Origin of the sequence: Campylobacter anatolicus, from assembly GCF_018145655.1 — a bacterium.
Classification (GTDB): domain Bacteria; phylum Campylobacterota; class Campylobacteria; order Campylobacterales; family Campylobacteraceae; genus Campylobacter_A; species Campylobacter_A anatolicus.
The window spans coordinates 461,374-519,044 of the sequence record NZ_JAGSSY010000001.1 but is presented as its reverse complement, the minus strand read 5'-3'; the positions used below and the strand labels follow the sequence as shown (position 1 = coordinate 519,044).

Sequence of the window (57,671 nt, the reverse complement as noted above, 5' to 3'; positions counted from 1 at the left end):
AACTTTGACCCACTTAGTGTTATAGATGGCAAAGAGGTTAAAAAGGTAGATCGTTTCATACAGCTTGGCATCAAAGCCTCAAAAGAGGCGATGATAGATGCAAATTTTAGTGAGTTTGATCCAACGAGATTTGGCGTTAGTTCTGCGTCAGGTATTGGTGGATTACCAAATATAGAGAAAAATTCTATCACACTTTTTGAAAAGGGTGTAAGAAAAATTTCTCCATTTTTCATTCCATCGGCACTTGTAAATATGTTAGGTGGCATTGTCTCAATAAATCATGGATTAAAAGGTCCAAACCTATCAAGCGTAACGGCTTGCACTGCTGGAACTCATGCAGTCAGTCAGGCGGCAAAGTGTATAATGATAGGACAAGCTGATCGTATGCTAGTTGTCGGTGCTGAATCAACTGTGTGTGGTGTCGGAATGGGCGGATTTGCTGCTATGAAAGCACTTTCAACAAGAAATGATGAACCGCAAAAGGCTTCTCGTCCATTTGATGCTGAGCGGGATGGCTTTGTTATGGGTGAGGGTGCTGGTGCCTTGGTGCTTGAAGAGTATGAGGTTGCAAAGGCAAGAGGAGCAAAAATTTATGCTGAGCTTATAGGTTTTGGTGAAAGTGGAGATGCTTATCATATCACATCTCCGACGCTTGAAGGACCATTGAGTGCGATGAGACAAGCATATAATATGGCTGGTGGCATAAAGATTGATTATGTCAATGCACACGGCACTTCAACGCCTATCAACGATAAAAATGAAACTGCAGCACTTAAAGAGCTTTTTGGTGCAAATGTTCCACCTATTAGCTCCACAAAGGGGCAAACTGGACACTGTTTGGGTGCAGCTGGTGCGATAGAGGCAGTTATTGCTATAATGGCTATGCGTGATGGCATAATACCGCCAACAATAAATCAAACCACGCCAGACAGTGAATGCGATTTAGATTATGTGCCAAATATTGCTAGACGTGCAGATCTTAAAGTTGTGATGAGTAACACATTTGGCTTCGGTGGCACAAATGGCTCTATCATATTTAAAAAGCTGGGCTAAATATGTCAAGTTATTTAGACTTTGAAAAGAGTATAAAGCAAATAGATGATGATATAGCAAATGCTAAAATAAAGGGCGATGAACACGCAGTTGAAATTTTAAGTAAAAATTTAGAAAAAGAGACTGCAAAAGTCTATAAAAATTTAAATGAGTACCAACGTTTACAACTTGCTCGTCATCCTGATAGACCCTATGCAATAGATTATATAAAGCTTTTGCTTATCGATGGTTACGAGCTTCACGGCGATAGGGCATTTCGTGATGATCCTGCCATTGTATGTTATATCGGTTACATTGGCGGTAAAAAGGTGATGGTGATCGGAGAACAAAAGGGCAGAGGAACTAAAAATAAACTTAGACGCAACTTTGGTATGCCTCATCCTGAAGGCTACCGTAAAGCACTTCGTTTGGCAAAAATGGCTGAGAAATTTAACTTACCTATACTATTTCTCATTGATACTCCGGGTGCTTATCCAGGTGTTGCAGCAGAGGAACGTGGGCAGAGCGAAGCGATAGCTCGTAACCTTTATGAGTTTGCAAATTTAAAAACCCCAACTATCGCAGTCGTTATAGGCGAGGGCGGAAGTGGTGGAGCTTTAGCTATAGGTGTGGCAGATAGACTTGCCATGATGAAAAACTCTGTATTTTCAGTTATCTCGCCAGAGGGCTGTGCAGCGATACTTTGGAATGATCCAGCTAAACAAGAACAGGCCACAAAGGCTATGAAGATAACAGCCGATGATCTGAAAAACTTAAATTTAATAGACGCTGTCATATCTGAGCCAATAAATGGTGCTCATCGTGATAAAAATAGTGCTGCTAAGGCACTTGCTGATTATTTTGTAACACAGTTAAATGAGCTTGAAGAGCTAAATGTAGATGAACTCATATCAAAAAGAATGGATAAAATTTTGTCCATCGGTGCATATGAAGAGTAAATTTATACAAGATGTTTAACGGGCTTATACGTGAGATCGCGGAAGTTAAAAGCTACGAAAATAATATCTTAACTCTTAAGGCTACACATAGACCAAATTTAGGAGACAGCATCGCTATAAATGGTGCTTGTCTAAGCGTCATAAAAATATCAAATGATGGTTTTAGCGTCGAGTTAAGTGCAGAGACCAGATCGCATTTAGCAGTTGAAAATTTGAAAGGACGCGTTCATATTGAGCCAGCGATGAGACTAGGCGATCGCATAGATGGACATTTGGTGCAAGGACATATTGATGCGATTGGTGAGATCAGCAAGATTGTCAAGATAGAAAATGGCGTTGATATTTATATAAAAATTCCACATAAGATTATGCCATTACTTGCAAACAAGGGTAGTATTTGCGTTGACGGTGTTAGTCTTACGATAAATGAAGTATTAAAAGACACTATAAGATTAACCATAATTCCTATTACATTTAATGAAAGCTTATTTAATGAGTTTAAAATTGGTCGCAGGGTAAATATAGAAACAGATTTGCTTGCACGATACGTAGCTCATCAGCTTGGGTTTAAAAAGGAGCTCACTTGGGAGCAGGTGGAGCTGATATCAAGTTTGTATTAAGCTCAGATATTGCTGTGGCAGGGTTTAGCTCACGTTTTGGCGGAGTTAGTACCGGAGCTTATGAGAGTTTAAATTTAGGTTATCACGTTGGTGATGATAGTCAAAATGTCACTAAGAATCGTGAAATTTTAGCTTTAAGTTTAAAAATTTTATCTGAGCGAGATGTAGTAAAAAATAGTCCAAAATCCCAACCAATACTTAAATTTATGCAACAAATTCACTCAAATAAAGTTGAAATTTTAAGAAATTTTGATGATGAGTTGCCGCCTTGCGATGCCATAATAACAAATCTAAAAAATATCGCACTTTGCGTGATGGTAGCGGATTGTTCGCCGATACTTCTTATCGATGAAAGAAGTCAAGTTGTCGCAGCGATACACGCTGGACGAGCTGGTGTGTTAAATAAAATTTGCACGAATGCTATAAATTTAATGTCTAGTGAATTTAAGTGCAAAAGCAAAGATATTAAGGCTTTTATCGGTGCAAATATAAAATCTAACTGTTATGAGATAGGAGATCTCGATCTGGGTGAGTTTAATCGCTATAAAAACGGCAAAAATTTTAGTCTAAATGATGCTATTTTAGATGAACTTACTAAACTTGGTGTAACGCATATAAACATTGATGCGACTTGCACGCATTGCGATGAACGTTACTTTTCATATAGACGTGACGGCGTTACTGGTAGATTTGCTGGATTTGTCTATTTAAAAGGATAAAAATGGGTTATGAGAGCTTTACAACAAGGGATTTACGAGTGATAAAGATTGCTGAAAATGCTAAGAAATTCGGCGATGAGAGACTACAAAATGAAGCTGTTATAAAGACACTTATAAACATAGTAAAATTTGATCTAAATAGCGATGAACGCGGTAAAATAGCAGACATTTTTAAAATTTTAATATCGACTCAAGATAGCATTCAGCTTAGCAAATAGATTTTAATATCCTTAAATTTGGTATAATTGTAAAAATTAATTTATCAAAAAGGGTTAAAATGATGAAACTTCTTAAAAATGCAAAGCTTTACACGCCAAAATTTCTCGGTGATAGCGACGTTTTAGTGGGAGGCGGTAAGATTTTAGCTATCGGCAAAAGGCTTGATTTTAATATCCAAGGTTTAGAGATATATGATGTAAGGGGTGCTATTTTAACTCCAGGTCTCATTGATAATCACGTGCATGTTACAGGTGGTGGCGGTGAGGCTGGATACCACTCTCGTACACCTGAAATCACGCTAAGTGAGCTGACGCGTTACGGTATCACGAGTGTTGTTGGTGTTCTTGGAACCGATGGCTGTACTAGAAGCTTAGAAAATTTATATGCTAAGATTAAGGCACTGGAATTTGAGGGTATCTCAACCTATATGCATACTGCAAACTACCGCTATCCTAGCATTACGCTCACAGGTAGCGTGATAAATGATCTTGTGCTTATAGATAAAGTTATAGGCGTAAAGATAGCCATCGCTGATAATCGCGGTAGCTTTGTAAATGCAGATGAGTTAATCAAGCTCGTCTCAGATATCAGAATAGGCGGTATGATAAGCAAAAAAGGTGGTGTATTGCATATGCATATGGGTGCTTTGAATGTCAAATTTGATGATATTTTTAGATGTGTTAAGGATTATGGATTTTTAGTGCAATACTTTGAGCCGACTCACTGTGGTCGCACGAAAGCGTTATTTGAAGAGGCGGTAGAGTTTGTAAAAATGGGTGGTTTTATAGATATTACTACAGGCGGGAGTAAATTTGCTCCTATACACGAGATAATTGCTCATGGGCTTGAGCATGGGCTTGATATTAGTAAGGTTTCTCTAAGCTCGGATGGTAATGGCAGTGTGCCTAAATTTAACGAAAAAGGTGAACTCATAGGATATGGTAGTGCTTCGTGTGCGTCAAATTTGACTGTGCTTAAAGAGATAGTAAAAAACGGAGTTTTAAGTGTAGAGCAGACTTTATCGTTGATGAGTTTAAATATCGCTAAGTTTTTAAATTTAAATGGCAAAGGTGAGATCAAAGTTGGTAATGACGCAGACTTTGCGGTGTTTGATAGCGAATTTAATATCCTTAGTGTTATGGCAAAAGGGGAATTTATGGTGCGTGATGGAGAGGTTATAAAAAAGGGATTTTTTGAAGCTTAAAATCAGATCTAATATAAAATAAAACGGCAAATTTTAGCTATAAATCTTATAAGTTTGCTACTTTATTTTTACGTTATTTGGATTAGCGAGTATTGTCATAAATACCTATTAAACATAGGCACAACTTTTGTATCTTCGCTATTTGCATTTATATCGTCTGCAAATTTATAAGCCATTTCATTTGGCATTTTATTGATCTTGAGCTAGATGATTTTAGAATAAAGTTGTCGCTATACACTAAATCGATAGTTTTTGTTGCTAAGATTGGATAATTGCGTCTTTTGTAAATTTACTGACTCATAAAATGTGATCGCTTTTATATGACTATTTTTCATTGCATTTTTTAGGCGATTGCTAATTTCTAAAAAGATATCAAAAATAGCAGTTATCGTGAGAGATACTGTAGCTTGTATAGCGTGAAACGATGGGACCAATCAAGTATATAGACTAGAAATTTACTCCTTAAAAATATTAGCAAGTATCTGTTTGCATTGGCTAGAATTTGATATAAAATATAAGCATGATCTTTATGCAAAGTTTTCTACGAAGTGCAAAACTATAACGCAACTTAGTTGCAATTAAGAAAAACTATGTTACTATTTTGATTTTAAATTTCAAAATAGGAGAGTAAAATGAGAGTAAATAAATTACTTTTGTCTTTGTTAATAGGTGGAGCATTTGTATCCGCAAATGCCCACGATTTCTGGCTAAATGCAAAAAATGATAAAGTTTTAAACCTGCAAATAGGCTACGGACATGAGTTTCCAAACGTTGAGCCTATATCTGAGAAACGTATAGGGCTTTTTGAGGCACCATATCTTTTAAAAGATGGCAAAAAATTTGAAGTTAAGCAAAAAGGTGAAAATTTTAACTTTGAAGGCGAAAAGGTCACAAAAGGCTCGTATCTAGTCGTTGGTGAGTATAAGCCGACATTTTGGGTAGAGAAAAATGACGGTAAATGGGATATGAAAGTGACTAAAAAAGATATGAAAGATGTTAAATACTGCGAACTTGCGAAAATGAGTGCAAAAGCTGTGCTAAACGTAGGTGGCGTGGCAGATGAAAGTGTTGTAAATCCTATTGGACAAACGCTTGAGATAGTCCCACTTAGTAACCCTGCAAATTTTAAAGTAGATGAGTTTTTTGGTGTCCAGGTACTTTTTGAGGGCAAACCTTTGGCGGATGTTGATGTGGGTGTAATCTCACCATATCTTGAAAATACTCACGATAATGAGCAACGTGCATTTTGGGGCAAGACAGATAAAAATGGACGCATAAATATCAAACTTTTCAAGACTGGTGAGTATGCGGTTAGTGTGCTACACAAAACACCATATAAAGACACTGCAGAATGCGATGAAAACGTGTATGAAAGCACTTTTAAATTTAATCTGAAATAAATTTAAAAATTTTTATGTAAAATAGTCCAAATTTTTTGAGTAAAGATGAGAAAATTTGGACTAAATTTAATAATAACTTTATACATTTTTACTGCATATAGCTTTACTACAGACACTCTTTATTTAGGCTGATTGTATAAAATAAAACACAACTTATAAAATAATATAGATTACACAGCCAAACTAGATGTATTGATTGGTTAAAGTAAGCCTACATAGTGTTAAACAAGTAAATTTATGAAAGATCAACAGTATTTATCCTAGAGTAGATGTATTAAATATTCGTGCCCGTGATGGCGATGTTACGAGAGTTTGTGTATATATGGTTGGTTTTTACGTGGATGCAGACGTAAAAGGATTATAAAAAGACTAGCGGGTTTTATTGTTTTACTAAAGATTATAGGATAAAAGTAGTGGTGTGGCTTAACAATACGCAATAGTGCACCAATCTAAAACTTACACTATATGGCTAGAAAAAGCAGAATTAAATATATACTTTTTATGATACATTTATTATACTTTTATATGTGTTAGTTTAAATAAATTCTAAAAAATCATAATGCAATTTCCTTTCTTTTGGCTTTAATTCTTAATTATAGTAATATTAAAATTCTTAAAAAATTAAAACTTATTAAAATGACAAAACTAATTATGAACTTTACTTGTCTATCTACTTAATTTAGTTTAAATTTAGATATTTTTCAGTATAATCCCCTTTCATTTCACACGCATCAATCCTAGAAAAGTTGCAAACTCACGTTTGTTAAAGGGTGCGGAGGAATAAACTAAATTTCGGGCAAAGCCCACAAGGAGAACCATAATGGTAACAATGAGAGACTTACTAGAGTGTGGTGTTCATTTTGGACATCAAACACGCAGATGGAACCCAAAGATGAAAAAATTTATCTTTGGCGAGAGAAAAGGTATCTATATCATAGACCTACAAAAGACTATCCGCTACTTTCGCTACACATACAATATTGTTCGTGATGCAGCAGCTGAGGGTAAAACTATCCTGTTCGTCGGTACAAAAAAACAAGCTATTGAGGCGATAAAAGAGTATGCTGAAAAGTGTGGTATGCCATATGTTAATCATCGCTGGTTAGGCGGCATGATGACAAATTTTGGAACTATCCGTCAATCTATCCGTAAACTAGAGGTTATAGAGACTATGGAAGATGATGGTTCTATAAATTTATTGACTAAAAAAGAGGCTTTAATGCTTCGCCGTAAAAAAGAGAAATTGCTTGCTACTCTTGGCGGCATTAGAAATATGAAAAATTTACCAGATATGGTTTTTGTTATTGATACAGTTAAAGAAAAAATCGCCGTGCAAGAGGCAAATCGTCTAAAAATGCCAGTTATAGCTCCGATCGATACAAACTGCGACCCTGATGTTGTTGATTACCCAATCCCAGGAAACGATGATGCAATCCGTTCCGTTCAGCTTTTCTGCCAAGAGATGGCTGAAGCTATAAATGAGGGTAAATCACTTCTAGAGCAAGATGGTGGCATAGTAGCTGATGATAGCGAAGCAGTGAGTCAAGATGAGAAAGATGCGATTGTAGCTGAGGCTATTAGCGAAGATGACTTTGGTAGTGAGGATGATGCATAATGGAGATAACAGCACAAATGGTAAAAGAGCTCCGTGAATCAACCGGAGCTGGTATGATGGACTGCAAAAAGGCATTATCAGAGGCCAATGGCGATATGGATAAAGCAGTAGATATACTTCGTGAGAAAGGCTTAGGTCAAGCAGCAAAGAAGGCTGACCGCCTTGCTAGCGAAGGTCTAGTTAGTGTCGAAGTTTGTGAAAAATGCAAACAAGCAACTATTACAGAAATAAACTCTGAAACTGACTTTGTTGCGAGAAACCCACAATTTCAGGCACTTACAAAAGACACTACTGCACATATTCAAGCAAGTGGCATAAATAGCGTTGAAGAACTTAACGAAAGCACGATAAATGGTGTAAAATTTGAAGAGTATTTTAAGTCTCAAATCGCAACTATCGGCGAGAACCTAGTTGTTAGACGCTTTGAAACTATCACAGCTGGAGTAAACGGGGTGGTAAATGGCTACGTGCACTCAAATGGCCGTGTTGGCGTTTTGATTGCTGCGACTTGCGAGAATGAGGAAGTGGCTCAAAAAGCTCAAGAGTTTATAAGAAATTTATGTATGCACGCAGCAGCGATGAAACCAAGCGTTATAAGCTATAAAGACCTTGATAAAGACTTCGTTCAGAAGGAATTTATAGCACTTCGTGCAGAGTTAGAAAAGGATAATGAGGAGCTAAGACGCCTAGGTAAACCACTTCATCATATCCCTGAATACGCTAGTCGTTTGCAGCTAACTGACGATGTTATAGCAAGGGCTACGAAGGTTATTGAAGACGAGTTAAGAGCCGAGGGTAAGCCTGAGAAGATTTGGGATAAGATAATACCTGGCAAGATAGAGAGATTTTATGCGGATAACACTGTGCTAGATCAGCGTCTTACGCTTTTAGGTCAGTTTTATGTAATGGATGATAAAAAGACTATTGAGCAAGTTATAGCTGAAAAGAGTAAAGAGCTGGGTGGCAAGATAGAGATAGTAAAATATGTCCGTTTTGAGCTTGGTGAGGGACTTGAGAAAAAAGTGGATGACTTTGCAGCTGAAGTTGCAGCTCAAATAGGCTAAAATATAAATGGAAATTTTAAGAGCGTCTAATCTATGCTTTGCGTATGATTATACGCTCTTTGAAGATATAAATTTAACACTAAATGAGAGTGAAAGTACCGCTATATTAGGCGTCAGTGGATGTGGTAAATCAACTCTTTTGCATATACTTTCAACACTTCTAAAACCAAATCACGGTGAAGTTATTTATAATCAAAAATCTCTTTATTCGCTCCCACAAAATGAACTTATCAAAATTCGCCGATATGACTTTGGTATCATCTTTCAAGCACACTATCTTTTTAAGGGATTTAACGCACTTGAAAATATAGAACTTGCCAGTATCCTTTCAGATAAAGACATAGATAAATCACAGCTTGAAGCCCTAAAAATTACAAATATCCTTCATCAAAAAGTCGGAGAGCTTAGCGGTGGACAACAACAACGTGTAAGTATAGCACGTATATTAAGCAAAAAGCCACGTATCATTTTTGCTGATGAGCCGACTGGAAATTTAGATAAAAACACGGCACTGGATGTTATGCAAACACTATTTACCTACGCAAAAGATAATGCTGCAACTATCGTGCTAGTAACCCATGATAACGAGCTTGCTGCAAAGTGCGATCACGTCTATAAACTAGAAAATAAAGAGTTAACTAAAATTTCACTATAAATATACCAAATTTATTATTACTAAATTTAAATAATAATGATATAATTTATCATCTTAAAGGTAATAATTATGAATAGATATAAATTTAGTTTTATAAAATTTTTCTACACGTTTGACAAAAAGGCTTTAAAATTTATAAAAAAGCATCTGCTATTATCTTCGCTTGTTATTATTTTTATTTTTATTTCGTGGGTTTATATTACTTTAGTCTGCGGTATTAATAATATATATTTTTATATAGCTGCTCTTCTTGGAGCTTTTTCACCTTTAACGCCCGTAGATAAGCTAAAAAAAAGAGAACATAATTATGGGTATTTAATAGAAAAATATTGTTATTTTGGGTTTATTTCTATTGGAATGCTTAGTTATGTAATCAGTGTTTATACTTTTATTGTTATTAAATATTGTTATTAAAATAAATTAAAAAGGAGTTAATATGGAATGTAATGCAACTATTTCAGCGGAACTACCTTTAATGCATATATTAAATACAAATCAGCTTAATGTTGGAGTTGTGGAAAATATTACAAATTTAATACAAGTCGTTGCAAGATACGGTTTTTGCGAGAGTTGGTTTTATTGGAAGTGGCATTGATCTTGAAAGGATTAAAACTGATAGAGATAGAGTCGGAGATTATCTTGAAATTATGGGGGATATTATGGTTAGTATGATATTTCCTATTGGCATGTTTTCGCAGTTTAGAATGCTTCAAAAGAGTGGTTTTGCTATAAGTACTTTTGGCGGAGTTTTAAATCACTTAAATGAACATAGTATTTAGATATTTAATAATAAATAATCCAATAGAGTATATAAAAGAGTTGCAAGTTGGGCCACGAGCAGAACAGGACTATACCTACTGGCATGGAGATACTATTAAAGAGAATTTAGAGTACCTTTTAGAAACAAGTATGGCTAATGTTTACTGGAGAGTAGAGGGCAGGGATAATCAGCCAAAAATTGTTTTAATAAACACTACAAACTATATTGAGGCTATAGGCTCACTTAAAGAGGCACTAGAAAAAGACCCAACAGATATATACGGGTCTATTATAAAAGAATTAGAGAATGCGTGTTTATGGACTGATTGATAGTTAAATTTTTAAAATTTATCTACTTAATCCATATCAAATTTAAAATCAGCTAAAATTCCATAAAAAACAAAGGCATATATGGAGCTAGTGCAGTTTTTCGGTGCTGATAGAGTTATTACATTTATGCTCTTATTTGCTAGGCTTAGTGGGCTATTTGTATTTTTTCCATTTTTCTCCCATAATCAAATTCCGCTATCCGTTCGCACAGCCTTTACATTAGTGCTTTGTGTAGTGCTTTTGCCTATTGCGACACCGCATGATAGACAGATAAATTTTTTACTTTTTGAGATACTTAGTGAGCTACTTTTAGGATTTTGTGCTGGTATGGGGCTTACTATTGTTTTTGCCACTCTTATGTTAGTTGGCGAGCAGATCTCAATGGTTATGGGCTTTTCTATGGCGACTGTTATAGACCCACAAACTGGCACAAACTCGCCTATTGTAGCAAATATCTTAAATTTTATGGCTTTGCTTACATTTTTGATGTTTGATGGACATCATCTTGTTATTCAGTTTTACTCAAGCTCTCTTGCACATGTGCCACTTGGCGACTTTTATCCACGTTCTGGAGTGATGATTTATACACTAAAAGTGTTTGCAAATTTATTTATGTTTGGCTTTATTTTGGCATTTCCCATCATTGCACTTTCGTTACTTTCTGACCTTATCTTTGGTATGCTTATGAAGACGATGCCGCAGTTTAATCTACTAGTTATAGGCTTTCCTATTAAAATTTCAATAAGTATAGCTATTATGGCTGCTATACTTGCTGGTATTATGAAGGTAGCAACTGAGCTTTTACGGAATGTGCTAAACGACCTGCCATCTCTATTTTTCTAAAATTTAAGAAAATAGCAATGAAATTTATCATAAAATAAGGTTTAAGTTTAAAAGGAGATAAGATGAATGTCGCACTCGTGAATAAAAATCCCGCCGTCTCACGTCTAATAACTCTTAGTCTAAATAAAATAGGTATGTCTTATGCTGAGCTAGATAGCGTTGATGGGCTTAGTGACGATTACGGATATATTATAGTTGATAGCGATATTGATGTTGGCGAGTTTAAATTTCAAGCACCTGTTATGGCACTCATTCCACGTGGAGAGCAAAAGCCAGAGTTTGCTGATGTAGTGCTTGAAAAGCCTTTTTTACCGACTGAGTTTTTAGAGCTTTTTGAAAATAGCAAAGCAGAACTATCCAATGTAGGCAACAGCTTGGCACAGAGTGGGCTAAGTGATGATTTTAGTGATTTTGATAGTGCGATGAGTAATTTTGACGAACTTGAGAGTTTTGAGATACCTAGTATTGATGGCGATGACGATTTTGAGCTATCAAATTTAGATGATGAGTTTACAAGCGGTTCAGAAATTGATACGAGTGATTTAAAGAGTAGTTTAGAAGACGAGTTAGGCTTTGATGAAACACCTGCAGAGATTGCTGATGATAACTTAGATGAGATGGCTACTGATGATGTGAATATAGATAGTATAAATTTAGACGAGCCTTTGAGTGATGATGCGACTGAGCCATCTAGTGAAACAGAGCAGGAGGGATTGGACAGGCTTGATGATCTTAAATTTGATGAATCTTCCACTGTGGCTGAAGAAAAGAGCGAGATAGATGAACTAAGTGAGCTTGTTGATGAGATAGATAGCATGAACCAGTCCCAAAGCACTGAGATATACACTAAAAAAAGTGAGCTTGATGAGCTAGGACTTAATGAGAGTGATGACAAGAGCTTTATAGACGAGAGTAAAAGTAGTGAACTAGGACTTGATAAGATAAATGCGGATGGATTAAGTGATGAACTCGGTGATGATATAATCATTGATGAGCCTTTGAATGAGAATTTAGATTTAAAAGTTGATGAGCCAAACGATAGCAAGACAAGCCTAGATGACACACGAGATGGTTTTGATGATATTGATATGGATAAGTTTGCTAGCGAGACTAGTGAGTTGATTACTCAAGATGAGCTGATAGCAGATAACACTTTAGTAAGTAGTATAGATGAGATAGATGAGAGTTTGATGATGGAGGCATTTGGCTTAGTAAGCGAGAATACAACTCCTAAAAAAAGTGTAGTGACACAATCATTAAAGACAGATGAAACAAACGCTGATGAATTAAAAACAGAGCTTAGAGAAAAGATAGCTGAGCATATAAGTGCTTCGCTAAGTGAAAGTGTGTTAAAAGACGTGTTAAAAGATATGAATATTAAGATAAATATAAGCTTTGAGGAAAAGTAGTTGAAGGGTCAAATTTTAGTCATCTCAGGGCCTAGCGGTAGTGGCAAATCAACCCTTTTAAGCCGTCTTTTAAAAGAAATTCCAAATCTGTATTTTTCTATTTCAAGCACGACAAGGGAAATGAGGGACGGCGAGAGGGACGGCGTTGATTATCATTTTATAAGTGAAGATGAATTTAAAAATGGCATAGAAAATGGTGAATTTTTAGAGTGGGCACAGGTACACAAAAATTTTTATGGAACAAGTTTAAAGCCTGTGATGGACGCCCTAAAAAAGGGACAGATAGTTATATTTGACATTGATGTTCAAGGCTTTCATATCGTGCGTGAGAAGTTTAAAAATGAGCTTACATCGGTATTTATAACCACTACAAACAAGCGTGAGCTAAAAAAACGTCTGCAAAATCGCAACACAGATACGTCTCAAACTATAGAAAACCGTCTTATGAACGCAGTTGGTGAGATGGAGCATATATTAGAGTATGATTATTTTTTGATAAATGATGATCTGCAAAATAGCTATAAGGGGCTAAAGTCCATCGTGCATTCAATGCGGTTAAAAAGTTTGAATATAAATTTACGTGAAGTTGTTGATAATTGGATAGATTGCTAAAAACGTCAGTAAATTTAAAAAATTATGATAATATTGTATTTTAAATTTTAAAAGGAGAAAACGTGGCTATTGGAGTTAATCAATTACTTATTATTTTGGCGATTATCGTCTTGCTTTTTGGAGCGAAAAAGATACCAGAACTTGCAAAAGGACTTGGCAAAGGCATAAAAAGTTTTAAGGCCGAGATGGAAGAGCCTGTGCAAAAAGTAGAAGAGAAGCCTACTCAAACAGACATGAAAGAGACAGACATCAAAGAAACTACGAAAAACGCGTAGGACAAAGCTTTGAAAGAGATAGTAAAGGCTGAAATTTATAAGGTTTTAGAACGTGAGTTTGTGCTTGAAAAACCAAAAGATAGGAGTTTAGCTCACTATGCTACGCCGATGTTTTCACTCGCAAAGGAGCTTAAAAAATCTCCCGTCATCATAGCACAGGAATTTGCAGATAAATTTATTCAGAGCGAGATATTTGAGGCAAGTGCGGTAAATGGTTATCTAAATTTCAAGCTTAAGCCCAAATTTTTAGATGAAATTTCACACCAAGCTTTGCAAGATGGGGCTAAATTCGCTACTGGTAGTAGCAAGGAGGATGAGAGCTTATTTATAGAGTATATTAGTGCAAATCCAACTGGACCGCTGCATATCGGACACGTGCGTGGTGCGGTATTTGGAGATACTTTGGCACGTATTGGTAGGCATCTTGGGTATGAAATTTTTACTGAGTATTACATAAATGATGCTGGTAATCAAATAGACCTACTTGGCACATCTATTGCACTAGCAGCTCGTAATGAGCTATTTGGCGAGAGTGTAGAGTATCCTGAGAAATACTACCGTGGCGAATATATCATAAAGATCGCCAAACTAGCACTTGAAAAATTTGGTAAAGAGATTTTTTATAATAATGAGCGAACACTTGAACTCGCTGAGTTTGGAAAGGATATAGTGCTTGATATTATCAAAAAAGATCTAGCCGATGTTGGTATACATATACAAAGCTGGGCTAGCGAAAAGGCTCTTTATGGCAAACTTGATGCAACAATACAGAAGCTAAAACGCTCAAATCAAATGTATGAAAAGGATGGGGCAATTTATATAGCCTCTACCACACGTAGTGATGATAACGACCGAGTTGTAGTTCGAGATGATGGCAGACCAACGTATCTGGCTGGAGATATCGTCTATCATAATGACAAATTTGAACGTGGATATGATAGGTATGTTAATATATGGGGTGCAGATCATCACGGATATATCGCACGTTTAAAGGCTGCTATAAATTTTTTAGGATATGATGAGAATCGACTTGAGATAATCTTAATGCAAATGGTAAGTTTGTTAAAAGATGGCAAACCATACAAGATGAGCAAACGTGCCGGTAATGCGGTGCTGATGAGCGATATAGCCGAAGAGATCGGAGCTGATGCACTGAGATTTATCTTTATCAGTAAGGCAAATACAAGCAGTCTTGAGTTTGACATTGATGAGCTTAAAAAAGAGGATAGCTCAAATCCAATATATTATATCAACTACGCTCATGCACGGATAAATCAAATTTTTGGCAAAGCCAATAAGAGTGTAAATGACGTTATGAATGCTAGTTTTGATAGCCTCGATGAAAATGGTAAAAATTTATTATTTGAAGCACTTGTGTTACCTGAGGTATTGCAAGATGCTTATAGTTCAAGGCAGTTACAAAAGTTGCCTGATTATCTAAAAAGTCTAGCTGCTAGTTTCCATAAATTTTATAATGAAAATAGAGTGGTTGGCAGTGAAAATGAAGATAGCTTGCTTAAGCTCTTTGCTGTCGTGGCACTTTCTATTCGTACTGCACTATCACTTATAGGTATCAATGCAAAGGATAGAATGTAGTGAATGCCAAGGATGTGGTAAGTAAGCTAAAATCGTGGACTATACTCGTTGGCATATGCCTTTTATCGTTTGTTATTTCACACTTTACATTTTCTGCTCTACACCTTAGTCCGCTTATAATTACTATCATTGTAGGGGCATTATTTGGTAATATCTTTACTCAAAGTGCTAAAAATTTAAAGTACAACGGCACTTTGGGCTTTGCTACAAAGCAAATTTTAAGGCTTGGCATTATACTTTTTGGCTTTAAACTAAGCCTTGCAGATATTCAAAGTGTTGGTATGATAGGCGTTTTATTCGCTTTTTTTATAGTTTTTAGTACTTTTGGTATTGGTTGTGTGATTGGCAAGATGCTGGGGCTTGACGCTAAAAGTTTTATGTTAATTAGTTCAGGTTCTAGCGTGTGCGGTGCGGCAGCTGTTTTATCAAGCGAAAGTGTGCTAAATGGTGGTGGTTCACGTGTAGCAGTGGCTATTTGCACGGTCGTTGTCTTTGGCACAATAGGTATGTTTGTCTATCCGATTTTGTTTAAGGCTTTAGATTTAAATGAGCTTGAGATGGGTTACATCATAGGTGGATCGCTTCATGAAGTGGCTCACGTAGTCGCAGCTGGTGCGGCAGTAAATGAGCAGGTGCAAGGTATGGCTGTCATCATAAAGATGTTGCGTGTGCTTATGCTTGTGCCGTTTTTGTTATTTTTAGTGATTTTAAATTTAAAACTCTCAGGTACTTTAAGTTTAACAAGCGTAAAGGCAAATGTGCCGTGGTTTGCACTCTGGTTTTTAGTAGCTATTGGTGTAAATTCTTTATCTTTTTTTCCGCACGAGATGGCTCCTGTGATAGACTTTATAGACACTATGCTTTTAAGTATTGCTATGGGTGCTTTGGGTATAGGTATAGATAAAAATGTCTTAAAAAACGCTGGTAAAAAGCCATTTGTCTTAGCGATTGTTATGTTTATTTGGCTGTTTTTAGCTTGTTTTGTATTTGTTAAAAATTTTATTTAAAGGGCGATATGAAGTTAAAAGAGATGATGGCTAGATTTAATACTAGCCCAAGTGCAGCAAATGAAAAAGCTCTTTTAGACGAGCTTTTAAAAGCAGAGTTTTTAGCTCCTATTTTATTTGCTGCTCCACTTGCAAAGCCTGATGGCGGTGCGGTGTATGAAGAGGAAGGTTCAAATATAAAATTTGTTATATTGCAAGATGAGCAAGATGGAGGCGATGGCTATTTTCCAGCTTTTACGAGCAGAGATGAACTACAAAAATGGCGAAATGATAGTGAGGCTGAGGTATTAAATTTACGCCTAAAAGATTATGCGGCGATACTCTTTGTGCCTGAAAATAAATATCAAGGTGTAGTTATAGACGCATTTAGTGATAATTTGATGCTTGATATTAAATTTTTTAAAGCGATATTTAAGAGATGAGTTTGAATTATTTTAAAGTAGCTAAAAATTTTTGTTAGATTATGAGTAAAAAGATGGCTGACCGATATTTTATATTAATTAGTGGCATAAAAGTTTGCTGTATTTACTAGAAAATTTTTAAAAATTTCTTTTTTATTAATGGAGCAGAGGAAAAATTACATTCTGCTTTGTGGTTATAAAGCAAAAACATAACCTTATCTCTTAATAATAAAATTTTATAATCACATAAACGCATTTTGTAATTTTAAACGTGATATATCGTGTTTAAAATTACATTTTTATTTAGTCGTGACTATTATTTGTTATGTTGCAGATATTGTCCATTGCGTTAATTTTATTATCAATATTATCGCATTAATTCTAATATTCTTACTCCCTTTCAGCTTTTATCTTATTTAAAAACTCTTCTATGTTGTATTTTGCACGATATTCCGAGCTCATTAAGTGTATTAGCATATCGCCTAAGTCACACACAGTCCAGTCAGCTGAGCTCTCAATAGCTAAAAACTGCTCGCCAAGTGGTTTTAGCTTCTCTTTTAGTTCTTCTGTCAAAGATAGAGTGTGTCGCTCACCCATTGTTGTTGCAATAACTACAAATTTGACGAAATAGTCACGATCTGACATATCAAAAGCTTGTATCTCTTCTGCTTTTTTCTCATCTAAAATTTTTACTATGCTATCTATTCGCTCTTGTATCGGCTTTTCTACCATATTTTGTCCTTTATAAAATTTAATAACTTCGTTTTTTATCCTACCATCTAGCTCACTTAAGCCTTGCGAATGGCGTATCTGAGATGAACTAATGTTAACATTTATATCCATTTTTTGCAAATTTTTAGGTATACTTATGTGATTTCGCTCGGCTATGATAAAATGCACCAGCTTTTTTAACCGCTTAAATTCATGCCATTTGCTAAGTGTAGAAAGATGATCGGCTCCGACTATGAGATATAAATTTAATATATCATAAGTAGCATAAAGATGCTCAACGCTCTCTATCGTAGGCACTGGTCGATTTTGAGAGATCTCAAATTCGCTTATACTCACGCCATTTAGCTCACCCCATATACACCGCACCCATTTTAGCCTAAGCTGTGGTGGTGCGGAAAATTCGCTTTTAAAAGGACTTATGTAAGTTGGCATAATGATAAGCTTATCGATATTAAGCTCATTTAACGCCATTTTGACTATATGATCGTGTCCTGAGTGTGGTGGGTCAAAGCTACCACCAAAAAGTGCTATATTTACGCCCAAATTTTGCCCTATTTATATTTAGTTTTAACCTATTTTTTTGTAAAATTAAAACGTATTATATCAAAAGGAACTAAGATGTCAGTTAAAATAGCAATAAATGGCTTTGGACGGATCGGAAGGTGTGCGGCACGAATTATACTTGAACGCGATGATTGCGAGCTTGTAGCGATAAACGATACCGCAAAGCGTGATATGACACGCTACTTACTTAAATTTGACAGCGTTCATGGGGAGTTTAGACACGATGTGAACGTGATAAATGATGATTATATAAGTGTGGATGGTAAAAAGATAAAAGTATTTTCAACAAGAGACGCAAATGAGCTTGACTTTGCTGGGCGTGGTGCAGATGTGGTGCTTGAGTGTACTGGGGCAAATTTAACTAGCGAGAAGTGTCAGCCATTTTTGAATAATGGCATCAAAAAAGTCGTTATGTCAGCCCCTGCAAAGGATGATACGGCGACGTATGTAATAGGCGTAAATACAGATAGCTACAAAGGTGAGGCGATCATCTCAAACGCAAGTTGCACGACAAACTGCCTTGCTCCAGTTGCAAAGGTTTTAGATGAGAAATTTGGCATAGCAAAAGCGTTAATGACGACTATCCACGCATATACTCATGGGCAGAGCATTTTAGATGTTAAAGCAAAGGACTTTCGCAGGAGCCGTGCAGCTGCGGTAAATTTGATCCCAACTACAACAGGTGCAGCAAAAGCTATAAGCAAGGTGTTGCCACAGCTTAGTGGTAAGATGCATGGACAGGCTATACGTGTGCCGGTGCCTAATGTCTCACTTGTAGATCTTACCGCTGTGTTAAATCGTCAAACAAGTGTAGAAGAGATAAATGAGACATTTCGTGAGGCTGCAAAGATGAGCTTTAAAGATAAAATTTTTATAGATGATGAGTTTAAAGTTTCGAGCGATTTTATGAGCCATCCAGCAAGTTCTATCTTTGTAACCGACACAACACAAGTCATCTGTGGTGATATGGTAAAAGTTTTAGCGTGGTATGATAATGAGTGGGGATATTCAGCACGTTTAGTTGATATGGGCGTATTTGTCGCTAAAAGGGGCTAATATGAGCGATATTATCTCTATTAAAGATATTGATATCTCTGGTAAGCGTGTCTTTATAAGATGTGATTTTAACGTGCCGATGGATGAGTTTAATAACATCACAGACGACCGCCGTATAGTATCTGCCATACCTACGATAAAATACTGCTTAGATCGCGGTTGTAGTATCGTTTTGGCTTCACATTTAGGACGCCCTAAAAATGGCTATGAAGAGAGCTTGTCTTTAAAGCCAGTAGCAAAAAGATTGGGATTTATTCTGCATACTGACATAGTTATGGCTAATGATATTATCGGTTCTGACGCAAAAGCAAAAGTAGCAAATTTAAAAGATGGTGAGATTTTACTTCTTGAAAATCTACGTTTTGAAAAGGGCGAGACGAAAAATGATGAAAACTTGGCTCGTGAGCTTAGTAAATACGCACAAATTTATATAAATGACGCATTTGGCGTCTGCCATAGGGCTCATAGCTCAGTTAAGGCGATAACTAAATTTTATGATGAGAGTCGTAGGGCGGCTGGATTTTTACTACAAAAAGAGATAGATTTTGCTGAAAGGCTTATAAAGCGTCCAGCTCGTCCATTCGTAGCAGTTGTCGGCGGTAGTAAGGTAAGCGGAAAGCTACAAGCTCTAATAAATTTACTTCCACGTGTTGATAAGCTTATCATCGGTGGCGGTATGGCATTTACGTTTTTAAAGGCACTTGGTGAAAATATCGGCAATTCATTGCTTGAAGAGGATTTAGTAGGCGAGGCCTTAAATATTCTTAAAAAAGCAAAAGAGCTAGGTGTAAAAATTTATCTGCCAGTTGATGTAGTGGCAGCTCAGACCTTCTCAAACGATAGTGCGATAAAATTTGTAACCGCCCAAGAGATCCCGTCTGGTTGGATGGGGCTAGATATAGGACCAGCGACAACTAGGCTTTTTAAGACAGCTATTGCAGATGCTCAGACTATTTGGTGGAATGGACCAATGGGTGTTTTTGAGATGGATAAATTCTGCAAAGGTAGTATAAAGATGAGTCACTATATCGCAGAGAGTCACGCTACGACTGTTGTCGGCGGTGGCGATACGGCGGACGTTACACAGCGAGCCGGGGATGCTGATGAGATGACATTTATCTCAACTGGCGGTGGAGCTAGTTTGGAGCTAATAGAGGGTAAAGAGTTGCCCGGAGTAAAACCACTTAGACGTGATAGTGGCGAGGATGCATAAGATGGGCGGATTTAAATTTGCAGCAAATTTAAAGTGCAATCACACAAGAGCAAGTTTTAGTGAGTATGCTAAAATTTTAAATGAAAATTTAAGTCAAGATAATGATGTGGTTGTATTTGCACCATTTTCCGCACTTGAAAATGGCTCGTTTAAATTTAAGTTAGCCGCACAGAATTTCTATCCATGCGAGAGTGGGGCATTTACTGGTGAGATAGGCTCAGCTCAGCTTGATGAGTTTGGTATAAAAAGTGTTTTGATAGGACACTCTGAAAGACGTGAAATTTTAAGCGAGAGCGAGAGATTTTTACGCCAGAAATTTGATTATGCTGTGAAAAAGGGCTGGGAGATTTATTACTGTGTTGGCGAAAATTTGGATGTTTTTGAAAGAGGAGCGACAAAGGAGTTTTTATCAGTCCAGCTTAGCAATATTGATCTAAGCTACGCAAATTTAACTATCGCTTACGAGCCTATTTGGGCGATTGGCACTGGCAGGAGTGCAAGTGCAAAACAGATCGCAGATATATTAAATTTTATCGCGACAAAGACTACCGCACCGCTACTTTACGGAGGTAGCGTCAATGCTAAAAATATAAGCGAGATAGCTAGTATTAAAAGCTGTAGCGGAGTGCTTGTTGGTACTGCTAGTTGGGATGCAAATAATTTTATAAATTTAATCGACGAAACAAAGGGTAAAAAATGATAATGCAGGGTAAAAAGGGTCTAATAGTAGGCGTGGCAAATGCAAAATCAATTGCTTATGGTATAGCCGAGCAGTGCCATAAGGCTGGGGCAGAGTTGGCTTTTACATTCTTAAATGATGCTCTTAAAAAGCGTGTAGAGCCTATCGCAAAGGAGTTTGGATCAAATTTTATATATGAACTTGATGTTAATAACGATGAGCATTTAAACGATATTGCTAAAAAGATAAAGTCAGACTTTGGCGAGATAGACTTTGTCGTCCATGCGGTTGCTTTTGCTCCAAAAGAGGCATTAGAGGGTGAGTTTATAGACACTACAAAAGAGGCATTTAACATCGCTATGCAAACGAGTGTTTTTTCTTTGGTATCGTTAACAAAGGCGGTGCTACCGGTGTTAAAACAAGGTGGTGCGGTGCTTACGCTTAGCTACCTTGGTGGACCAAAATTTATACCGCATTATAATGTAATGGGTGTAGCAAAGGCAGCTCTTGAAAGCTCTGTGCGTTACTTAGCACATGATCTTGGTAGACGTAACATCCGTGTCAATGCCATCAGTGCAGGACCGATAAAAACACTTGCGGCAAGTGGCATAGGAGACTTTCGTATGATACTAAAATACAACGAAGTAAATGCACCACTAAAACGCAACGTAAATACCGAAGATGTCGGCAAGAGTGCTATGTATCTGCTTAGCGATCTAGCTAGTGGCGTAACTGGAGAGGTTCATTATGTTGATTGTGGATACAATATAATGGGGATGGGAGATATAGCAGTAGATGAGGAAGGCAATACAATCCTAGCTTGGGATGCACATAAATAAAATTTTTATCTTTAAGCAAGTTTGTAAATTTAAAACTATGGTAGGTTATATGCCTGGCCTTGTTTAAAACCAAATTCAAGCTTTTGTCTTTTTGCAAATTTAAATTTATTAGCTTTGAAAGGATAAATATGGCTCAAATTTTAACGCCGTTTAATATTGGTGATGTAGAGATTAAAAATCGCATCGTGATGCCACCTATGTGTATGTATAAAGCAAAGGATAATAATGGCAAACCACGCTGTTTTCACCGCACTCACTACGCAGCACGCTCCTTGGGTGGTGTAGGACTTATCATAGTTGAGGCGACTGCTGTATCACTTGATGGTCGCATAAGCGTAAACGACCTTGGACTTTGGAGTGATGAGCAAATAGCCGATCATGAAAGGCTAGTAAAAGATGCATCAAAATATGGTGCGATTATGGCGATTCAACTAGCTCACGCTGGACGCAAAAGTATGGCGACAGCTGAGCCAATTGCTCCAAGTGCTATTAAATTTAGTTCAGAATACGCTACTCCAAAGGCGATGAGTGCGGATGAGATAGTTAAATTTAAAGCAAATTTCGTTGCTGCCGCTAAAAGAGCGGAACAAGCAGGGTATAAACTCATAGAGATCCATGCCGCACATGGCTATCTTATAAATGAATTTTTAAGTAAAGTTGCAAATACTCGCACAGACGCATATGGCGGTAGTTTTGAAAATAGAACTAGGCTTTTAAAGGAGATTTTGACGGAGGTGAAAGCTGCTGTAAATGTACCTGTGGGTGTTCGCATTAGTGCGGATAGCTGGTTAAAAGCAGATTATGATATAAGCGAGACGATTGAGCTTTGTCGCGAGCTAGAATGCTTAGGCGTTTCATTTTTGCATATCTCAGCGGGAGGTATTCACGAGCAAGTTGATAATGCACCAAAATTTGAGCCACTTTATCAGTGTGGCTACGCTAAGGCGGTTAAAAATGTCGTAAAAGTACCAGTCATTGCAGTGGGTCTTATTACGACAGCTGAGCAGGGTGAAGAAATTTTAAAAAATGGTATTTGTGACGCCGTCGCTTACGGCAGAGAGTTGCTGAGAAATCCAAATTTTGCATTCACAGCTATGTTACGATTTGGAGCAAGGGAACAGATAGATCGCTCATATTTACGTGCTTTTTGATATGTTTTTGGTATGATATTTTAAATTTATCTTTGGGGTTTTAAATGAAGCAGAAACATTTTGATGTAGTTATAGTTGGTGCTGGTACGAGTGGGACGGCACTATTTTATGAACTTGCAGCGTTTTCTGACATAAAACGTGTGGCACTTTTGGAAAAATATGAAGGCGTGGCAACTCTAAATTCAAACGGTAGGGGTAACTCGCAGACTATTCACTGCGGAGACATCGAGACAAACTACACGATACAGAAGGCTAAAAAAGTTAGTCGTGTAGCCCAAATGCCTATAAAATACGCCCTAAAATACGGCTATAACGAAAAATTTATGTTTGCTCATCAAAAGATGGTGCTAGGCGTAGGCGATGAAGAGGTGGCTAGATTGATGGCGAGATATGATGAATTTAAGGAGATTTTCCCATATTTAGAGCTTTATAAAAAAGATGATTTAAAAGAGATTGAGCCAAATTTAATTTTTGACGCACGTGGTAACGAACGTCCTGAAAATCTTGTAGCTATGGGCGTAAAAGACGGTCAATACACTACAATGGATTTTGGTGCAATGAGTAATTCACTCGTTAAAAACGCCAAAGATTTAGGTGGAGATGGATATGAGTTAAGCCTAAATTGCAAAGTTGAAGAGATTAAAAAAATAGGTGACACTTTTTACATAAAAACTAGCGATAAACAAGCAATCACCGCAGACTTTGTTGTAGTAGATGCTGGTGCTCACTCGCTCTATATAGCTCACAAAATGGGCTATGGTTTGCACCTTAGTGCTCTACCTGTGGCCGGAAGCTTTTATTTTGTCAATAAACGGCTACTAAACGGCAAGGTTTATATGATGCAAAACGAAAAGTTACCATTTGCCGCACTGCACGGCGATCCTGATATACTTGCAAACGGCAACACTCGATTTGGACCAACTGCTCTTGCAATGCCAAAGCTTGAGCGTTATCACGGTAACTCAAGCTTTTTTGAATTTCTTTCATCACTTAAATTCGATAAAAATGTTTTTGATGTATTTAAAGATCTACTTAAAGATGATGAGATACGTGCATATATCGGACGAAATTTTTTGTTTGAAGTGCCATTTATTAACAAGCGTGAATTTGCCAAAGATGTCAGAAAGATCGTGCCTAGCATAACAGCAGATGATTTAGTCTATGCTCATAAATTTGGTGGCGTTCGTCCGCAGATTATAAATAGAGAGAGTAAAAAACTAGAGCTTGGCGAAGGACGTATAAGCACTGATGATGGCGTGATATTTAATATTACGCCAAGCCCAGGAGCTACAAGTTGTTTTGAGATGGCCCATACAGATATGATACAAATTTGTGCGTATCTTGGTAAAAACTACGATATTGATAAATTTAATGTAGAGTTTTTTGAATAGTTTTCGGGGATAAAATTTTGAAATATCCTGTTTATGTTGTCTCCTTGCAACGTGATGAATTGCGTAGAGAAAATTTACAAAAAATCTTTAAAAACTATGATAAATTTGAGATAGTAGACGCAGTTGATGGCAGGATATTAAACGCAAAGGATTATTATGATGCTGTGCTTCCAAGTATCGCAGCAAACTATAAAACTCCACAAATTTTAAGTCCATCTGAGCTTGGTTGCACACTTTCTCATATAAAAGTTTATGAGAAATTTTTATCAGGATCTGCACCATATGCTCTTGTTTTAGAAGATGATGTGATAGGTAATGATGAAGGGATATTTAAAGCATTTGATATGTTAAAAAATATCAGTGAAAATTCAATACTAATATGTGGAGCACAAGATGGTTTAGACAGTCGTTTTAGTGCTTTTGGTAGGCGAATTTGTGATGATTTATTTTTAGTTCCTATATATAGCTATCGTTATATATTTCGAACGACTGCATATATCATTACACGAAAATCTGCTGAAAATTTGCTAAATTTTTATAAAAATATAAATTACACTTTAGCTGACGCTTGGGATATAACGCTATCACATCAAAATATAAAGATGTATTTTGCAGATATTTTTAGCCATCCAGATGACATAAGTAACTCTGGCATACAGACAGAAAGAGATACTAAGAGTACTGTATATAAGATGCTTTCTAGGCCAAAATGGCGTAGAGCCATAACAAGATTAAGGTGCTTGTTTTATAGATATTTTGATAAAAATGAGATGATTTTTAGATCATAATTTATCCTTAAGATATGCCTCATAAAGCTTTGCTTCTTTTAAAAATGCATAAAAGGCGAGATTGGTGGCAGATATAAAGCCGCTAACTCCATTTAAAAAATTTCGTTTTATTATGTATGATTTGCAAAATGCTAGTGGAAAGATAAATACGAGCTTTATGATCGAAAAACTTTTATGCTTCTGAAATTTTTCTATAGCACGTAGTGTTGAGTAAGCATTTATCTTGTCTATGTGTGTATTTAATTCGTTACTGCCGTAATCATAGATAAAGTTATTACTTTTTTTTACTTGTCCGGTAAATTTGATACTTTCATGCACTAGCTTTTTAGGATAAAAACCAAGTGAGCGTTTAAAAAATCTTATACGAGTTATAAATTTACAAAGCCTATGTGGAAAACGTCCTAGATACTGACTTGATATATTAACTTCAAGTGCGTCTGTATCGTCGTTAGCTATTGTTTTGATTATCTCATTTTTTAGCTCACTGCTTAGCTCTTCGTCTGCGTCAAGGTTTAAAACCCACTCGTTTTTACATAAATTTTTAGCAAATTCTTTTTGTTGTGAGTAGCCTAAAAAGTCTTGATGAGTTATATTTGTAGTGTAGTTTTTAGCTATATTTAGTGTATTATCAGTACTTCCGCTATCAACGATAACTATCTCATCAAAGTCTTTTACACTTTCAAGCACTCTTTTTATATGTTTTTCTTCATTTTTTGTGATTATAAAAACTGAAGCTTTTATCATATTTTATTCCTAATTCTACTAAATTTAAGCCAAAAGTCAAAAAAGCTTTCTGTGCCTAGCACTCCGATACGTTTTATCATAAATTTATCATCACCTATCTCATAAAGTCCGCGTTTGACGATGACAGCGTTTGTGTAGCCTACTTCTTTCGCGATACGCACGATATTTTCATCAAATTTACCGTAAGGATAGGCTAGACTTACGCAACTTTTACCTGTGAGTTTTTCAACTTGCTCTTTTGAGTTTTTTAGTTCTATTTGAGCATCGTTTGGATTGATTTTTGTGAGATTTACGTGGTTTAGCGTGTGAGCTCCAAACTCTACTAAACCTGAGTTTTGCAAAGCAATTATTTGCTTATTATCTAGCATTTGCAAATGGTGCTTTAGCCCCTTTTCCCAGTAATTTTGCTCTTTATTTGGTACAAGATATATAGTGGCTTTTAGATTAAAACGCCTTAAAATTTCAAAAGCATTTGTGTAGTTGTCTGCATAACCATCATCAAATGTGATACAGAAGGCCTTTGGTGGCAAATTTTTAAGTGCTACTAGCTCACTTATAAAGTAGCTTTTAAAACCATTTTTGCTTAAATATCTCATCTGAGATTCAAAATCTTTTGGTTTCACACGCCATTTATCAAATTTTTCGCCCATATGCTCACTTATAGAGTGATACATCAGCACTCTTGCTTTTGTGTGGCTTTGAGGCACTCTCCACCAATTGTAACGTAATGAAAATATGATAAATGCTAAAGCCAAAAGTGTATAAATAATACTCATCTTTTATCTATCCCATCAAGTGCCTAGTGGCTCATTTTTTATCACGCTCTCATAGGCTTTTAGATACTTTTGTGCCATAGTTTTTATACTGTATTGCTCTTTTGTCTCTTTTGTTTTGGCAAAAATATGGACGAATTTATCGTAATTCTCGTAAATTTCAGTAAGCTTTTTAGCTAAAATTTTCTCATCTCTATCAAATACTAATTCATCACCTAAAATTTCTTTATGATTTGCTATATCTGAGGCTATGAGAAGTTTTGAGTAAAATACACCCTCTATTAGTGCTATTGACAATCCCTCTTCTATTGAAGCAATAACTTGCATATCAGATGAAAATATATAATCATTGACATTAGTCACAAAACCTTTAAAATATACTTTATCTTGTATATTTAGTTCATTACATAGTCTTTGCAGATTATATTTTTCTGTGCCTTCGCCTAAAAGTATAAGCTCAAAATCAAATTTAACTTGAGCTAAAGCTTTTATAAGTAAATCCCAGCCTTTAACTTTAGCTAATCTACCAATTCCAATAATATTAAATTTATTGTTTAAGCTAATTTTTTTTGGCTTTTTAAAAGGCGTTCCATTTTCTATAAGTATATTTTGCCTTGCATTTAAAAAGTTCATAGTCTCTTTTGAAACACCGATGGCTAGATCGGCTTTTTTATACTTTTTTTTCATTTCGGCATTGTGTCTTGTAGCTACTATCGGTATGTAAGCTTTCATAAAAGTTCGTGCGTTACACATTACTTCTAGCTCTTTTGTATTGTGGCAGTGTATAACGTTAGGTTTTATGTGTTTAATGAGCTTTGCGACACTGTATAAAAATATCGGATTATAGCGATTTTTCTCAAAGTCAAGCTCTATAAATTTGACTTTCTCATTTATGTAGGGCTTGATCTTGTCATTTGTAAGCAAAAACACCTCGTGTCCGTTACTTGCAAACTCATTACAAAGATCGACACATACCTTTTCTGTCCCCGCAAACTGCGTCCAATGGAGAGTTTGTAGTATTTTCATATCGCAGCTCCATTTTTAAATTTATACTCGCTCCACTCGTAGTCTTCGCTTAGTTTTTCACCAAATGCAACTTCTAACATAAATTTACTTACACGAGTTGCGTTAACGATTTTTAAGGCTTTTTGGCGTCCTTGTTCGGCGATGGCGGTATATTTATCATCTTTAAGATACTCTTTGATTTTTTTAAAACAATCATCAACACTGTTAAAATAAACTATATCACGACTAGGCTCAAAAAGTTTCTCAAAACCAGCTATTTGGGGGCTAAAGGTGCAAGCTCCGCACCCCATAAACTGAGCCATCCTATCAGACGCTCCAAGCAATTTATTTGCATTTTTGCACTCAAGCTCATCATCTCGGTTAAAATTTATAGCTATTTTAGCACTATTTACCGCCACATTAAACTCATCACCAAAGATACTATTATTACCCAAACTAGCGTAAATTTTATGATTTATACTATTTTTTTTGCAAAATTCGTCTAAAAGTGTAGCAAATTTATGTCTAACGTCCTCTTTGTAATCACGTGCGATATATATGACATCAACGACTTTTGGTAATTGTTTAAATTTGTCAAACGCAGAGTCTGAGATATTTGGAAAAAATGAAAACACTGTATTTTTGTACTCATTTGATAGTCTTTGCAGATGCAGAGCATTTGCGTGAAAAAATGTGTCTATTGTATTAAATTTTTCAAAAAATTCGCTATTTTCTTGTAAATGATCTACATACCACTGCACGATTTTTATATTTGAAAGCTCACTTTTTATACGTTTTAGTGTATTTAGCTCGATCTTTTCAGCTTTACCTATCAGCAAAATATCAGCTTTTATATTTTTACAAATTTCAAAAAGCTTATCATTCATGCTTTTTAAACCACTATTTTTTATCCTTAAAAATCTTAAATTTCGCTCCCAGTCACGATAGCTAAAGTCATAAACGAAGTGTCCATTTCGGATAAGCCCGTGCGATATTTTTCTTTCAAGCCCATAAAAAAAGTTACCATTTTCGTTTTCGTTAAAGATACTGCAATGCACTATTTTTAGCTGTTTCACAAAATATCCTTATAATATTGCTTTAAATTTAAAATATAATTTTCAAGTGTTAAAATCTCTTTAAATTTATCGTGAGCATTGATAAATTCTGCTTTTTTTATATTGTAATTATTATAGATTTCAGTGATCTTTTCACTCATATTTTCATGTGTTATTAAGAAATTTTTATCCAAGATTTCACCTATACCGCCGACGTTCGTAGAGATAATAATAGGCGAATAAAATATGCCTTCTATTAAATTTATAGGCATACCTTCAAAATGTGAGCTAATAACTTGCAGGTGTGAAGTAGCTAAAAGCTCATCTATATCGTCTCTAAAACCAAGCATTTTAACTTTAGAATTTAAATTTAAACTATTAATTAAAGCTTTTAAGTTTTTTTGCTCTGATCCGGCACCAACAATACGCAAAATAAAATCAAATTTAAGTTCCGCTACACTTTTTATAAGCAGATCAAAGCCCTTTATCTTATCTAGTCTACCAACGGCTGTTATGCAAAATTTGTCGGGTAAATTTTGTATGATGGTCTTTGGATTTATACCAAAATATATCGTTTTGCTCTCATGGTTTATAGTTTTTGCAACTGCTTTTGAGACGCTGATGATATTTTTAACGCGGTTAAAAATTTTACCTTTGCGATTATTATGCTTAGTTGCAACGAGTGTAAAGCTCATAAATTTAGATAGCAAAAAGCCCATTTGTGTCGCCTTTGCTCCATGCGTATGCAGAATTTGGACTTTAAAATTTCTTAAAATTTTAGCGATCTCGAGATATAAAAATGGATTGTAACGTTTATCAAGTCCACGATACTCATAAATTTGGACTTTTTTATCAAATTTTTTGCGAAAACTACACGCATTTGGCACAATAACTAAGACATCTTCGCTTTTACTAAGCTCATTTGCACTATCAACAATGATCTTTTCAACACCACCAAACATAGCAGAGCAAGAAAATAGGGCTATATTCATCTCGCACGTCCATTTTTTATCTTTAAAATGAAGGCTAAAAGTCCCTGTCTGCCACTTATCATTATGCGTGGGATCTTAAAATTTGAGTATTTTTGTCTGTCGTAAACGTCATTTTGTGTAGTTACAGCTGCGGTGTAGTTTGCATTTTTAACTGCCAAGACGCTAGCATCGTCAAAAAAGCCAAATGGATATGCAAAAGTATTGCAACTTATACTAAAAATTTTCTCTATCTGCTCTTTTGAATTTTTTATCTCATTTGCTTTTTGAGTTTCGGTTAGTGTTGGCAGATTTACGTGATTAAGCGTATGTGAGCCGATCTCTATAAGCCCACTAGCTATCATCTCGCGAACATCTTCATTGCTTAACATAGGCTCAGCGTTTAGCTCAGTACTTTTATTTTTAGTGTCTTTATCGCTAGCCCAGTCGGCATTAAAACGGTTAATAACGATAAAAATAGTTGCTTTAAAGCCATATTTTTTAAGCAGAGTAAAGGCGTTTGTAAAGTTATCTTTGTAACCATCGTCAAATGTTAGCACTATAGATTTTGGTTGAATGTGCTTTAAATTTATAAGCTCATTTAGCGTATAGCTTTTAAAGCCGTTGTTTTTAAGCCATATAAGTTGTCTTTCAAACTCCTCTGGTTTTACACGAAGCCTGTTAAATTTAGATGCGTTTTTAGGCAGATGATCGCTTATCATATGATACATTAAAATGCGTGGAAATTCGTAGCTTATACCCTTCCGCCACCAAGTAAAACGCACTGAAAATATAATAAAAAATATGAAAAAAATAGCCAAAATAACGGCTAAGATAAGGCTCAAATTTACTCCTTAAATTTATGTGCGTATAATAAAAATATAAATATCGTTATTATACTTTGTGGCTCTTTGGAGTATGCACCAAAATCAAACAAACACAATACAAACATATAGGTAAAAAGTGTGAAAATGGCAAAATTTTGACTTTTGTAAGCTTTTAAAAATGTCGCAAATATAAGACTAAGATAAAAAATGGCTCCAAATACACCAGTGTAAAGAAGTAGCTCTAAGATAATGTTATGAGTAGCATTAAAGTCAGTTCTTTGCAGGGCAGGAGTATTTGGTAGATATCTAAAGCTATCTAAACCATAACCAAAAATAGGACTTTGCTGTATCATTTGTATAGAGTAAGTCCATATCGTAAATCGCCCACTTGAATTTAGATTAATAAGTGCAGATACTCTTTGCTGAAAAGAGTCAAAACTAAGATATAAAATCACTACAAATAAAACTAAAGTCGTAACTGTTATAAGCTCTTTTTTGCCTATATTTTTAAAATTTAATATGATAAAAACAGAGATAGCAACGCCACTAGCCACCCAAGAGCTACGTGCAAATGAGAAGATAGTGAGAAATAAAAATATGAAGATTAACGATGATTTGATAGCTTTGTTTTTTACTAAAACAAAGCTTGAAACCAGTCCAAGTCCTGCAAATAAACCAAATATAGTTCTACTACTAAGCGAGCCTGTTAACCCATCTGTTACATTAAAAATAATACTAGGATCTTGTCCTATAGCAACTATCGCTGTAAGCCCAACCAAGCTAAGCCCAGCTAAAAGAGCAAATATAATCTCATCTATGCTAAAAAATTTAAGCCTATAAAAATATCCAAGTGCAATAAAAATAAGTCCAGTTCGAAAAACAAAAAGAGCGGTATTACTCCAGGCTTTTTGTGAGATAAACTCTGTGTTTAAGGCGTTTGAGATTATCAAAGATAGTATAACACCACAAAAACAGATGGCTATAAATTTGACATTTGATAAAATCTCTTTTATGCAGCTAAAATTTCTATGATATATCACGTGAGCGATAAAAAAAAGATCTAACAGCACAAAAGAGATTTGATAAACTACATTTTTAAATGGTATTGACACCACCCAAGTAAATAGCAAAAATTTATATAATAAAATCTGCCAAGGCTTGTTAAAATACTCTTTGATTCGCGTTGTATTCATATAGATCCTTATAAATTTTTATCGTTTTTTCAAACATTTGATTAAATGAAAAATTCTCTTTTATATAATCATATCCATCAAATTTTAGCCCTCTTGTATTTAAAATTTTCTCGCTTAGTTCTTTAAAGTCTCCAACCTCAAAAAAGTCGCCATTTACGCCTTTTATAATGATGTCTTTTACTCCACCGTGGTTACTTGCAACGACAGGTGTGTTTAGTGCGATAGCCTCTGCTACGCTCCTGCCAAAGCTTTCTGGTTTTTTTGAGCTACTGACAACTACGTTACTAATGGCATAAATTTCGGCTATATTGTCTAAATTTCCAGTAAAATTTATCTCATTTTCTAACCCAAAACTTGCCACCATATCTTTTAGCTTAAGCAGATATCCTTGCTTTTTTTGATGTGCTGAGCCGACTATAAAGACCTTAATAGGATGTGAATTTTTAAGCTCATTTATCCCTTTTATAAGTGTTTCATAATCTTTTAGCTCTGTTATCCTACCAACACTTGAGACCACGAATGTATCGCTATTTATGGCATATTTATCGCGAAAATTTTGTATAAATTTAGTATCTAAATTTTGTGGATTAAATTTATTTAACTCAACTCCGCGAGGGATTATAGAAATTTTACTCTTATCGGCATGAAAATACTTTATTATATGCTCTTTAACGCAGTTGCTTACGCAGATTAAAGCGTCAGCCTTTGTCATAATGGCACTATAAAAATTTGGTGAGTTTAGTCCGTGGATAGTGCTAACGACTTTAAAATTTAGCCCTTTATTTGCTAGATATACAAGCCACGCTGGCACTCGGCTTCTAACGTGAATAATATCAGGTTTTAGCTCAATAAGAGCCTTTTTTAGGGCTTTTGCACGACTTATAGATGTGAAAGGATTTTTGCTTGAGACGTTTAACTTTATATGCTGTCCGCCGTTATCTGTGATATCTTTTACTAGTTTTCCGCCACTGCTTATCACGACTGAGTTAAAGCCATTTTGCACTAAAGCTGCGTTCATATCGATCGTGCCACGCTCTACGCCACCTTCGTTTAACTCAGGTAAAATTTGTACGATTTTCATATATTAACGCCCTTAAATATCTCTTTTAACGATATCTTTTTACTATTTTGCATAACACTTCCGTCATAGACGTGGAGGTATCCGCCATCTTGTAAATTTTTGATAAATTTTTGATATTTTAGTGATTTATTTCCTTTGTTATTTATCACTTCAACCGCTGCCGTACCGTTGCATACGGCCTCGCTTATCATAGATGTTGAATCTGATGTGATAAAGACAAGATCGCAATAGTTTAAAAAATCCTTAATTGGATTTATCTGATTTTGTGAGTAAAAAACACTAAATTCAAACTCCAAACTCATCAGCCTTTTTTCAAGCTCAATAGGCGTTCTAGGCGATGTTGTAACAACAAATTTATATCCGTTAAATTTAGTCATTATCTCCTTTATCTCATCAAAGACATCGCTACTGTTAAACTCAAACCCCTTGTTCTCGCCACCAATAATAAAGCCTATCGCCTTTGACTTTGGCGTGTAAAAACTCTGCGAGTTCTCATCCCAAAAATTTGCATTCGTAGGTAAAAGGATGTTATTTTGAGTAAATTTATAACTATCATGTGGCATAACAAATGTTATATCAAAGTCGTTTTTATATCCCTTTGGTAGCATCATCACGACACTTTTTGCACCAAATTTACGTGCAAAATACTTTACTGCATAATACGTCCCAGACCCAGTCCCCACGACAATATCAAATTTATCGCCTTTTGGTTGAGCTGCATTAAAAATTCTAGCTCTAATCCCTAAAAAATCAAGCATATATGAAAGTAGTTTAACTGCTTTATTGCAAAACTTAACTTCAACTATTTCATAATCTAAATTTTTATACTTGCAAAATGCAATGGATTGGTTTTCATGACCTTTTCTGCCATCACTTAAAATAAGAGCCTTTTTACTCACTCACCCCTCCAGCGATTATGCATCCAAAACCACTGATGCGGGGCTGTTTTTATAACGTTTTCTATCTCGTCATTACAAATTTGAGTGATACGCTCGGTGTCGATCTCTTTTTCGCCTATTATTTCAAACTGTGCCTCTTTTATCACGGGTTCATATCTGCCGTCATCGCACCTACGTAAAAATATAAAAAATACGCTTGGTTTATACTTTAAAAATAGTGTTGCTATCGTCTTTGTCGTGTAGCACTCAAGGTTGAAAAATTTATTTCTAACGCTATTATGACCGCCTGCGTGCTGGTCTATCAAAATACCAGCAAAACTGCCTGATTTTAGTGTCTTTACTATCTTACTCATCGCTTCGTGTTTATAAGCTAGTGTGTTGCCAAATTTTTGTCTAAATGGTAAGGTTAGATTTTGCTCTATAAGCTCATTATTGCCTTCTCTGCCGATGATGAGCTGTGGATAGCCAATACTCGCAGCGTATTGAGTTAAAAGCTCCCAATTACCAAAGTGAGCAGTAACGAGCAAAGCACCACTCCCACGAGAGACGATACTTTCAAACATCTCTTTTATCAAATTTGTGTTTTTTATCTTGCATTCAAAGTTTAGTCTGCTGTTGTATATAAGTAACGTCTCGGCTAGTGTTATGCCTATACTTTGGAAGTTTGCTTTTGTGATCTCATAAGCTTTGTTGTAGCTTATATTTAGGGCTTTTTGTAGGTTTGAGATGGCTAGTTTTCGTCTGGATTTGAGTGCGTGAAACGCAAAAATAGCTAATGTATCAAAAAATTTATATATAAAATTTATGGGTAAAATTTTAGCTATTTTTATCAGAGTTAAAGCTAAAAAATACTCAAATCTCTCTCTCATTTTATTTCCTGATTTGTCCTTATAAATTCAGTATTTTAGCTATTTTATGCTAAAATTGCCTTAAATTTATAAAAAGGTTAAAAATGGCGAGAAACTATATCTGCGTTTTTGATTGTGAAACCATACCTGATGCGGAGTTGGTGCGTAAGATTTATGGATTTAACGGCGATGATAAAACGGTAAGTTTGCAGGCATTTTCAGCTCAAAAAGAAGTTAGCGGGAGCGAGTTTTTACCTATTATGTTTCACAAAGTTGTAGCGATTTCGGCAGTGATGGCTGATGAATATGGTAAATTTCTGCGAGTTAGTACTATGGAGGGCGACTCTGAGCGTGAGATCATAGCCAAATTTCTTAAATTTATAAATGATTACAATCCGCGACTTGTTAGCTTCAATGGACGTGGCTTTGATCTGCCGATGATAATGGCTCGTGCAATGCGATATAATCTAAGCGTTCCAGCCTATTTTGAGAGTGAAAACAGAGAGCTAAATAAAAATAAATGGGAGAATTATCGTAGTCGCTACTCATCACGTTTTCATCTTGACTTGCTTGATCATATCAGCGACTTTGGTGCAGTACGTGGACTAAAGCTTGACACTCTTTGTGCTAGTTTAAACTTGCCTGGCAAATACGACGTTCACGGTGATCAAGTGCTTGAGCTATACTATGCAAATGAGCTTATAAAAATCAACGAATACTGCGAGTCAGATGTGCTTAATACCTACTGGCTATTTTTAAAATTTGAGTTACTTCAAGGTAATATCACACTTGATGATTATGCTAGTTTTTTAAGCGTGATGAGCGAGTTTTTATCTACTAGTTGCACTCACCGCGGATATAGCTTTGTTTTTTGCGAATCTGTAGAGCTGGAGTTGGCTCGTATTGGAGGTGAGCTTAGCTATGAAGAGAGTGGTGGCTATGGCGATGAGGTGGATGTTTCACAAAGTTTTGAGAGTGAAAATTTAGACACAAATGAGCCTTTATTGACGCATAAACAAAGCATAGATGAGTTAAATAAAAGCCTTGTAAAAAGCGGTTTAGGCGGGCTTTTACAAAAGGGAAGTCAGATAAATTTAAAACAAAAAGAGCGTGTTAAAATCAAAGATGATGGGCTACCTGAGATAAATTTAGATTAAAAAGTGGTAATTTTATAAATTTTAGATAAAATCGCTTTAAAATTTGAAGGAAAATTATGAATATTTTAGTTACTGGAACGGCTGGTTTTATTGGATTTCACCTTGCAAATGCGTTGATTATACGTGGTGATAACGTTGTTGGGCTTGATAATATCAATGATTATTATGATATAAATTTAAAATATGCAAGGCTAAAAGAAGCTGGATTTGAGCATGATAGCGTTAGAGAAAATGAGCTTTGTGTATCGCAAAAACACCCCGGTTTAAGCTTTATAAAGGCGGATTTGCAAAATGCAGACATCATAAAAAGCCTCTTTGATGAGCATAAATTTGATTGCGTAATAAATCTCGCCGCACAAGCTGGAGTTCGCTACTCACTTATTAACCCTCAAGCCTATATAGATAGCAATATCACGGGTTTTTTAAATATTTTAGAGGCTTGTCGCCACCATAAAATAGCAAATTTAGTCTATGCGAGTTCTAGCTCGGTTTATGGACTAAATGAGAATATGCCCTTTAGCACACACGAAGCAACGAATCATCCTATAAGTTTGTATGCAGCTAGTAAAAAGAGCAATGAGATGATGGCTCATACGTATAGCCACCTTTTTGGTTTACCTACAACTGGCTTAAGGTTTTTCACTGTTTATGGACCTTGGGGACGTCCTGATATGGCACTATTTTTATTTGTTAAAGCAGCATTAAATGGCGAAAAAATAGACGTTTTTAACTACGGAAAGATGAAGCGGGACTTTACATACATTGATGATATCATAAAGGGCATAATAAAATGTGTGGATAACCCAGCTAAGCCAAATGAAAAATGGAGCGGTAAAGCCCCTGATCCTGCGACTTCATCAGCTCCGTTTAAAATTTATAACATTGGTAATAATAATCCAGTGGAGTTAATGGAGTATATAAGAGCGATTGAGATAAAAATAGGACGTGAGATAGATAAAAATTTCTTACCACTTCAAGCTGGTGACGTCCCTGCGACTTTTGCTGATGTGGTTGATTTGGTTGCTGATTTTGACTATAAGCCAAACACGAGCGTAAATGATGGCGTGGCAAGGTTTATTGAGTGGTATAGCAAGTTTTATGGAGCTAAAATTTGAGAGTTTTATTCGCCTTTTTAGTAGTTTTAAATTTTGTCGTCTTTGCGTATGCACTAAGTGAAAATGAGATAGATACATCTAAAAATGGTATAAAATTTGAGCTTTTAAAGCTTGGCGAGTTTAAAGATCAAAACGTCAGTGGTTGGCTTTTTAGTGAAAAGCTTGATGGCATTAGGGCTTACTGAGATGGTAAAATTTTACGCTCAAGAAATGGTAAAACTCTGAATGCACCGAGCGAATTTACAGCAGAATTTCCGCCATTTGAGCTTGATGGAGAGCTATATCTTGGGCGTGGTGAGTTTGAGAGATTAACTTCTGTGGTAATGGATAAAACGCCAAATTTAACTCAGTGGAGTGAAGTGAAATTTTACGTTTTTGACGTGCCACACGAGCAGGGCGGATTACTAAAAAGATTAGAAAAGCTTAAAAATTTTATGGTTAAAAATACATCAAGTGCCAAACATATACACATTATAAAGCAAACGTTGATAAAAGATAATACTCAGCTTTTAGAAATTTTAAACGAAATTGAGCGTTTGGGTGGTGAGGGCGTAGTAGTGCGTAATCCTGATACACCATATCATAATGGACGGAGCAAAAATGATCTTAAAATTAAAAGCTTTAAAGACGCAGAGTGCGAGGTAATTGCACTAAACAAAGGTAATGGCAAGTATAAAAATATGCTTGGTTCGCTTGAATGCAAAGATTTAAAAACAGCAAAAAAATTTAAAATCGGCTCAGGTTTTAGTGATAAAGATCGCACAAATCCACCTAAAATCGGCGAAATAATCACCTATAAATATCAAAACTTAACTGCAAATGGCGTTCCTAGATTTCCTATATTTTTAAGAGTTAGAAAAGACTAAATCAGAGTAACAAAATAATCAAAAATGCACTTAAATTTTTAAAATTATCTAGACATTTAAAACGATAGTGGCTAAAAATAAAAGTTTCATTTTTGAAATCTATAAGAGATGAAAGAGAATTTTATTTAGTCGTATTTTGTAAGTATAATTCAGCCTTTTTTGCAAATATCTAAATTTCATCAAAAATTTAAGTTTAGTGCGATTGTTAATGAAATATTTGATAAAATTGCCAAAATATATAAAGGAAAACATATGAATATTTTAATAACTGGTGGTGCTGGTTATATTGGTAGCCATGTATTAAAGGCACTTTTACAACAGGGTGGGCATAATATAAGTGTGATAGATAACCTTTGCAAAGGCTCAGATAAAGCGATACAAGCATTAAAAAATGTTGGTAATTTTAACTTTATAAATACAAATTTAGAAGATGATTTAAGCAAAATTTTTGAAAATGGCAAATTTGATGCTATTATCCATTTTGCAGCATTTATAGAGGTCTTTGAAAGTACCGTTGATCCGCTAAAATACTATCTAAATAATACCGCAAATGTCGCTAGAGTGCTAAAATATTGTCAAAAATACGGCGTAAATAAATTTATATTTAGTTCAACAGCTGCTGTTTATGGTGAGCCAGATACGCCAGAAGTAACTGAGCTAAGCCCTACAAATCCGATAAATCCGTATGGTTTTAGTAAGCTAATGAGTGAGCGTATTATTAGAGATTATTCTAGTGCAAATTCTGCATTTAGATTTGCTATTTTGCGTTATTTTAACGTAGCTGGTGCAGATGAGCAAGGACTAATCGGGCAGAACTATCCAAACGCTACACATCTTATCAAAATAGCTGCACAAACAGCACTTGGTAAACGCGAGAGCATGGGGATATTTGGCAATGACTATGCGAGTAAGGACGGTACTTGCGTGAGAGATTACATACACGTGAGCGACCTTGCAGACGCACATTTAGCAGCACTTGAATATATCGATTCAAACGATAGCGAGATATTTAATGTGGGCTATGGGCGTGGATTTAGTGTAAAAGAGGTCATTGAGGTGGCTAAAAGGGTTAGTGGAGTAGACTTTAAAGTGTTAAATTTACCTCGCCGTGATGGTGATCCAGCCGTGCTTATCTCAAATGCAAATAAGCTAAGAACCCTGACAGGCTGGAAACCAAAACGTGATGATCTGGCACTTATCATAAAAACAGCTCTTGAGTGGGAGAGAAAAATTTAAAGGATTGTTAAAATTTAGTAATTTTACTGATGTAATCCGCTATAAAATTTAAAAAAGTAGGAGATAAAATATGAAAATAGCTATAATTGGTCTTGGATATGTTGGGTTACCATTAGCTGCGGCATTTAGCGAGAAATACGAAGTTGTAGGCTTTGATGTAAATGTCGCTCGTATAGATGAGCTTAAAAACGCTCACGATAGGACGCTCGAGCTAAGCTATGACCAGATGAAAAGAGCTATCAAAAATGGTATAAAATTTAGCCTAAACTTAGAAGATATAAAGGAGTGTAACTTTTTCATCGTAACCGTGCCAACGCCTATTGATAAAAATAAACGTCCTGATCTGACGCCTGTGATAAAGGCGAGTCAGAGCGTGGCAAAAGTGCTAAAAAAAGGTGACATAGTTGTATATGAAAGCACAGTTTATCCAGGTGTCACAGATGAGATATGTGTACCGATTTTAGAGCAAAGTGGGCTTAAATTTAACATTGATTTCTTCTGCGGATACTCGCCTGAGCGGATAAATCCGGGAGATAAAGAGCATACTGTAGCTAAAATACGCAAGATCACAAGTGGTAGCACACCAGATATAGCTGATAAAGTTGATGAAATTTATAGCTCTATCATAACGGCTGGAACATATAAGGCCTCAAGTATCAAAGTCGCAGAGGCTGCTAAAGTCATTGAAAATACGCAGCGTGATATAAATATAGCCTTTATAAATGAGCTTGCAATGATCTTTGAGAAAATGGGGATAGACACAAACGAGGTGCTAAATGCGGCAGGAACGAAGTGGAATTTCTTAAATTTTCGCCCGGGATTAGTTGGCGGACATTGTATAGGCGTAGATCCTTACTATCTAACGCATAAGGCTCAAGAGCTAGGATACCATCCTGAGATGATACTAGCTGGTCGTAGGATTAATGATAATATGGGTAAATATGCTGCAAATCAGATCATAAAACTGATGATAAAACGAGACGTTTTGATAAATAAAGCTCGCGTACTAGTGCTTGGTATCACATTTAAGGAAAACTGCCCTGATATACGTAACTCACGCGTTATAGACGTAATAGACGAACTTAAGGAATTTGGCTGCAGTGTGGACGTGGCTGACCCTTGGGCGGATAGTAACGATGTAAAACATGAATATGGCTTTGAACTACGTGCAAACTACTCACCAAAGGACTACGACTGCGTAGTTATAGCGGTTGCACACAATGAATTTAAAGGGATAAATTTAGATGGTTGCTTGGTTTATGATATTAAAAACATCTATCCAAAAGCCGATGCGAGACTTTGATTGTTTATAAATTTAATAAGCTCCATAGTCGTTTTTGCGGTCTCGATGGGGATAAATTTTTTTTTAACGCCATTTATACTAAAAGCTCTTGGTAACGATGCTTATGGCTTTGTGGGTCTAAGCAATGCCATAGTAAGCTATGCTTCTGTTATAACTGTAGCTATAAACTCAGTTTCTGGGCGATTTGTCGCTTATGAGTGGCATAGAGGAGATCTGATAGCGACAAATAGCTACTACTCGTCGGTTTTAGTAGTAAATATCTTTTTTTCACTCCTTGTTATGGTGCTTTCAGGTATATTTATATTAAATTTCACAAGCATTTTAAATGTTCCAGAGACACTTGTGAGTGATGTTCGACTGACATTTATATTTTACTTTATTAATTTTTGTGTTGGGCTTTTTAATGGTGTTATCACAGTATGTGCCTTTGTGCGTAATAAGTTATATCTGCTAAGCATCCGCAACGCCATTTCTAGCGTCATTTTAGCTACACTCATCGTTGCATTATTTTACTTTTTCACGCCTATGATCGCATATATCGCTATCGCTGCACTAATCTCATCACTTTTTATACTTTTTAGCACGATTTATATTTCATCTGTTATAACACCAGAGCTTAAATTTAGCCTTTTGCGATTTGATTTTAGTAAGATAAAAGAGCTTTTAAACTCAGGCATTTGGAATAGCTTTAATGCTCTAAATCGCATACTTTTAACTGGCATGGATCTGTTTATATGTAATATCTTTATAAATGCAAATGTTACAGGGTTGCTTGCCGTCTCAAAGGCTGCACCGATCATTTTAGAGAGCTTTGTGGCTCAAATAAGTAGCATATTTGCACCAAAATTTGTAGAGCTTTATTCAAAGGACAACTTAACAGCTCTTGTTAGCGAAGCTAAGTTTTCCATGCGAGTAGTTGCTTTTGTGATGAGTGTGCCAACTGCGGTATTTATCGTGGTTGGACGCGAGTTTTACCAGCTTTGGTTGCCGTTTAAGAGCAGTGAAGAGATCACATTTATTTATAATCTCTCAATAATAACGCTTATTCCGATACTCTTTATCAGTTTTGTTTTTTCGCTCTTTAACCTTGATAGCACGACTAACAAACTACGCCGTCCAGCCATCGCCAACACCATTTTAGGCATTAGCACGATACTGGCTCAAGTGGCTGTTTTAAAATTTAGTGATTATGGTGTTTATGGTATTGCCCTGATTGGTGCAACTTTTTATAGTATGCGAATTTTAGGCTTTGATCTTATAAATGCAGCTTTAAATCTAGGCATTAAACCGACTAGTTTTTATGGTGTTTATTTTAAAAATTTAGCTATTTTTTCAGTGATTTTAGTAGTTTTTTACTCTATTTCTAAATTTATTTTTATCACAAGTTGGAGCAAGTTTATCGCTATTTCGCTTGTGTTTTTGACATTTGGTTATACATTAGGACTTTGGCTGTTTTTTGATAAATTTGGACGTGGTATAATCATCGCTAAAATAAGCTCAAAATTTAAAGGCAAACGATGAAATACCCAGTTTTCCTCATCTCTCTCGCAAAGGATACCGCACGTCGCAACGCACTCAAAGAGCGATTTAGTAGCTATGATAAATTCAGTCTTATAGATGCTGTTGATGGACGTGAGATGAATGTTTGTAAGTATTTTAGTTATGCAAATGCTTCTTTAAAAGCTTATCATAGACTTTTAAGCCCAGCTGAGATCGGTTGTGCTTTGTCGCATGTAGTAGCTTATGAGGCATTTTTGGCTAGTGGAGCAGAATTTGGACTTATCTTTGAAGATGATATTATAGGCGATGATAGTGGGATAAATTTAGCGTTTAAAATTGCGGAGCAAATTTATAAAAATGATAAAAATATAGTGTTTATATGTGGAGCCCAGGACGGACTGGCTGGGCGTTTTAGTGCATTTGGTAAAAAAAATTTAAGTGGATTTTTGAGTGATATTGACGCTAAAATTTGGCGTATCGCACCAAGCTCGCACGGCTGTATCTATAGGGCGGCGGCGTATATTATCACGCGTGAGAGTGCAAAAGGGCTTTTAAACTTGCACAAAAAAGCACTTTGTACGACTGATGTTTGGGAGTTTTTATTGCGTAAAATAAACGCAAATATGTATTTTAGCGATATTTTTGCACATCCAACTGACTTAAGTAGCTCAAACATAGAAAATGAGCGAAATGAGCGTGGATATAAGCCAAGCCTTAAAGCATATTTTAAAAGTTTTAAATTTTTAGTGATTTCACGATTGCAGAGCTTATTTTTAGGCTATGAACGTATTTTTAAAGGCAGATAATGGTAAGTATAGTCATAGCTACATTTAATCGACCAAAGCTTTTAAAAAGAGCGATAGCTTCGGCTTTAATGCAAGATTTTACTGATATTGAGATAATCGTTACAGATGATGGAGCGGACGATAGAGCTAGTAAAGTGTGTGCAGAGTTTGGCGATGAGCGTATTAAATTTTTTAAGAACACAAATCACACTAAAAGTCCAAATGGAAACAAAAATAACGGTTTTGATAAAGTAAATGGTGAGTTTGTCTGCTTACTTGATGATGATGATGAGCTTCTTAGTGCAAGTGCGATAAGCGAGTGTTTGGTGTTTTTACGTAGTGGGTATGAGTGCGTTTTTGCTGATTGTCTTTGCGAAAAATATGGAGTAGTGCTAGAGACTGTGGCTGGGCGAAGTCCGTATACTAGTAGTGGTGATATGAGCCGAGTGGATTATCATTGTGGGAGAATAAATGGTGAGTTTTTTAAAATTTTTTCACGTAAATTTATAGATGATTTTCGTTTTGATGAGCGTAGTTTTGGCGGAGAAAATGAGCTTTATATCCGCTTTTTTGATAGCCATGTTTATTACATTAAAAAGCCCTTATATCTTTATAGGATCGCACGTGATGATAGTGCAACCAAAAATGCTACTAAACACGCTTTAAGTGTAGCACACGCCTATTTAAAAACTGCCATGATGACGCAACAGATCGCAGCCGTGCATGCACCTCAGTTTTTAGCTACTCAATACAAACAAGCGGCATATTATTCAAAAATGGGTGGAGACTATACGATGATGCTTCGTTGCATTTTTAAGAGCTTAAGAGTTAAAATTTTACCATCAACGCTTATATTTTTAGCTATCTCGCCACTACCAAATACCTTACTATCGGCCCTTTCTCGCATTAGAGTAAGTATAAAAAAGAGATTTGGCTTATGAGAGTTTTGTTTGTTATCTCAACTTTACAAAGTGGCGGTGCTGAGCGTGTTTGTGCCATTTTAGCATCAAAATTTAGTGAGAGCAATGATGTTAGCTTGGTTAAATTTGATGAAAAAGAGCCGTTTTATGAGATTAATGGTCGTATAAATATTATAAATTTAAAAAGCGGAGTTGGCGAGAAAGGGCTTTTAGGTAATATTAAAAAGCGATTTTCAAAGTTAAAAGATTTAAGAAATTTGATAAAAAATGGTAAATTTGACGCAGTTATCTCATTTTTAGATAGCACAAATTTGCTTGTTATTCTAAGTTCATTTGGGCTAAAAACGCCCATTATCATTAGCGAACACACGAGTTTTAACGCACCAAAAAAGTGGGTATTTAAGGCTTTGCGTAGATTGCTTTATCCATTTGCTAACGCTCTTAGTGTACTTACTCACGCTGATGCTAAGCATTACTTAAAATTTTGTAAAAATGTGAGTGTGATATATAATCCAAATTTTAGTAATTTTAGTGAAAACAGAATCGATAAGAAGGAAAATTTAGCTATTTTTGTAGGGCGTTTGGTTGGGATAAAAAACTGCGAAATGTTTATAAAAGTTGCAGCAAATTTAAAACATAAGTGCTATAAATTTATCGTTGCTGGAGATGGCTTAGAGCGTGAGAATTTACAGACTTTATCACACCAGATCGGTGCAGATGTGGAATTTATCGGCAACATAAGCGATGTAACCTCTCTTTATCGTCGTGCTAAGGTGCTTGTCTTAACATCTAAATTTGAAGGACTTGGCAACACTTTGATAGAATCGATCGGCTTTGAATGTGTTAGAGTTGCGACAAAAACAAGTGGTGCATGTGAGCTAATAGCAGATGGCACGGATGGAGTTTTGTGTGATATAGACGATGTCTGCGGGATGAGTGCGGTAGTTGATGAGCTTTTAATCGATGAAAATAAAAGAGTACAAATGTGTCAAAATGCTAAAAAACGACTGATTGAGTTTGATATACAAAATATATATCAAAAGTGGCTTGAGATACTCGCACTCAGTGGTGTTAAAGCAGTGTCAAATTTGCAAAAATCCACCGATAAAACGCTTGGTAATACACAAAATCCTCCTAAGATAAAAGCAGTAAGCAATAAAAAAATTTTATTTGTCATTGCAAATCTTGCAAACGGTGGTGCTGAGCGTGTTTTAGCAGCTCTTAGCTCTGAGCTAGTGCGTGAAAATGAGATCCATATTGCCGTTTTGGAACGTGATTTTGGTTATTATAAGTTTAGTAATAGTATCAAATTTCATCATTTAGCGCCTAAAAATGGTGAGAAGACTAATAAATTTAGTAAAATTTTTACACTTCGTAAGTGTTTTAAAAGTATAAAACCTGATCTTATCATTAGCTTTATAGATTGGACAAACGTAATTTGTGTGATATCAAATTTTGGTTTAAAATTTAAACATATTGCCACCGAACACCACGCAAATGAGTATCTAAAAAGCCTTAAATTTAGGCTTATGCGAGACATGGCTTATAAATTTGTAGATGGACTTAGCGTGCTTAGTAAAAGCGATTTTGAATATTATGATTTTGTGAAACTTCGCGTTGTGATACACAATCCACTGTTTTTAAATTTAGATACAGAAAGCGAGAATTTAAATATTACGCAAAGTGTGAAACAAAATATTATTTTAAGCGTTGGGCGACTTGAGATTGTTAAGGGCTATGATGTGTTTTTTAAGGCATTAGCTAAGGTTGATAGTAAGCTTTTAAAAGGATGGTCAGTGCAAGTAGCAGGGGTTGGCTCACAGGAGAAAAACTTAAAAGACTTAGTGCGTGAGCTTGGCTTGAATGTGGAGTTTTTAGGACATATTAAAGATGTTGAAACACTTTATGAAAGAGCAAGAATTTTTGTACTTAGCTCACGAAGTGAAGGGCTTTCAAACGTGCTTATAGAATCAGCAGCCTTTGGTTGTGCAAGAATTTCAAGTGATACGATTGGCTCACGTGAGCTTATAAAAAATGGCGTAAATGGTGTAATTTTTGAGAGCGAAAATGATGATGAGCTAGCTCGTGCATTAAGTGAAATTTTGCGTGATGAAAAGCTACGTCAAAGCTTAGCAGATAACGCTAAAATAGGTATTAGTAAGTTTAAAATGGAGCATATAATGATGCAGTGGCACGAATTTATAGATGAGGTAATGCGGTGAAAAAACTTGCTGTTTTTTTATACTCAATGGGTCCTGGTGGTGCGGAGCGTGTGGTGTCAAATTTACTGCCATTTTTAGTACAGCATTATGAGGTGCATTTGATACTTATGAGCGATGTCGTAGCATATGAGTTACCAAATGAGATAAATGTGCATTTTATAGAGAGAAGTGATCCGTATGAAAGTGGTGTAAAAAAGCTATTTCGGCTCTTTTTTGCCCTACCAAATTTAGCTTTGCGGTATAAAAAACTTTGTCAAGATTTAAGCATTGATACGCATTTTGTGTTAATGAATCGTCCATGCTATATCGCCTTAATGGCTCGTATTTTAGGACTTCGTGGACGTATAGTCATTAGTGAGAGAAGCTGTCCTAGCGTGATATATAGCCATGGTTTAAGCGGAGTTGTAAATAAATTTTTCGTGCGAATACTTTATAATAGAGCCGATCTTATCCTAGCAAACGCACAGGGTAACGCAGAGGATCTAGTTAGAAATTTTGCTACTGATGAGAAAAAGACAAAAGTACTTCATAACGCGATAAATTTAAATGCGATAAATGAGCTTAAAAACGAGCCATTAAATAGTGATTTTAAGCCATTTTTTATCAATATTGGACGGCTTGATAGCGGTAAAAATCAAGCTATGTTGATTAAAATAATAGCTCGTATAAATGACCCACGTGCAACGCTTGGGATACTTGGTAAGGGTAGCTTACAAAATGAGCTTCAAAGTTTAGTAGACGAGCTTGGCATGAGTGAGCGTATCAAGCTACTTGGCGTGGATAAAAATCCATTTAAATTTATAAAAAATGCCGAGTGTTTTGTCTGTGCATCTCGTTTTGAGGGCTTTTCAAACGTGCTACTCGAAGCTCTTGCATGTGAAAAATTTATCATCTCAACCGATCATCAAAGTGGTGCCAGGGAGCTTTTAGGTGATGATAAATATGGCGTTTTAGTCGGCGTTGATGATGAGATGGCCTTTGAACGTGAAATGAGAAGAGCACTAGAAAATGAGAAAATAAGGCAAAATTACGAGAAAATTTCGTATAATCGTGCTTTGGAGTTTGACGCGGTTAGTGTGTCAGCTAAGCTTATTAAATTTTTAGAAAATGAGTGAAAACCTTTGAAAAAGAGCAAAAATAAACTAAATCAACAGAGTAATGAAAACATCATAAACGCCTTAAATCGATCTAAAAACGTGCAAAATGAGAGTGTAAAACTATTTTTTATCATCGCTTTTGCCTTTATTTTTAGCGTTTTGGCACGGCTTTATTGGGTAGCGTGGGCTAGTGGCTATGAGCCATTTTTTTGGAATAACGAGCTTATGATAAGTACAAATGACGGTTATGCCTTTGCTGAGGGTGCTAGGGACATACTCGCTGGTTTTCATCAGCCAAATGACCTTAGCTATGTGGATTACCCACTTGCAAAGCTCACAGCGTGGATAGTAAGGCTTTTTGGCGTTAGTATTGAGTCTGCGATGCTTTATATGAGCGTGTTTTTTAGCTCACTTGTAGTTGTCGGTGTAGCTTTAATAGCAAATGAATACAAGTCTTATAAAGTAGGGTTTGTTGCGGCACTTTTAGCCACTGTGGCAAATAGCTATTATAACCGTACGATGGCAGGGTATTATGATACTGATATGCTTATCATCCCGCTTAGTGTCTTTGTGCTTTGGGGTTTGGTGCGTATGTGTGAACGTAAAAGAGTGAGCGACATTTTAATTGCTCCATTTTTTACACTCATTTATATGTGGTGGTATGCTAGTGCCTTTTCTCTTCTTAGTGTTACGATTGTATTGTTTTTGTTATATACGATTATATTTGAACGTAAAGAATTACTATTTTATGCACAGATAGCGTTAATGATATTAGCGATTACAAATTTAAATTTTTATCTTAAATTTGGACTAATTTTGGTGATTTATATCGCTATTTTATACCAAAAAGAGAGACTTGGTTTTAAGTTTATATTTGCGATTTTAGTATTAGTTTTTGCTATTTTTACTATTTGTGGTGGATTAAATCCAATAATATTTCAGCTTAAATTTTATGTATTTCGCTCGGTTGCTGAGAGTAGCGATTTAGCATTTCATTATTTTAATGTCAATCAAACCATACAAGAATCAGGCATTGTTGATCTCGTGCTATTTTGTGAACGTATAAGCGGACATGTGGTTACATTTGCTCTTTCATTATTTGGCGTCGTGCTATTTTGCTTTCACCACCGCTCATTTATTATCACACTTGGTATGGTTGCACTTGGATTTTTAGCACTTAAAAGTGGACTTAGATTTACTATTTATGCTGTGCCTATAATGGCTCTTGGCTTTGGGTATTTTGCTGTTTGGATTTTAAATTTATTTAAGTTAAACGGTGCGATATTTATCGTCGGATACGCTATGATGATACTTTGTGCATTACTACCGGTGGCAAGTCATATCTATCATTACAAGGCATCTCCGGTTTTTATGCGAAGCGAAGTTGAAATTTTAGACAAATTTAAAGACTTGGCTAAACGCGAAGATTATGCTCTTGCATGGTGGGATTATGGTTATCCGATTAGATATTATAGCGATGTAAAGACGCTCATAGACGGTGGAAAACACCTTGGGAAGGATAACTTTGCCGTTAGTTTTGCGCTTGGGGCTGATCAGATAAGCTCGGCAAATATGGCACGACTTGAGGTTGAATACACTGAGCGAAATTTCAAAGAGAGATTTGGTGCTAATTTAAATAAGATGATGAGTGAGACAAATAGCACTGATGTAAATGCATTTTTACACTCTTTGGGTGATATCGGATTTACGCCACCTCCAAAAACTCGTGAAATTTATTACTATTTACCAGAGCGAATGCTAAACATATTTCCTACTATTTTGCAGTTTAGTAGGCTTGATTTAAATACTGGCAAAGAGCGTGATGATGGGCTGTTTTTTATATCTTCTGCACGTTTGCAAGACGATAAAGGCGTGAGTTTAAGTAATGGGTTTATCATATCAAATGATCTAAGTACATTAAGCTATAATGGCACACAGATGAGCCTAAATAGCTTTTTTGAGACTGAAACGGACGCAAAGGGCAACTTAAATGTGAGAGAGTATAAAAACGATGAAAGCTCTAAATTTTATGGTGTGTTTATGCGTGATAGTGGGCGGTTTTTGATAATGGATGAGAGTATATTTTATAGTGTTTATATACAGCTTTTCGTGCTTGAGCGGTATGATGAACGACTATTTGAACCTGTAGTGCTTGATAGTGTGGCAAAAATTTATAAATTAAAAAGGTAGCATATGACACAAGTTGATTTAAATTTAAATTTTAAAAGGCAAGAGCAATGGCACGCATAGGATTTTTATCTCACTCAGATACGAGTTTACACCTTTTTCGTAGACCTATAATGCAAGCTTTAAAGGACGCAGGACACGAAGTCTTTGCTATCGCTCCAAAGGGCGATTATACTGATGAGGTTGCTGCTGATTTTCACTTAGTGGCTTATGAACTTGATAGAGTAAGCTTAAACCCACTCAAAGTCATTACAGATACAAACTTACTAGCTCAAACGCTTGAAATTTTAAATCTAGATCTGCTCCAGACATCAGCCCATAAGTCAAATGTATTTGGCACATTTGCTGCCAAAAAAGCAGGAATAAAGCACGTTATAAATTTAGTTGAAGGTCTTGGCAGCTTTTATATAGATAATGACCTTAAAACACGTTTGGTTCGCTACGCGATTGAACGACTTTATAAAATGAGCTTGAAGCGATCTGATGGTTGTGTATTTGTCAATGATGCCGATCCTGAATATTTTTTATCACATAAATTGATAAAAGAAGATAAAATTTATAAGATAAAAAGTGTTGGTGTCGATACTCATAAATTTGATCCAAACGTTATTAATGCTACTAAAATAAGCGATAAAAAGATTGTGCTTATGATAGCACGTGCTATTTGGCACAAGGGTGTGCGTGAGTTTTATAAGGCAGCAGAGATCTTAAAAGATCGCAATGACTGTGAGTTTGTATATGTGGGTGGTCTTGATGATAATAAATCAGCTGCGAATTTAGAGTTTTTACAAAGTGGAAATGTCCGATATTTAGGTCCTCGTAATGATATAGCTGAGCTTTTAAAGGCTTGTTATGTGTTTGTTTTACCAAGTTATAAAGAGGGCTTTCCACGCACGATCTTAGAGGCGATGAGTATGGGTAAAGCCGTTGTTACTACTGATGTGCAGGGTTGTAATGAAGCTGTATCAGCATGCGTAAATGGACTTTTATGTCGTGTGGCAGATGGGGCAAATTTAGCCGAAAAGATAGAATGTTTGCTTGATGATGAGCCTCTTTGCGTTAGATTAGGACAAAATGGTAGAGATATGGCAGTAAAAGAATTTGATGAGAGAGATATAGCACAAAAATATATAGAAATTTATAGGAAATTTATAGATGTATAGGGCATTTTTTAAGCGATTTTTAGACGTTGTCGGGGCGATTTTTTTACTTATTTTAACTGCACCTTTTATCGTTATAACGGCGATTTTGATATATTTTAAAGTCAGTCGTGATGTTATTTTTACTCAAAATAGACCTGGATTAAACGAAAAAATATTTGTAATCTATAAATTTAAAACGATGAGTGATGAGTGTGGTGCAGACGGAGAGCTCTTAAGTGATGAACTTCGCCTTAATAAATTTGGTCGCTTTATCCGCTCACTTAGTCTTGATGAGTTACCACAGTTATTTAATGTGTTAAAGGGAGATATGAGCTTCATCGGACCTCGCCCATTGCTTGTAGAATACCTACCTCTTTATAATGATACACAAAAGCACCGCCATGACGTGCGTCCAGGCATCACAGGACTTGCTCAGGTAAATGGCAGAAATGCCATAAGCTGGGAGCAAAAATTTGCCTATGATATTGAGTATGTGCAAAATGTAAGCTTTAAAATGGATGTTAAAATTGCTATCTTAACCATTCAAAAGGTACTAAAGCAAAGTGGTATTAGCAAAGATGGTATGGCTACGACGGAGAAATTTAATGGTTCAAACTAAGCGTATATACATATATGGAGCTAGTGGTCATGGGCTGGTTGTAGCTGATATCGCAAGGGCATGTGGATACGATGAGATTGTATTTTTAGATGATGCCAAGAAGATAAAATTTAAACCAAATTTACCAAAAGCTGACATCATTATCGCAGTTGGAGCAAACACTACACGTGAAATTTTAGCTAAAAAGGTGGTTGCGAGTGGGTTTAACCTAGTTAGCTTAATGCACCCAAGTGCAGTCATAAGCCAAAGTGCAGTTATAGAGCGTGGTGTGGTTGTCATGCCAAATGCCGTTATAAATGCAAAAGCATTGATAAAACAAGGTGCGATAATCAACTCAGCAGCTATAATAGAGCATGAATGTCTCATCGGTGAATTTGCTCACATAAGCCCAAATGCCACACTTGCTGGAGCAGTTAAGGTAGGGGATTTTACGCATATTGGTATCGGTGCTTGTATTATTCAAAATATAAGTATCGGAAACAGTTGCGTAATAGGTGCTGGAAGTGTAGTCGTGCGAGATATACCAAATAATTCAAAGGCTTACGGCGTTCCAGCTAGACTTAAAGTATAAAATTTATAAAAAGTGATATAATAGCTTTAAAAGGATATAACGTGGATAGAGTTTTTTTATCTCCACCAAATATGAGCGGACGCGAGCAAGAATACATCGCAGAGGTATTTAAAAGTAACTACATTGCTCCGCTTGGTGAGTATGTAAATAAATTTGAAAAGAGTATTAAGGATTATATAGGTGCAAATGATGCACTCGCACTTAGCTCTGGCACAGCTGGACTTCATCTAGCTTTGCGAGTTTTAGGCGTAAGACAGGGCGATTTTGTTCTAGCTTCTAGCTTTACTTTTGCTGCCTCGGTTAATCCAATAATGTATGAAAAGGCGACTCCGGTTTTTATAGACTGTGATGAGAGTTGGAATCTAAGCCCAGAGCTACTTAAAAAGGCAATTATAAATTTACCAAAAAAGCCAAAAGCTCTTGTAGTAACGCATCTTTACGGGCAAGCATCAAAGATGAAAGAAATTTGTGAAATTTGTAAAAATGAAAACATCGCTTTGGTTGAAGATGCAGCTGAGGCACTTGGTGGATTTTACTGTGGCAAGGCACTTGGGACATTTGGAGAGCTTGGTATTTATAGTTTTAATGGCAACAAAATCATCACAACATCAGGTGGCGGAATGCTCGTTGGAGATGAGAGTTTGGTAAGTAAAGCTAGGTATTACAGTACTCAAGCACGTGAACCACTACTTCATTACGAACATAAAGACTATGGCTATAACTACCGCCTTAGCAACGTGCTTGGAGCTATTGGTGTAGCACAGATGCAAGTGCTTGAAAATAGAGTGGCGGCTAAAAGAAAAGTATTTGAAATTTATAAAAATGGGCTATCAAATTTAATGGAGTTTATGCCTGAGCTTGAAAATTCGCGTGGCAACAGATGGCTTACAACTGGTGTGTTTGCTAAACAAAATTTGCATTTAAAAGTCATTGACGCATTGGCTAAAGAAAATATAGAGAGCCGTCCGCTTTGGAAACCTATGCACCTTCAACCTATATTCAAAGATGCTCTTAAATTTGTTGATGGCACTAGTGAAGAGCTGTTTAATCGTGGCATCTGTCTGCCAAGTGGAAGTGATATGAGTGAAGAGACGCAGCAACGAGTGATTGAGATCGTGAAGGAAAATTTATAGATGTTTAAAGCAACAAAACTAAAACGACTTATATTTTTTATGATTGCTGATTTGGTGGTATTTATCACATCGATCTATATTGCTTATCTTTTACGATTTAATGGTAATATCCCTGAAATTTTTTATAGCGGTTTATTTGTTACTATGGTGCTTTTAGCATTTTTTAAGCTATTTTTTATGTGGTTATTTAAAATTTATAAAGTACCGTGGCGATTTTTCGGACTTAACGAGGCACGTAAAATTTTCTTAGCACATATATGTGCGGCGACTATTTTTTGGCTAGTTTTCTTTATATTTTCAGGTTTTTTTGAGCCATACCCTATCAGTGTCATACAGATAGATCTGCTCATATCTTGCCTGCTTATAGGCTTTTTGCGTATCTCAAAGCGTATGTTTCTCGACTTTTCAACAAAGCCACATAAGGGTGAGCCTTGTATAGTTTTTGGTGCGACTACAAAGGCGATACATGTATTAAATGGGCTAAGACAGGGTTATTTGGACTATTATGCGGTTGGTGTAGTTGATGGTAGGAGCGATCTTGTTGGCACGTATTGTGATGGGCATTTGGTGCAAGATAAGCGTGAGATACCAAATTTGATTAAGGATTATAATGTTAAAACCGCTATCATAGCACTCGCACTCACACAAGATGAATTACAAGTAGTTTTTGATGAACTCACAGGATATGGCATACGCGATGTCAAGCTATTTTCTTTGGTAGAAAATGAACCGATAAAGGATATTTCTATTGAAGATTTATTGGCTAGAAAACCAAAAGACTTAAATCCTGAGATTATATCTAAATTTTTAAAAGATAAAGTTGTATTAGTTACCGGAGCTGGCGGTAGTATAGGTAGTGAGATTGTAAAACAGTGTTTGAAATTTGGTGTAAAGCAGCTCATAATGGTCGATCATAGTGAGTATAATCTTTATAAAATAGGTGAAGACACACACGATGAACGAACGATTAGTAAGCTTGTAAATATTGTGCATTTAGATGAACTTGAGAAAATTTTTATTGAGTTTAGTTCACAAATCGTCATTCATGTAGCCGCTTATAAGCATGTTCCACTTTGCGAGCTTAATCCACATTCAGCAGTTGAAAACAATATACTCGGCACTAAAAATGTAATAGACTTATCTAAAAAATATGGTGTAAAAAAGGTCGTTGTCATCTCATCTGATAAAGCTGTGCGTCCGACAAATATCATGGGAACTACAAAACGCGTCTGTGAGCTTTACGCACTAAACTCAAACGAGCAAGGTGTTTGTGAGATAGTTTGCGTTCGCTTTGGTAATGTGCTTGGCTCAAGCGGTTCAGTTATACCAAAATTTAAGGCTCAGATCGCAGCAAACAAGCCACTAACCGTAACACACCCAGAGATCACACGCTATTTTATGCTAACATCTGAAGCGTGCCAGTTGGTACTTCAAGCTGCTTCTATAGCTGATGGTGGCGAACTTTTCGTACTTGATATGGGTGAGCCAATAAAGATAGTCGATTTGGCTAAAAAGATGTTGTTATTGTCTAAAAAAGAGCATTTAGGTATCGAGTTTGTTGGACTTAGGACTGGTGAGAAGCTTTATGAGGAGCTTTTGATAAATGAAAATGACGCACAGACAAAATTTGAAAGTATATTTGTAACAAGATCTGAGCCATATGATTTAACACTTTTAAACGAGCAGATAGAACAAATTTTAAAGCTACAAGATGATGAGAGTATCGTAAACGCACTCAAACAGATAGTGCCTGAGTTTAACCATGCACTAAATTTGAAAGGATAAATTTGGTTATAAAAGAGATTCAACGTTTTAGCGAGATACGTTACAAAGCACGTGCATATCTTAGTTATATTTTTAATAGAAATATCCCAAATCACCTACCTGGCGTGTCACTTGATGCCATACTTATAGGATTTGATAAGATAGGGCATGAGATAGAGAACTTTGACGCATTTTATGTGCTTGATGCAAATGGAGTGCAGCTAAAAGATACGATAAGTCTTAACCCAGACTATATAACTGGCATGGGTGAAAATCGCTCAAATAAGGCGTATTACTACCGAGCGGTGCGTGAGAGACGATGTGTGCTAACTGATCCATATCCATCATCGTTAAATGGAGAGCTTTGCGTTACTGCTAGTATGCCGATTTATGATGATAAAAATGAACTTAAATTTATAGTTTGCATTGATGTTAGCCTTTCAAATATCTTAAATATAGTTAATCCAGGTAGAATAGAAAACTACTTTGGCAAGTTTTTACGCACGGTGTATTCGCTATTTTGTATGGCACTTTTTATGATATGTATATTTTTATTTTACCATGCTACACAGAGTTTTTTATCAAAAAATATAGAACATATCAATATAGAAGAAATTTTTGAATCAACTATTATTCTTACTCTTGCACTAGCAATTTTTGATTTGGTTAAGATGATATTTGAAGCAGAAGTGCTAGGTAAAAACCACGATGATAATGTGATGATATATAAAACTATGGTGCGATTTATCGGTTCTATAATAATTGCACTTGCGATTGAAGCACTTATGCTTGTCTTTAAATTTGCTATCACCGCTCCTGAAAATATCATAAATGCGATCTATCTAATCTGTGGCGTTGCTTTACTAATGATCTCGCTTAGTGTGTATCTGTTTAGTGTGAAAAAGCAGGATAGTAGATGATAGGTATTGTTGATTATGGAGCTGGTAATATCAGAAGCGTGATAAACGCATTTGAACTTTTAGGCTCAAAGTGTGAGCTAGTGAATGAGCCTGAGAGGCTTATTAAATATGATAGGGTAATTTTGCCCGGCGTTGGGGCGTTTGGTGAAGCAATGACTAAGCTAAGGGCTACAAATTTAGATGATGCGATAAGTGAGTTTGTCAAAAGCGGAAGACCATTTTTAGGAATTTGTCTTGGTATGCAGCTGCTTTTTGAAACAAGTGATGAGTTTGGTAAAAACGATGGACTTGGGCTAATTGAAGGTAGAGTGGTTAAATTTGATATATCCAAATTCAACTCGCCACTTAAGATACCACATGTTGGCTGGAATACTATGAAATTTATAAAACAAACTCCAATCAATACAGGGCTAAAAGATGATGAATATCTTTACTTTGTACACAGCTATCACGCCATTTGTGATGATAAATTTGTGTTAGCAAAGAGTGAATACGGCTATGAGTTTGTAAGTGCGGTGGTGTATGAAAATGTTTATGGTTTTCAGCCACATCCAGAGAAAAGCCACAATGTTGGACTAAAAATACTATCGAATTTTAAGGAGCTTTAATGGAAATTTTTCCAGCTATTGATCTAAAAGATGGTAAGGTTGTAAGGCTTAGCAAAGGTCTTATGGATAGTGCAAAGATTTATAATAACTCACCAAGCGATCAGGCTAAAATTTTTCAAGATTTTGGTGCAAAGTGGCTTCATGTTGTTGATCTAGATGGAGCATTTGTCGGAGAGATGATAAATTTTAACACTATAGAAAAGATAATTCGCTCTACAAATTTAAAAGTCCAAGTTGGTGGTGGTATACGCGATAAAGAGCGTATCAAATGTTACTTAGATCTTGGTGTGGAGCGTGTGATACTAGGCTCAATTGCTTTAAATGATCCAGAATTTGTCCTAAAAATGGCTAAAACATATCCTATTGTAGTTGGGATAGACGCTAAAGACGGCTTTGTCGCGACACAAGGCTGGGCTAAGGTGTCGCAGATGAGAGCGACTGAGTTGGCGACTAAATTTGCAGATGCTGGAGTAAGAGCTATCATCTGCACTGATATAAATAAAGATGGTATGCTAGGCGGTGTAAATTTAGACTTTACGCTTGATATGGCACGCGCAAGTGGCATAGATACGATAGCTAGTGGTGGTGTTAAAGATATGAGTGATATAGAGCAACTCATTAAAAATAGCGAGATAGCTGGAGTGATCGTTGGAAAGGCATATTATGAGGGCTTGATAGATCTAAAAGAGGCGTTTAGAAAAGTTTTATAATTTTTAAAGCTTTGATAAATATAAATTTTGATAAAATAGATGCATTTCTACTAAAAAAAGGATATTATGTGAAGATTTTAGTTGTAGATGATAGCTCGACAATGAGAAGAATTATAAAAAATACTCTACAAAGACTAGGTCATCAAGATATTTTAGAAGCAGAGCATGGGCTTGAAGCTTGGAATATAATGAGTGTAAACGAGGGCATTGATGTGCTTATAACTGATTGGAATATGCCTGAGATGAATGGTCTTGAGCTAGTCAAAAAGGTTCGTGCAGATGCAAAATATGTAGATATGCCTATTATAATGGTAACAACTGAAGGTGGCAAAGCTGAAGTTATCACAGCATTAAAAGCTGGTGTAAATAACTATATAGTTAAGCCTTTTACTCCACAAGTTTTAAAAGAGAAGCTCGAAGACGTTCTTAGTTGATGAGAGATAAATTTTATGAGCTAAGCATTTGCTCGGTACATTTTTATGATGAGATTTTAGAGCTTTTGTTCTCGTTTGGCGTTATCTGTGTTGAGGAGTTAGGCGGTGCTATCATCGTGCGTGACGAAGATGATTTAAGTGAGCTTTCGTGGGGCATTAATGAGTATGTATCACGTCTTAGCACAATGGCAAATAAGCCAAATGATCTGCAAATAAATTTAGAAATAAAACAAAATCGCGACTGGATAAATGAGTATAAAAAGGCGGTAAAGCCTATACTTATAGATAGAATTTATATTCATCCAAGCTGGGAAGAACCTAAAAGTGGTGTTACAAATATCATTATCGATCCAGCTTTGGCATTTGGCTCAGGTCATCATGAAAGCACAAATTCTTGCGTGTCATTTTTACAAAAGTATGCTAAAGATGGAGCAAGAGCCCTTGATGTAGGTTGTGGTAGTGGCATACTAAGCATAGTTTTAGCCAAACTCGGTTGCGTTGTAGATGCGTGTGATACAGACGAACAAGCTGTTGATAGCTCAATATCAAATGCAAATTTAAATAATGTAAAATTTAATAAAATTTGGACTGGCTCAGTTACAGATATGAGCGAAAAATATGACATAGTCGTAGCAAATATCATCGCAGATGTTATCTTTATGCTCTCTAAAGAGTTAAAATCGTCATTAAAGGATGGAGCATATCTAATTCTTAGTGGAATTTTAAACATATATAAAGAGCGTATAAAGCAGACATTTAATGAGCTTGAGCTAGTTGAAATGAGACAGCTAAACGACTGGTTGAGCTTTGTCTTTAAAAAATAATCAAGGAAACAGATGAATAATAATCAACAAAAC

62 protein-coding genes and 1 pseudogene (2 of these 63 only partly in view) are annotated in these 57,671 nt (G+C 35.9%); 51 read left to right on the top strand and 12 right to left on the bottom strand.

Features of this window, described 5'->3' with window-relative positions; all coding sequences use genetic code 11:
• The 21 genes from KDE13_RS02605 to KDE13_RS02505 all read left to right on the top strand — a co-directional run.
• Positions 1–1,053 carry the 3' portion of a beta-ketoacyl-ACP synthase II gene (locus tag KDE13_RS02605; protein WP_212139965.1) on the top strand. Its footprint begins 159 nt before the window's first position, so the window shows 1,053 of its 1,212 coding nt (coding positions 160–1,212); its start codon lies beyond the left edge, outside the window; its stop codon occupies positions 1,051–1,053.
• Between the two features lie 2 nt (positions 1,054–1,055).
• On the top strand, positions 1,056–1,991 hold the full coding sequence (gene accA, locus KDE13_RS02600) for an acetyl-CoA carboxylase carboxyl transferase subunit alpha (RefSeq protein ID WP_212139966.1): 936 nt from the start codon (positions 1,056–1,058) through the stop codon (positions 1,989–1,991).
• Between the two features lie 11 nt (positions 1,992–2,002).
• Positions 2,003–2,611 (top strand): riboflavin synthase, encoded by a 609-nt coding sequence (ribE, locus tag KDE13_RS02595; RefSeq protein ID WP_212139967.1) that lies wholly within the window; start codon positions 2,003–2,005, stop codon positions 2,609–2,611.
• A complete protein-coding gene (pgeF, locus tag KDE13_RS02590) occupies positions 2,575–3,330 on the top strand; it encodes a peptidoglycan editing factor PgeF (protein WP_229203759.1) in 756 nt (251 codons plus the stop codon). Before ribE ends, pgeF begins: the two co-directional genes overlap by 37 nt.
• Before the next feature lie 2 nt (positions 3,331–3,332).
• Positions 3,333–3,548, top strand: a complete 216-nt coding sequence (locus KDE13_RS02585; RefSeq protein WP_212142765.1) for an acetyltransferase — start codon at positions 3,333–3,335, stop codon at positions 3,546–3,548.
• 59 nt (positions 3,549–3,607) lie between these two features.
• Positions 3,608–4,753, top strand: coding sequence for a beta-aspartyl-peptidase (iadA, locus tag KDE13_RS02580; RefSeq protein ID WP_229204334.1), 1,146 nt, complete (start codon positions 3,608–3,610; stop codon positions 4,751–4,753).
• 632 nt (positions 4,754–5,385) lie between these two features.
• The gene (locus tag KDE13_RS02575; RefSeq protein WP_212141577.1) at positions 5,386–6,153 is read left to right on the top strand and encodes a DUF4198 domain-containing protein; all 768 of its coding nucleotides are present in this window, start codon (positions 5,386–5,388) and stop codon (positions 6,151–6,153) included.
• Positions 6,154–6,973: 820 nt separating this feature from the next.
• Positions 6,974–7,768 carry a 30S ribosomal protein S2 gene (rpsB, locus tag KDE13_RS02570; protein WP_212139970.1) on the top strand — a complete coding sequence of 265 codons (795 nt, stop codon included), beginning with the start codon at positions 6,974–6,976 and terminating at the stop codon, positions 7,766–7,768.
• Positions 7,768–8,832, top strand: coding sequence for a translation elongation factor Ts (tsf, locus tag KDE13_RS02565; RefSeq protein WP_212139971.1), 1,065 nt, complete (start codon positions 7,768–7,770; stop codon positions 8,830–8,832). The genes rpsB and tsf overlap by 1 nt, the downstream gene beginning before the upstream one ends.
• Positions 8,833–8,839: 7 nt before the next feature.
• Positions 8,840–9,487, top strand: coding sequence for an ABC transporter ATP-binding protein (locus KDE13_RS02560; RefSeq protein WP_212142764.1), 648 nt, complete (start codon positions 8,840–8,842; stop codon positions 9,485–9,487).
• Between the two features lie 69 nt (positions 9,488–9,556).
• On the top strand, positions 9,557–9,901 hold the full coding sequence (locus tag KDE13_RS02555) for a hypothetical protein (protein WP_212139973.1): 345 nt from the start codon (positions 9,557–9,559) through the stop codon (positions 9,899–9,901).
• Positions 9,902–9,923: 22 nt separating this feature from the next.
• Positions 9,924–10,082, top strand: a complete 159-nt coding sequence (locus KDE13_RS02550; protein ID WP_212142763.1) for a hypothetical protein — start codon at positions 9,924–9,926, stop codon at positions 10,080–10,082.
• On the top strand, positions 10,033–10,266 hold the full coding sequence (locus KDE13_RS02545) for a hypothetical protein (RefSeq protein WP_212142762.1): 234 nt from the start codon (positions 10,033–10,035) through the stop codon (positions 10,264–10,266). The genes KDE13_RS02550 and KDE13_RS02545 overlap by 50 nt, the downstream gene beginning before the upstream one ends.
• A gap of 40 nt (positions 10,267–10,306) precedes the next feature.
• Positions 10,307–10,576 (top strand): hypothetical protein, encoded by a 270-nt coding sequence (locus KDE13_RS02540; RefSeq protein ID WP_212142761.1) that lies wholly within the window; start codon positions 10,307–10,309, stop codon positions 10,574–10,576.
• An 81-nt stretch (positions 10,577–10,657) separates the two neighbouring features.
• Positions 10,658–11,419, top strand: coding sequence for a flagellar biosynthetic protein FliR (gene fliR / locus KDE13_RS02535; protein WP_212142760.1), 762 nt, complete (start codon positions 10,658–10,660; stop codon positions 11,417–11,419).
• A gap of 62 nt (positions 11,420–11,481) precedes the next feature.
• Entirely contained in the window at positions 11,482–12,828 is a 1,347-nt protein-coding gene (locus KDE13_RS02530) for a hypothetical protein (protein ID WP_212142759.1), read from the top strand.
• A complete protein-coding gene (gmk, locus tag KDE13_RS02525; protein ID WP_212139977.1) occupies positions 12,829–13,440 on the top strand; it encodes a guanylate kinase in 612 nt (203 codons plus the stop codon).
• Positions 13,441–13,502: 62 nt separating this feature from the next.
• A complete protein-coding gene (gene tatA / locus KDE13_RS02520) occupies positions 13,503–13,715 on the top strand; it encodes a twin-arginine translocase TatA/TatE family subunit (RefSeq protein ID WP_212139978.1) in 213 nt (70 codons plus the stop codon).
• 9 nt (positions 13,716–13,724) lie between these two features.
• Positions 13,725–15,311, top strand: coding sequence for an arginine--tRNA ligase (gene argS / locus KDE13_RS02515; RefSeq protein WP_212142758.1), 1,587 nt, complete (start codon positions 13,725–13,727; stop codon positions 15,309–15,311).
• Positions 15,311–16,318 carry a YeiH family protein gene (locus KDE13_RS02510; RefSeq protein ID WP_338083702.1) on the top strand — a complete coding sequence of 336 codons (1,008 nt, stop codon included), beginning with the start codon at positions 15,311–15,313 and terminating at the stop codon, positions 16,316–16,318. Before argS ends, KDE13_RS02510 begins: the two co-directional genes overlap by 1 nt.
• 8 nt (positions 16,319–16,326) lie before the next feature.
• Positions 16,327–16,740, top strand: a complete 414-nt coding sequence (locus KDE13_RS02505; protein ID WP_212141584.1) for an SseB family protein — start codon at positions 16,327–16,329, stop codon at positions 16,738–16,740.
• 369 nt (positions 16,741–17,109) lie between these two features.
• On the opposite strand, the gene rsfS is transcribed toward KDE13_RS02505, so the two are convergent.
• Together rsfS and nadD are read right to left on the bottom strand one after the other, a co-directional pair.
• Complete coding sequence (gene rsfS, locus KDE13_RS09785; RefSeq protein ID WP_411508628.1) at positions 17,110–17,436, bottom strand: ribosome silencing factor; 327 nt, start codon at positions 17,434–17,436, stop codon at positions 17,110–17,112.
• Between the two features lie 48 nt (positions 17,437–17,484).
• Positions 17,485–17,994, bottom strand: a pseudogene (nadD, locus tag KDE13_RS09780) (nicotinate (nicotinamide) nucleotide adenylyltransferase); the annotation flags it as partial.
• Between the two features lie 75 nt (positions 17,995–18,069).
• On the opposite strand from nadD, the gene gap reads away from it, so the two are divergent.
• From gap to KDE13_RS02465, 7 genes are all read left to right on the top strand, one after another.
• Positions 18,070–19,071, top strand: a complete 1,002-nt coding sequence (gene gap, locus KDE13_RS02495) for a type I glyceraldehyde-3-phosphate dehydrogenase (protein WP_212142757.1) — start codon at positions 18,070–18,072, stop codon at positions 19,069–19,071.
• A gap of 1 nt (position 19,072) precedes the next feature.
• Positions 19,073–20,284, top strand: a complete 1,212-nt coding sequence (locus KDE13_RS02490) for a phosphoglycerate kinase (protein ID WP_212142756.1) — start codon at positions 19,073–19,075, stop codon at positions 20,282–20,284.
• 1 nt (position 20,285) lies between these two features.
• Entirely contained in the window at positions 20,286–20,984 is a 699-nt protein-coding gene (locus KDE13_RS02485; RefSeq protein WP_212142755.1) for a triose-phosphate isomerase, read from the top strand.
• Entirely contained in the window at positions 20,981–21,802 is an 822-nt protein-coding gene (fabI, locus tag KDE13_RS02480; RefSeq protein WP_212139984.1) for an enoyl-ACP reductase FabI, read from the top strand. Before KDE13_RS02485 ends, fabI begins: the two co-directional genes overlap by 4 nt.
• Positions 21,803–21,930: 128 nt before the next feature.
• Positions 21,931–22,953, top strand: a complete 1,023-nt coding sequence (locus KDE13_RS02475; RefSeq protein ID WP_212142754.1) for an NADH:flavin oxidoreductase/NADH oxidase — start codon at positions 21,931–21,933, stop codon at positions 22,951–22,953.
• Between the two features lie 44 nt (positions 22,954–22,997).
• The gene (locus tag KDE13_RS02470) at positions 22,998–24,344 is read left to right on the top strand and encodes an FAD-dependent oxidoreductase (RefSeq protein ID WP_212142753.1); all 1,347 of its coding nucleotides are present in this window, start codon (positions 22,998–23,000) and stop codon (positions 24,342–24,344) included.
• 17 nt (positions 24,345–24,361) lie between these two features.
• A complete protein-coding gene (locus KDE13_RS02465) occupies positions 24,362–25,132 on the top strand; it encodes a glycosyltransferase family 25 protein (RefSeq protein WP_212142752.1) in 771 nt (256 codons plus the stop codon).
• Here the strand turns inward: KDE13_RS02465 and KDE13_RS02460 are convergent.
• The 10 genes from KDE13_RS02460 to KDE13_RS02415 are packed head-to-tail and all read right to left on the bottom strand — an operon-like array spanning position 25,127 to position 34,546.
• The gene (locus KDE13_RS02460) at positions 25,127–25,876 is read right to left on the bottom strand and encodes a glycosyltransferase family 2 protein (protein WP_212139988.1); all 750 of its coding nucleotides are present in this window, start codon (positions 25,874–25,876) and stop codon (positions 25,127–25,129) included. The two genes, KDE13_RS02465 and KDE13_RS02460, sit on opposite strands and share 6 nt — an antisense overlap.
• On the bottom strand, positions 25,873–26,652 hold the full coding sequence (locus KDE13_RS02455) for a polysaccharide deacetylase family protein (protein ID WP_212142751.1): 780 nt from the start codon (positions 26,650–26,652) through the stop codon (positions 25,873–25,875). The genes KDE13_RS02460 and KDE13_RS02455 overlap by 4 nt, the downstream gene beginning before the upstream one ends.
• A gap of 15 nt (positions 26,653–26,667) precedes the next feature.
• A complete protein-coding gene (locus KDE13_RS02450; protein WP_212141591.1) occupies positions 26,668–27,675 on the bottom strand; it encodes a glycosyltransferase in 1,008 nt (335 codons plus the stop codon).
• Complete coding sequence (locus KDE13_RS09640) at positions 27,672–28,730, bottom strand: glycosyltransferase family protein (RefSeq protein WP_212142750.1); 1,059 nt, start codon at positions 28,728–28,730, stop codon at positions 27,672–27,674. The genes KDE13_RS02450 and KDE13_RS09640 overlap by 4 nt, the downstream gene beginning before the upstream one ends.
• On the bottom strand, positions 28,727–29,701 hold the full coding sequence (locus tag KDE13_RS02440) for a glycosyltransferase (protein WP_212142749.1): 975 nt from the start codon (positions 29,699–29,701) through the stop codon (positions 28,727–28,729). The genes KDE13_RS09640 and KDE13_RS02440 overlap by 4 nt, the downstream gene beginning before the upstream one ends.
• Positions 29,698–30,522, bottom strand: a complete 825-nt coding sequence (locus KDE13_RS02435; RefSeq protein ID WP_229204333.1) for a polysaccharide deacetylase family protein — start codon at positions 30,520–30,522, stop codon at positions 29,698–29,700. Before KDE13_RS02435 ends, KDE13_RS02440 begins: the two co-directional genes overlap by 4 nt.
• Positions 30,523–30,524: 2 nt before the next feature.
• Positions 30,525–31,697: an O-antigen ligase family protein gene (locus tag KDE13_RS02430; protein ID WP_212142748.1), complete on the bottom strand. Its 1,173-nt coding sequence runs from the start codon at positions 31,695–31,697 to the stop codon at positions 30,525–30,527.
• Positions 31,666–32,778, bottom strand: a complete 1,113-nt coding sequence (locus tag KDE13_RS02425) for a glycosyltransferase family 4 protein (protein ID WP_212142747.1) — start codon at positions 32,776–32,778, stop codon at positions 31,666–31,668. The genes KDE13_RS02430 and KDE13_RS02425 overlap by 32 nt, the downstream gene beginning before the upstream one ends.
• The gene (locus KDE13_RS02420; protein WP_212142746.1) at positions 32,775–33,677 is read right to left on the bottom strand and encodes an ELM1/GtrOC1 family putative glycosyltransferase; all 903 of its coding nucleotides are present in this window, start codon (positions 33,675–33,677) and stop codon (positions 32,775–32,777) included. Before KDE13_RS02420 ends, KDE13_RS02425 begins: the two co-directional genes overlap by 4 nt.
• Entirely contained in the window at positions 33,674–34,546 is an 873-nt protein-coding gene (locus KDE13_RS02415) for a lysophospholipid acyltransferase family protein (protein ID WP_212141597.1), read from the bottom strand. Before KDE13_RS02415 ends, KDE13_RS02420 begins: the two co-directional genes overlap by 4 nt.
• An 83-nt stretch (positions 34,547–34,629) precedes the next feature.
• Between KDE13_RS02415 and KDE13_RS02410 the strand changes: the two genes are divergently transcribed.
• The 23 genes from KDE13_RS02410 to ftsH form a co-directional block, all read left to right on the top strand.
• Positions 34,630–35,682, top strand: coding sequence for a 3'-5' exonuclease (locus KDE13_RS02410; protein ID WP_212142745.1), 1,053 nt, complete (start codon positions 34,630–34,632; stop codon positions 35,680–35,682).
• Between the two features lie 56 nt (positions 35,683–35,738).
• On the top strand, positions 35,739–36,797 hold the full coding sequence (locus tag KDE13_RS02405; RefSeq protein ID WP_212141599.1) for an NAD-dependent epimerase: 1,059 nt from the start codon (positions 35,739–35,741) through the stop codon (positions 36,795–36,797).
• The gene (locus tag KDE13_RS09875) at positions 36,794–36,982 is read left to right on the top strand and encodes a hypothetical protein (RefSeq protein WP_476727238.1); all 189 of its coding nucleotides are present in this window, start codon (positions 36,794–36,796) and stop codon (positions 36,980–36,982) included. The genes KDE13_RS02405 and KDE13_RS09875 overlap by 4 nt, the downstream gene beginning before the upstream one ends.
• A 9-nt stretch (positions 36,983–36,991) precedes the next feature.
• The gene (locus KDE13_RS02400) at positions 36,992–37,663 is read left to right on the top strand and encodes a DNA ligase (RefSeq protein ID WP_476727239.1); all 672 of its coding nucleotides are present in this window, start codon (positions 36,992–36,994) and stop codon (positions 37,661–37,663) included.
• Positions 37,664–37,915: 252 nt separating this feature from the next.
• Positions 37,916–38,899, top strand: coding sequence for a UDP-glucose 4-epimerase GalE (gene galE / locus KDE13_RS02395; protein WP_212142744.1), 984 nt, complete (start codon positions 37,916–37,918; stop codon positions 38,897–38,899).
• A gap of 70 nt (positions 38,900–38,969) precedes the next feature.
• Positions 38,970–40,202, top strand: a complete 1,233-nt coding sequence (locus tag KDE13_RS02390; RefSeq protein ID WP_212142743.1) for a nucleotide sugar dehydrogenase — start codon at positions 38,970–38,972, stop codon at positions 40,200–40,202.
• Between the two features lie 45 nt (positions 40,203–40,247).
• The gene (locus KDE13_RS02385) at positions 40,248–41,723 is read left to right on the top strand and encodes an MATE family efflux transporter (RefSeq protein ID WP_229204332.1); all 1,476 of its coding nucleotides are present in this window, start codon (positions 40,248–40,250) and stop codon (positions 41,721–41,723) included.
• Positions 41,720–42,508, top strand: a complete 789-nt coding sequence (locus tag KDE13_RS02380; RefSeq protein WP_212142741.1) for a glycosyltransferase family 25 protein — start codon at positions 41,720–41,722, stop codon at positions 42,506–42,508. The genes KDE13_RS02385 and KDE13_RS02380 overlap by 4 nt, the downstream gene beginning before the upstream one ends.
• A complete protein-coding gene (locus KDE13_RS02375) occupies positions 42,508–43,428 on the top strand; it encodes a glycosyltransferase family 2 protein (RefSeq protein WP_212140006.1) in 921 nt (306 codons plus the stop codon). Before KDE13_RS02380 ends, KDE13_RS02375 begins: the two co-directional genes overlap by 1 nt.
• The gene (locus tag KDE13_RS09490; RefSeq protein ID WP_229204331.1) at positions 43,425–45,629 is read left to right on the top strand and encodes a glycosyltransferase; all 2,205 of its coding nucleotides are present in this window, start codon (positions 43,425–43,427) and stop codon (positions 45,627–45,629) included. The genes KDE13_RS02375 and KDE13_RS09490 overlap by 4 nt, the downstream gene beginning before the upstream one ends.
• Entirely contained in the window at positions 45,626–46,744 is a 1,119-nt protein-coding gene (pglJ, locus tag KDE13_RS02365) for an N-acetylgalactosamine-N,N'-diacetylbacillosaminyl-diphospho-undecaprenol 4-alpha-N-acetylgalactosaminyltransferase (protein WP_212142740.1), read from the top strand. Before KDE13_RS09490 ends, pglJ begins: the two co-directional genes overlap by 4 nt.
• A gap of 81 nt (positions 46,745–46,825) precedes the next feature.
• On the top strand, positions 46,826–48,916 hold the full coding sequence (locus tag KDE13_RS02360) for an STT3 domain-containing protein (protein ID WP_420838374.1): 2,091 nt from the start codon (positions 46,826–46,828) through the stop codon (positions 48,914–48,916).
• A 47-nt stretch (positions 48,917–48,963) separates the two neighbouring features.
• On the top strand, positions 48,964–50,076 hold the full coding sequence (locus KDE13_RS02355) for a glycosyltransferase family 4 protein (protein WP_212142739.1): 1,113 nt from the start codon (positions 48,964–48,966) through the stop codon (positions 50,074–50,076).
• Positions 50,069–50,674: a sugar transferase gene (locus tag KDE13_RS02350; protein WP_212140009.1), complete on the top strand. Its 606-nt coding sequence runs from the start codon at positions 50,069–50,071 to the stop codon at positions 50,672–50,674. The genes KDE13_RS02355 and KDE13_RS02350 overlap by 8 nt, the downstream gene beginning before the upstream one ends.
• Complete coding sequence (locus KDE13_RS02345; RefSeq protein WP_212140010.1) at positions 50,661–51,245, top strand: acetyltransferase; 585 nt, start codon at positions 50,661–50,663, stop codon at positions 51,243–51,245. The genes KDE13_RS02350 and KDE13_RS02345 overlap by 14 nt, the downstream gene beginning before the upstream one ends.
• Before the next feature lie 41 nt (positions 51,246–51,286).
• Complete coding sequence (gene pglE, locus KDE13_RS02340; RefSeq protein WP_212142738.1) at positions 51,287–52,378, top strand: UDP-N-acetylbacillosamine transaminase; 1,092 nt, start codon at positions 51,287–51,289, stop codon at positions 52,376–52,378.
• Entirely contained in the window at positions 52,379–54,163 is a 1,785-nt protein-coding gene (pglF, locus tag KDE13_RS02335) for a UDP-N-acetylglucosamine 4,6-dehydratase (configuration-retaining) (RefSeq protein WP_212142737.1), read from the top strand.
• Between the two features lie 2 nt (positions 54,164–54,165).
• Positions 54,166–55,062: a PDC sensor domain-containing protein gene (locus KDE13_RS02330; protein WP_212140013.1), complete on the top strand. Its 897-nt coding sequence runs from the start codon at positions 54,166–54,168 to the stop codon at positions 55,060–55,062.
• Positions 55,059–55,670, top strand: a complete 612-nt coding sequence (gene hisH, locus KDE13_RS02325) for an imidazole glycerol phosphate synthase subunit HisH (RefSeq protein ID WP_212140014.1) — start codon at positions 55,059–55,061, stop codon at positions 55,668–55,670. Before KDE13_RS02330 ends, hisH begins: the two co-directional genes overlap by 4 nt.
• On the top strand, positions 55,670–56,380 hold the full coding sequence (gene hisA, locus KDE13_RS02320; RefSeq protein ID WP_212142736.1) for a 1-(5-phosphoribosyl)-5-[(5-phosphoribosylamino)methylideneamino]imidazole-4-carboxamide isomerase: 711 nt from the start codon (positions 55,670–55,672) through the stop codon (positions 56,378–56,380). The genes hisH and hisA overlap by 1 nt, the downstream gene beginning before the upstream one ends.
• Positions 56,381–56,448: 68 nt before the next feature.
• A complete protein-coding gene (locus tag KDE13_RS02315; RefSeq protein WP_212140016.1) occupies positions 56,449–56,814 on the top strand; it encodes a chemotaxis response regulator CheY in 366 nt (121 codons plus the stop codon).
• On the top strand, positions 56,814–57,638 hold the full coding sequence (locus KDE13_RS02310; protein WP_212140017.1) for a 50S ribosomal protein L11 methyltransferase: 825 nt from the start codon (positions 56,814–56,816) through the stop codon (positions 57,636–57,638). The genes KDE13_RS02315 and KDE13_RS02310 overlap by 1 nt, the downstream gene beginning before the upstream one ends.
• 12 nt (positions 57,639–57,650) lie before the next feature.
• On the top strand, positions 57,651–57,671 hold the 5' end (the start) of the coding sequence (gene ftsH, locus KDE13_RS02305) for an ATP-dependent zinc metalloprotease FtsH (RefSeq protein WP_212141613.1). Its footprint extends 1,899 nt past the window's final position; 21 of the gene's 1,920 nt are visible here — the first part of the coding sequence; it begins with the start codon at positions 57,651–57,653; the stop codon falls past the right edge of the window.

Coding starts and splice junctions, on each gene's coding strand:
- accA (WP_212139966.1), top strand. CDS start 1,056: ATGTCAAGTTATTTAGACTTTGAAAAGAGTATAAAGCAAATAGATGAT.
- ribE (WP_212139967.1), top strand. CDS start 2,003: ATGTTTAACGGGCTTATACGTGAGATCGCGGAAGTTAAAAGCTACGAA.
- KDE13_RS02585 (WP_212142765.1), top strand. CDS start 3,333: ATGGGTTATGAGAGCTTTACAACAAGGGATTTACGAGTGATAAAGATT.
- iadA (WP_229204334.1), top strand. CDS start 3,608: ATGATGAAACTTCTTAAAAATGCAAAGCTTTACACGCCAAAATTTCTC.
- KDE13_RS02575 (WP_212141577.1), top strand. CDS start 5,386: ATGAGAGTAAATAAATTACTTTTGTCTTTGTTAATAGGTGGAGCATTT.
- rpsB (WP_212139970.1), top strand. CDS start 6,974: ATGGTAACAATGAGAGACTTACTAGAGTGTGGTGTTCATTTTGGACAT.
- tsf (WP_212139971.1), top strand. CDS start 7,768: ATGGAGATAACAGCACAAATGGTAAAAGAGCTCCGTGAATCAACCGGA.
- KDE13_RS02560 (WP_212142764.1), top strand. CDS start 8,840: ATGGAAATTTTAAGAGCGTCTAATCTATGCTTTGCGTATGATTATACG.
- KDE13_RS02555 (WP_212139973.1), top strand. CDS start 9,557: ATGAATAGATATAAATTTAGTTTTATAAAATTTTTCTACACGTTTGAC.
- KDE13_RS02550 (WP_212142763.1), top strand. CDS start 9,924: ATGGAATGTAATGCAACTATTTCAGCGGAACTACCTTTAATGCATATA.
- fliR (WP_212142760.1), top strand. CDS start 10,658: ATGGAGCTAGTGCAGTTTTTCGGTGCTGATAGAGTTATTACATTTATG.
- KDE13_RS02530 (WP_212142759.1), top strand. CDS start 11,482: ATGAATGTCGCACTCGTGAATAAAAATCCCGCCGTCTCACGTCTAATA.
- KDE13_RS02505 (WP_212141584.1), top strand. CDS start 16,327: ATGAAGTTAAAAGAGATGATGGCTAGATTTAATACTAGCCCAAGTGCA.
- gap (WP_212142757.1), top strand. CDS start 18,070: ATGTCAGTTAAAATAGCAATAAATGGCTTTGGACGGATCGGAAGGTGT.
- KDE13_RS02490 (WP_212142756.1), top strand. CDS start 19,073: ATGAGCGATATTATCTCTATTAAAGATATTGATATCTCTGGTAAGCGT.
- KDE13_RS02485 (WP_212142755.1), top strand. CDS start 20,286: ATGGGCGGATTTAAATTTGCAGCAAATTTAAAGTGCAATCACACAAGA.
- fabI (WP_212139984.1), top strand. CDS start 20,981: ATGATAATGCAGGGTAAAAAGGGTCTAATAGTAGGCGTGGCAAATGCA.
- KDE13_RS02475 (WP_212142754.1), top strand. CDS start 21,931: ATGGCTCAAATTTTAACGCCGTTTAATATTGGTGATGTAGAGATTAAA.
- KDE13_RS02470 (WP_212142753.1), top strand. CDS start 22,998: ATGAAGCAGAAACATTTTGATGTAGTTATAGTTGGTGCTGGTACGAGT.
- KDE13_RS02460 (WP_212139988.1), bottom strand. CDS start 25,876: ATGATAAAAGCTTCAGTTTTTATAATCACAAAAAATGAAGAAAAACAT.
- KDE13_RS02455 (WP_212142751.1), bottom strand. CDS start 26,652: ATGAGTATTATTTATACACTTTTGGCTTTAGCATTTATCATATTTTCA.
- KDE13_RS02450 (WP_212141591.1), bottom strand. CDS start 27,675: ATGAAAATACTACAAACTCTCCATTGGACGCAGTTTGCGGGGACAGAA.
- KDE13_RS02440 (WP_212142749.1), bottom strand. CDS start 29,701: ATGAATATAGCCCTATTTTCTTGCTCTGCTATGTTTGGTGGTGTTGAA.
- KDE13_RS02430 (WP_212142748.1), bottom strand. CDS start 31,697: ATGAATACAACGCGAATCAAAGAGTATTTTAACAAGCCTTGGCAGATT.
- KDE13_RS02425 (WP_212142747.1), bottom strand. CDS start 32,778: ATGAAAATCGTACAAATTTTACCTGAGTTAAACGAAGGTGGCGTAGAG.
- KDE13_RS02415 (WP_212141597.1), bottom strand. CDS start 34,546: ATGAGAGAGAGATTTGAGTATTTTTTAGCTTTAACTCTGATAAAAATA.
- KDE13_RS02410 (WP_212142745.1), top strand. CDS start 34,630: ATGGCGAGAAACTATATCTGCGTTTTTGATTGTGAAACCATACCTGAT.
- KDE13_RS02405 (WP_212141599.1), top strand. CDS start 35,739: ATGAATATTTTAGTTACTGGAACGGCTGGTTTTATTGGATTTCACCTT.
- galE (WP_212142744.1), top strand. CDS start 37,916: ATGAATATTTTAATAACTGGTGGTGCTGGTTATATTGGTAGCCATGTA.
- KDE13_RS02390 (WP_212142743.1), top strand. CDS start 38,970: ATGAAAATAGCTATAATTGGTCTTGGATATGTTGGGTTACCATTAGCT.
- KDE13_RS02385 (WP_229204332.1), top strand. CDS start 40,248: ATGGGGATAAATTTTTTTTTAACGCCATTTATACTAAAAGCTCTTGGT.
- KDE13_RS02380 (WP_212142741.1), top strand. CDS start 41,720: ATGAAATACCCAGTTTTCCTCATCTCTCTCGCAAAGGATACCGCACGT.
- KDE13_RS02375 (WP_212140006.1), top strand. CDS start 42,508: ATGGTAAGTATAGTCATAGCTACATTTAATCGACCAAAGCTTTTAAAA.
- KDE13_RS09490 (WP_229204331.1), top strand. CDS start 43,425: ATGAGAGTTTTGTTTGTTATCTCAACTTTACAAAGTGGCGGTGCTGAG.
- KDE13_RS02355 (WP_212142739.1), top strand. CDS start 48,964: ATGGCACGCATAGGATTTTTATCTCACTCAGATACGAGTTTACACCTT.
- KDE13_RS02350 (WP_212140009.1), top strand. CDS start 50,069: ATGTATAGGGCATTTTTTAAGCGATTTTTAGACGTTGTCGGGGCGATT.
- KDE13_RS02345 (WP_212140010.1), top strand. CDS start 50,661: ATGGTTCAAACTAAGCGTATATACATATATGGAGCTAGTGGTCATGGG.
- pglF (WP_212142737.1), top strand. CDS start 52,379: ATGTTTAAAGCAACAAAACTAAAACGACTTATATTTTTTATGATTGCT.
- hisH (WP_212140014.1), top strand. CDS start 55,059: ATGATAGGTATTGTTGATTATGGAGCTGGTAATATCAGAAGCGTGATA.
- hisA (WP_212142736.1), top strand. CDS start 55,670: ATGGAAATTTTTCCAGCTATTGATCTAAAAGATGGTAAGGTTGTAAGG.
- KDE13_RS02310 (WP_212140017.1), top strand. CDS start 56,814: ATGAGAGATAAATTTTATGAGCTAAGCATTTGCTCGGTACATTTTTAT.